Origin of the sequence: Streptomyces sp. MMCC 100, assembly GCF_041538145.2 — a bacterium.
Taxonomy (GTDB): Bacteria; Actinomycetota; Actinomycetes; order Streptomycetales; family Streptomycetaceae; genus Streptomyces.
Genome location: NZ_JBGORK020000001.1, coordinates 2,772,897 through 2,830,567, shown reverse-complemented (window position 1 = coordinate 2,830,567; position 57,671 = coordinate 2,772,897). Strand labels below are relative to the sequence as shown.

At 71.0% G+C, this 57,671-nt stretch carries 43 protein-coding genes and 1 pseudogene (2 of these 44 cut by a window edge); 16 read left to right on the top strand and 28 right to left on the bottom strand.

What is annotated here, in order from left to right; all coding sequences use genetic code 11:
- From ABS735_RS13060 to ABS735_RS12980, 17 genes are all read right to left on the bottom strand, one after another.
- Nucleotides 1-657 carry the start of a TolB family protein gene (locus ABS735_RS13060; protein WP_373905896.1) on the bottom strand. Its footprint begins 1,338 nt before the window's first position, so 657 of the gene's 1,995 nt are visible here — the first part of the coding sequence; it begins with the start codon at nt 655-657; its stop codon lies beyond the left edge, outside the window.
- Between the two features lie 27 nt (nt 658-684).
- A complete protein-coding gene (locus ABS735_RS13055; RefSeq protein ID WP_373905897.1) occupies nt 685-1,677 on the bottom strand; it encodes an ABC transporter substrate-binding protein in 993 nt (330 codons plus the stop codon).
- Between the two features lie 213 nt (nt 1,678-1,890).
- Nucleotides 1,891-3,141: a lactonase family protein gene (locus tag ABS735_RS13050; RefSeq protein ID WP_373905898.1), complete on the bottom strand. Its 1,251-nt coding sequence runs from the start codon at nt 3,139-3,141 to the stop codon at nt 1,891-1,893.
- A gap of 35 nt (nt 3,142-3,176) precedes the next feature.
- Entirely contained in the window at nt 3,177-4,043 is an 867-nt protein-coding gene (locus ABS735_RS13045) for an ABC transporter permease (RefSeq protein ID WP_373905899.1), read from the bottom strand.
- Nucleotides 4,044-4,074: 31 nt separating this feature from the next.
- A complete protein-coding gene (locus tag ABS735_RS13040; RefSeq protein ID WP_373905900.1) occupies nt 4,075-5,112 on the bottom strand; it encodes an ABC transporter substrate-binding protein in 1,038 nt (345 codons plus the stop codon).
- A gap of 14 nt (nt 5,113-5,126) precedes the next feature.
- On the bottom strand, nt 5,127-6,716 hold the full coding sequence (locus ABS735_RS13035; RefSeq protein WP_373905901.1) for a carboxylesterase/lipase family protein: 1,590 nt from the start codon (nt 6,714-6,716) through the stop codon (nt 5,127-5,129).
- Between the two features lie 26 nt (nt 6,717-6,742).
- Nucleotides 6,743-7,432 carry a GntR family transcriptional regulator gene (locus ABS735_RS13030; protein WP_373905902.1) on the bottom strand — a complete coding sequence of 230 codons (690 nt, stop codon included), beginning with the start codon at nt 7,430-7,432 and terminating at the stop codon, nt 6,743-6,745.
- A 67-nt stretch (nt 7,433-7,499) separates the two neighbouring features.
- Nucleotides 7,500-8,360, bottom strand: coding sequence for an amidohydrolase family protein (locus ABS735_RS13025; RefSeq protein ID WP_373905903.1), 861 nt, complete (start codon nt 8,358-8,360; stop codon nt 7,500-7,502).
- 14 nt (nt 8,361-8,374) lie between these two features.
- Nucleotides 8,375-9,358: a substrate-binding domain-containing protein gene (locus ABS735_RS13020; RefSeq protein WP_373905904.1), complete on the bottom strand. Its 984-nt coding sequence runs from the start codon at nt 9,356-9,358 to the stop codon at nt 8,375-8,377.
- 75 nt (nt 9,359-9,433) lie between these two features.
- Nucleotides 9,434-10,303, bottom strand: coding sequence for a hypothetical protein (locus ABS735_RS13015; protein WP_373905905.1), 870 nt, complete (start codon nt 10,301-10,303; stop codon nt 9,434-9,436).
- Nucleotides 10,300-11,451: a DUF3500 domain-containing protein gene (locus tag ABS735_RS13010; RefSeq protein ID WP_373905906.1), complete on the bottom strand. Its 1,152-nt coding sequence runs from the start codon at nt 11,449-11,451 to the stop codon at nt 10,300-10,302. The genes ABS735_RS13015 and ABS735_RS13010 overlap by 4 nt, the downstream gene beginning before the upstream one ends.
- An 88-nt stretch (nt 11,452-11,539) precedes the next feature.
- Nucleotides 11,540-12,436: a substrate-binding domain-containing protein gene (locus ABS735_RS13005; RefSeq protein ID WP_373905907.1), complete on the bottom strand. Its 897-nt coding sequence runs from the start codon at nt 12,434-12,436 to the stop codon at nt 11,540-11,542.
- An 11-nt stretch (nt 12,437-12,447) separates the two neighbouring features.
- Entirely contained in the window at nt 12,448-14,109 is a 1,662-nt protein-coding gene (locus ABS735_RS13000; protein WP_373905908.1) for a thiamine pyrophosphate-binding protein, read from the bottom strand.
- Complete coding sequence (locus ABS735_RS12995; protein WP_373905909.1) at nt 14,106-15,164, bottom strand: amidohydrolase family protein; 1,059 nt, start codon at nt 15,162-15,164, stop codon at nt 14,106-14,108. The genes ABS735_RS13000 and ABS735_RS12995 overlap by 4 nt, the downstream gene beginning before the upstream one ends.
- A gap of 47 nt (nt 15,165-15,211) precedes the next feature.
- The gene (locus tag ABS735_RS12990) at nt 15,212-16,072 is read right to left on the bottom strand and encodes an HpcH/HpaI aldolase family protein (RefSeq protein WP_373905910.1); all 861 of its coding nucleotides are present in this window, start codon (nt 16,070-16,072) and stop codon (nt 15,212-15,214) included.
- The gene (locus ABS735_RS12985; protein ID WP_373905911.1) at nt 16,069-16,776 is read right to left on the bottom strand and encodes an SRPBCC domain-containing protein; all 708 of its coding nucleotides are present in this window, start codon (nt 16,774-16,776) and stop codon (nt 16,069-16,071) included. The genes ABS735_RS12990 and ABS735_RS12985 overlap by 4 nt, the downstream gene beginning before the upstream one ends.
- Before the next feature lie 25 nt (nt 16,777-16,801).
- The gene (locus ABS735_RS12980) at nt 16,802-17,602 is read right to left on the bottom strand and encodes an ABC transporter ATP-binding protein (RefSeq protein WP_373905912.1); all 801 of its coding nucleotides are present in this window, start codon (nt 17,600-17,602) and stop codon (nt 16,802-16,804) included.
- A 1,423-nt stretch (nt 17,603-19,025) separates the two neighbouring features.
- Here ABS735_RS12980 and ABS735_RS12975 point away from each other — a divergent pair.
- On the top strand, nt 19,026-20,066 hold the full coding sequence (locus tag ABS735_RS12975; RefSeq protein ID WP_373905913.1) for a LacI family DNA-binding transcriptional regulator: 1,041 nt from the start codon (nt 19,026-19,028) through the stop codon (nt 20,064-20,066).
- 410 nt (nt 20,067-20,476) lie between these two features.
- Here the strand turns inward: ABS735_RS12975 and ABS735_RS12970 are convergent, their stop codons facing one another.
- The 3 genes from ABS735_RS12970 to ABS735_RS12960 are packed head-to-tail and all read right to left on the bottom strand — an operon-like array spanning nt 20,477 to nt 23,951.
- Complete coding sequence (locus ABS735_RS12970) at nt 20,477-21,187, bottom strand: TSUP family transporter (protein WP_373905914.1); 711 nt, start codon at nt 21,185-21,187, stop codon at nt 20,477-20,479.
- On the bottom strand, nt 21,184-22,620 hold the full coding sequence (locus ABS735_RS12965; RefSeq protein WP_373905915.1) for an amidohydrolase family protein: 1,437 nt from the start codon (nt 22,618-22,620) through the stop codon (nt 21,184-21,186). Before ABS735_RS12965 ends, ABS735_RS12970 begins: the two co-directional genes overlap by 4 nt.
- Nucleotides 22,617-23,951, bottom strand: coding sequence for a uracil-xanthine permease family protein (locus ABS735_RS12960; protein ID WP_373906215.1), 1,335 nt, complete (start codon nt 23,949-23,951; stop codon nt 22,617-22,619). Before ABS735_RS12960 ends, ABS735_RS12965 begins: the two co-directional genes overlap by 4 nt.
- Nucleotides 23,952-24,380: 429 nt before the next feature.
- Here ABS735_RS12960 and ABS735_RS12955 point away from each other — a divergent pair, with 429 nt between their 5' ends.
- A complete protein-coding gene (locus tag ABS735_RS12955) occupies nt 24,381-24,596 on the top strand; it encodes a hypothetical protein (RefSeq protein WP_373905916.1) in 216 nt (71 codons plus the stop codon).
- Nucleotides 24,597-24,899: 303 nt separating this feature from the next.
- Here the strand turns inward: ABS735_RS12955 and ABS735_RS12950 are convergent, their stop codons facing one another.
- A complete protein-coding gene (locus tag ABS735_RS12950) occupies nt 24,900-25,493 on the bottom strand; it encodes a GNAT family N-acetyltransferase (protein ID WP_373905917.1) in 594 nt (197 codons plus the stop codon).
- Between the two features lie 128 nt (nt 25,494-25,621).
- On the opposite strand from ABS735_RS12950, the gene ABS735_RS12945 reads away from it, so the two are divergent.
- Nucleotides 25,622-26,131 carry an SRPBCC family protein gene (locus ABS735_RS12945; RefSeq protein WP_373905918.1) on the top strand — a complete coding sequence of 170 codons (510 nt, stop codon included), beginning with the start codon at nt 25,622-25,624 and terminating at the stop codon, nt 26,129-26,131.
- A 62-nt stretch (nt 26,132-26,193) separates the two neighbouring features.
- Here ABS735_RS12945 and ABS735_RS12940 read toward each other — a convergent pair whose 3' ends face one another.
- The 3 genes from ABS735_RS12940 to ABS735_RS12930 form a co-directional block, all read right to left on the bottom strand.
- Nucleotides 26,194-27,120, bottom strand: a complete 927-nt coding sequence (locus ABS735_RS12940; protein ID WP_373905919.1) for a hypothetical protein — start codon at nt 27,118-27,120, stop codon at nt 26,194-26,196.
- 5 nt (nt 27,121-27,125) lie between these two features.
- Nucleotides 27,126-28,229, bottom strand: a complete 1,104-nt coding sequence (locus ABS735_RS12935; RefSeq protein ID WP_373905920.1) for a C40 family peptidase — start codon at nt 28,227-28,229, stop codon at nt 27,126-27,128.
- A 181-nt stretch (nt 28,230-28,410) separates the two neighbouring features.
- Nucleotides 28,411-30,135, bottom strand: a complete 1,725-nt coding sequence (locus ABS735_RS12930) for a carbohydrate-binding module family 20 domain-containing protein (protein ID WP_373905921.1) — start codon at nt 30,133-30,135, stop codon at nt 28,411-28,413.
- Between the two features lie 391 nt (nt 30,136-30,526).
- On the opposite strand from ABS735_RS12930, the gene ABS735_RS12925 reads away from it, so the two are divergent.
- From ABS735_RS12925 to ABS735_RS12880, 10 genes are all read left to right on the top strand, one after another.
- Entirely contained in the window at nt 30,527-33,526 is a 3,000-nt protein-coding gene (locus ABS735_RS12925) for a carbohydrate binding domain-containing protein (RefSeq protein WP_373906216.1), read from the top strand.
- Between the two features lie 98 nt (nt 33,527-33,624).
- Nucleotides 33,625-34,569 (top strand): endonuclease/exonuclease/phosphatase family protein, encoded by a 945-nt coding sequence (locus tag ABS735_RS12920; RefSeq protein WP_373905922.1) that lies wholly within the window; start codon nt 33,625-33,627, stop codon nt 34,567-34,569.
- 38 nt (nt 34,570-34,607) lie between these two features.
- Nucleotides 34,608-35,618, top strand: a complete 1,011-nt coding sequence (locus ABS735_RS12915; RefSeq protein ID WP_373905923.1) for a LacI family DNA-binding transcriptional regulator — start codon at nt 34,608-34,610, stop codon at nt 35,616-35,618.
- Nucleotides 35,619-35,879: 261 nt separating this feature from the next.
- A complete protein-coding gene (locus ABS735_RS12910; RefSeq protein ID WP_373905924.1) occupies nt 35,880-40,172 on the top strand; it encodes a discoidin domain-containing protein in 4,293 nt (1,430 codons plus the stop codon).
- Nucleotides 40,173-40,271: 99 nt separating this feature from the next.
- Complete coding sequence (locus ABS735_RS12905) at nt 40,272-41,285, top strand: LacI family DNA-binding transcriptional regulator (RefSeq protein WP_373905925.1); 1,014 nt, start codon at nt 40,272-40,274, stop codon at nt 41,283-41,285.
- Nucleotides 41,286-41,436: 151 nt separating this feature from the next.
- A complete protein-coding gene (locus ABS735_RS12900) occupies nt 41,437-42,852 on the top strand; it encodes an extracellular solute-binding protein (protein WP_373905926.1) in 1,416 nt (471 codons plus the stop codon).
- A gap of 67 nt (nt 42,853-42,919) precedes the next feature.
- Nucleotides 42,920-43,879 (top strand): carbohydrate ABC transporter permease, encoded by a 960-nt coding sequence (locus ABS735_RS12895; protein WP_373905927.1) that lies wholly within the window; start codon nt 42,920-42,922, stop codon nt 43,877-43,879.
- Between the two features lie 18 nt (nt 43,880-43,897).
- A complete protein-coding gene (locus tag ABS735_RS12890) occupies nt 43,898-44,773 on the top strand; it encodes a carbohydrate ABC transporter permease (protein ID WP_373905928.1) in 876 nt (291 codons plus the stop codon).
- 141 nt (nt 44,774-44,914) lie between these two features.
- Nucleotides 44,915-46,519: a glycoside hydrolase family 13 protein gene (locus ABS735_RS12885; RefSeq protein WP_373905929.1), complete on the top strand. Its 1,605-nt coding sequence runs from the start codon at nt 44,915-44,917 to the stop codon at nt 46,517-46,519.
- Between the two features lie 113 nt (nt 46,520-46,632).
- On the top strand, nt 46,633-48,414 hold the full coding sequence (locus ABS735_RS12880; protein ID WP_373905930.1) for an ATP-binding SpoIIE family protein phosphatase: 1,782 nt from the start codon (nt 46,633-46,635) through the stop codon (nt 48,412-48,414).
- A gap of 16 nt (nt 48,415-48,430) precedes the next feature.
- Here the strand turns inward: ABS735_RS12880 and ABS735_RS12875 are convergent, their stop codons facing one another.
- Nucleotides 48,431-50,305, bottom strand: coding sequence for an ABC transporter ATP-binding protein (locus tag ABS735_RS12875; RefSeq protein WP_373906217.1), 1,875 nt, complete (start codon nt 50,303-50,305; stop codon nt 48,431-48,433).
- Nucleotides 50,306-50,500: 195 nt separating this feature from the next.
- On the opposite strand from ABS735_RS12875, the gene ABS735_RS12870 reads away from it, so the two are divergent.
- Nucleotides 50,501-51,400: a lysylphosphatidylglycerol synthase transmembrane domain-containing protein gene (locus tag ABS735_RS12870; protein ID WP_373906218.1), complete on the top strand. Its 900-nt coding sequence runs from the start codon at nt 50,501-50,503 to the stop codon at nt 51,398-51,400.
- A 27-nt stretch (nt 51,401-51,427) separates the two neighbouring features.
- Here ABS735_RS12870 and ABS735_RS12865 read toward each other — a convergent pair whose 3' ends face one another.
- From ABS735_RS12865 to ABS735_RS12855, 3 genes and pseudogenes are all read right to left on the bottom strand, one after another.
- Nucleotides 51,428-52,702, bottom strand: a complete 1,275-nt coding sequence (locus ABS735_RS12865; protein ID WP_373905931.1) for an NAD(P)/FAD-dependent oxidoreductase — start codon at nt 52,700-52,702, stop codon at nt 51,428-51,430.
- Entirely contained in the window at nt 52,699-54,102 is a 1,404-nt protein-coding gene (locus tag ABS735_RS12860; RefSeq protein WP_373905932.1) for an FAD-dependent oxidoreductase, read from the bottom strand. The genes ABS735_RS12865 and ABS735_RS12860 overlap by 4 nt, the downstream gene beginning before the upstream one ends.
- Nucleotides 54,099-55,537, bottom strand: a pseudogene (locus ABS735_RS12855) (FGGY family carbohydrate kinase). Before ABS735_RS12855 ends, ABS735_RS12860 begins: the two are co-directional and overlap by 4 nt.
- A 271-nt stretch (nt 55,538-55,808) precedes the next feature.
- Here ABS735_RS12855 and ABS735_RS12850 point away from each other — a divergent pair.
- Nucleotides 55,809-56,837: a hypothetical protein gene (locus ABS735_RS12850; protein ID WP_373905933.1), complete on the top strand. Its 1,029-nt coding sequence runs from the start codon at nt 55,809-55,811 to the stop codon at nt 56,835-56,837.
- Nucleotides 56,838-56,868: 31 nt separating this feature from the next.
- On the top strand, nt 56,869-57,671 hold the 5' portion of the coding sequence (locus tag ABS735_RS12845) for an amino acid permease (protein ID WP_373905934.1). Its footprint extends 712 nt past the window's final position; 803 of the gene's 1,515 nt are visible here — the first part of the coding sequence; the start codon lies at nt 56,869-56,871; its stop codon lies off the right edge, out of view.

Below are 57,671 nucleotides of genomic sequence, written 5' to 3'. Positions count from 1 at the left end.
CCACCGGCCGTCGGGCGACCACGCGGGACGGAAGTAGCAGTCGGGGCCCGCGGGATCACCTGCCACCTCTTTGCTCGCCGTGAGATTTCGCAGTCTGTGCGAGCGCAGATCCAGCAGCCAGATGTGCGCCTTGTGGTCTCCGCGTGTGGAAACGAACGCCAGCCTGTTCCCGTCCGGAGACAGTGCGCCGACGTCGTCGACCGCGGGCCCGGTCACGAGCGGCTCGACCCCGCTCCCGTCGGCGCGAGCCCGGTACAGGGACGAGTTGCCGTCGCCGGCCCGTGCCGAGGTGAAGACCACCGATCGGCCGTCGGGAGCGAAAGTGCCGTGGTGGTCGAAACCCGTGTTTCGCAGCAGTTTGCGCTCGTTCGAGCCGTCGAGGTCGGAGATGAACAGATCGGACGAGGACGGTCCGATCCGGTTCATCAGCATCACGCCCTTCTTCCCCGGGCCCGCGGCCGCAACGGCGAACGGCCGGGGTAACAGGGTGGCACCCGCAACGCCCGCACCGGCCGCCAGGAATGCTCGTCGTTTCATGCTGGGTGACATGGATTTACCAGCTCCTGTTCGTCGACTACTGGATTTTCCGAATGGATACAGAAGAGGAATTAATATTGCCGCGCTGCCCCTACGCAGATTCCCGCCCGTTCTCTCCACAGTCGGCCGGAAACACGTCGCACCGTGTCATCGCACGTATTCGTTGGTCCAGTCGTCCGTGGTGATTTTCGCCCCGTCGGGCAGGGCGCCCAGTTCATCGACGAACGCGCGCGTCCTCCTCCAGGTCGGCGCGTCCATGTCCACGAACAGCGGCCACTCGACCTCCTGGATGCCGGCCTGCACCACCGAGTCGGGGACGCCGGGCATGACCTGTTTCGCGACCGGCACCACGGACGGGTCGTTCACGTGCTTGGCCAGGTAGGCGGTTCCTTCCCGCACCGCGCCGGCGAACTTCCTGACCGTGTCCGCGTGCTCACCGGCGAAACTCTTGCGTGCCACAACGACCTGGCCGTAGCCGGCATAGTCGCTCGACCACTCGGGCACCGTACGCGAGTTGGCCACCACGACCCCATCGCCGGCATGCTGGATCTGCAGCGGAAGCGGCTCCGAAGTGACGAACCAGTCGATCCGGCCCTCGTCGAGTGCGGCCTTGTCCGCACTCGGACTGGGCAGTGACACCCAGTCGACCTCGCCGGGGTCAACACCGTTGTCCTTGAGGAACATCTCCGCCTCGGCCTTCGTGTTGGCCGAGCTGGAACCGCCGGTCGACCCCTCCAGCGCCCTGGCCACGGTGTCCGCCGGAGACTTGGCGGTCAGCCCGTGCTGCTGGGCGAAATCCTTGCTGACGACGAGACCCAGCGGGTTTCCGAGCCCGTCCACCCCGACCGCGACCACTGGAGTGCCCTTGGCCAGGGCACCGAGGAAACCGGTCGGGCTGGAGTTGAGGAACTGCAGGGAACCCGACTGCAGGGACGGCATACCCGTCGCGGCCGTCACCGTCACGAACTCGACCTTCAGCCCCCTCTTGCTGAAGTAGCCCTGAGCATCCGCGACCCGCAGTGGAACGTCGAAGATGTTGCCCGCAACCCCGACGGTGACCGTGTCGGTCCCGTCCGAGCCGGGTGCGGCCGTGTCGCCGCACGCCGACAGCAACGCGGAACCGAGCGCCACGGTCGTCACCACGGCCACGGTCCGGCTGCCGGCGGCAGCCGACGGCGAGCCTCCCGCGAAGACTGGGGAACGTCTGTGGTGGAGCCTCATGGCATTTCTCCTGTCACCAGATCCTGAAAGCGGTGCAGCGGCACCGGACAACCGTGCGGTGTTGTGTGAGCACGTAGGCGCGGCGCAGGGCTCCGTAGTGGCTCCCTCGCTCGGAGAATCCCCCGGGGGGGGTCAGGAGCGTCCGGCAGCGTGCCGACGGCCTCCGACGCGGAAGGTGATGCAGTCCGGGTAGGGCACAGCGACCGAGTTGCCCGTGTCCGTGAGGCGCCCGGATGACGGGTCGACGCGGAAGAGGTTCACCGTGCCGCTCGCCTCGTTCGCGACGAACAACCACCGTCCGTCGGGGTGCAGGGAGAAGCTCCAAGGGGTGACGCCCCCGCAGGGGATGCGCTGGATCTCGGTGAGGAGGCCGGTTCCCGGGTTCGCCGAGAAGACGACCAGGGTGTTGTCGCCGCGGTTGGACGTGTAGACGAAGCGGCCGTCCCGGCTGACGGCCAGTTCGGCGGCGCTCGTCGTTCCCGTGTGGTCCGGCGCGTTCGTCGACAGGATCTGATGGGTCGTCAGCACACCGTGTCGTCGGTCCCAGTGCAGCACTTGGATGTCGGCGGTGAGTTCGTTCAGCAGGTAGACCGCGCGTCCATGCGGGTGGAAGGCCAGGCGCCGCGGGCCCGATCCCGGTGCCGTCGCGTAGGCGCCGGGGCCGTCGGGTGTGCCGCGGGACATCCGCCGTGTGGCGGCGTCGTACTCGTAGACGAAGACACGGTCGGCGCCGAAGTCCGCGACCAGTACGTAGCTGCCGCTGGGGTCGACGACCACGTGGTGGGGGTGGGGGCCCTGCTGACGCGGGTTGGGTCCGGAGCCGGTGTCCTGCACGCGGGAGGCCACGGAACCGAGACCGCCGTCCGAGTGCACCGGCACGGTCACCGCCGTGCCGGCCGGGAAGTCCGCGGCCAGCAGGGTCTCCGCGTCCGCGGTCAACCCGAAGTACGACAGGCCGCCGGTGACACCCGGGGCCGATTCGGTCGCGAGCTCGCCGACCTGGTGCAGCGCGCCCGAGCCGTCGTCGATGTGGAAGACCCTGATGTACCCGCCCTGCTCGTCGCCGGCGACGTAGAGGACCGGGCGGGCGGGGTGTGCCACGACCCAGTTCGAGCTGACCTGGGCCACGGGCCCGAGCGACGTCATGGTCCCGTCTCCGGGGTCAAAACGCACCGCGTGGACCTGGTTCTGCTTCCAGGTGCCGATGTAGAGCAGGTCACCGCGGCGGTCCGGTGCGGCGTCGGCCGGCCCGGCCGAGAGCAGCGGCGCGGTGGCCGCGGCCGACACCGCGATGGCTGCCAGCACTTTTCTGCGGGAGGGGCGCCGGGGTGGTGGTTCGCCCTCCTGGGAGGCGCCGGGTGGAGCGTGGGGGAAGTCGTTCATCGGGATGCGCCTTTCTCCTCGTGAGATGTGCGAGTTCAGCTCTTGGGCTGCGGACGGCGGCGGGCGGCGAGTCCGAGGCGCTTGAGCGCGTATCCGTCGAGGGCGGACAGGACGCCGTTGAGGGTGAGTGTCATGGCGACGAGGACGATCAGGCCGGCGAACTCGCGGGCCGCGTCGAGGTTCTGTGCCGAGGTGAACAGTTCGTGCCCGACCCCCTCGGAGGAGGCGATGAACTCGGCGCCGATGACGCCGAGGATGGCCAGCGGCCCGCCCGTCTTGAGTGCGGCGAAGAACGGGGCGGCCAGGGTCGGGATCGTCACGTAGCCGAGGACGTGGTGCTTGCGGCCGCCCATGACCTGGACGACCTCGACGAGTTCGCGTTCCCTCAGCCGGAGGCCGAGGTAGATGTTGTAGAAGACGACGAAGGCGACACCGGTCATGGCGATGGTGATCTTCGACCAGGAACCGATGCCGAAGAACAGCAGGAACAGCGGAGCGAGCGCGATCTTCGGAATTCCGTTGATGGCCGCGACGAGCGGTTCGAGCACCCGCCCCATGAGCGGGAACGACCCCAGTACGAGGCCCATCACCGTGCCGGCGGCGACGCCGAGACCGAAGCCGGCCAGTACTTCGATGGCGGTGACCTTGATGTCGGTCCATCCGGCCGCCGAACCGAGCATGTCGATGAGCGCGTCGTACACCTCGGTGGGCTTGCTGACCGCGTACTCGGGTACTACGGGGCCGCTCATCACCTGCCACAGGACCAGAGCGACCACGATCACCAGGATGCGCAGGGTGATGACGGAGGCGGTGCTCTGCAGGCGTGCCCGGGCGTTCTTGGCGGGACGGGGTGGGATGTCCGCGTCGGGTTCGGTCACGGCCTTGTCAGCGACGGTTGCCATGGTCTGCTCCCTTCTGGTTGGGGTCGGTCGTTCACGGCAGGTAGGTGTTGGTCCAGTCGTCGGAGGACACCGAGGCGTCCGGTACCGCCTTGATGCCGTCCTTCACGAACGCGAGGGTCTTCTTCCATCCGTCCGCGTCCTGCTTGGCGGTCCGGGGCCAGTCCACCTGGGAGACGGAGGAGCTCAGCACGTCGTCGGGCACGCTCCGCAGTGTGCTGCGCGCCGCGGCCAGCACCTTCTCGTCGGTGGACGGGTGCGTACCGAGGTAGGCGGTCGCCTGCTGGACGGCGGTGGCGAACCCCTTGACGGTGTCGCCGTTGCTCTTCGCGTAGCTCTCCTTCACGACGACGACCTGGCCGTATCCCGCCTGTTCGTAGGCCCACTCGGGGACCTTGGAGGAGTCGGCCACGACGACTCCGTCGCCCTCGTGCTGTACCTGCAGCGGGATGGGCTGGGAGGTGATGAACCAGTCGACCTCGCCCTTGGCGAGGGAGGCCTTGTCGGCGGCCGGGCTGGGCAGGGAGACCCACTTCAGCTTGTCCGGGTCGACACCGTGGGCCCTGAGGAAGATGCCGGCCTCGGCCTTGGTGTTGGCGGAGCTGGCGCCGGCCGTCGAGTCGGCCAGGGCCTTGGCCACCTGGTCGGCGGGGGTGTCGGCGGTCAGGTTGTGCTTCTTGGCGAACTCGTCGCTGACGACCACGCCGAGCGGGTTGCCTCCGCCGTTGGTGGCGACCGATATCTCCGGCAGCCCCTTGGAGAGACCGGCCAGGAAGCTGGTGGGGCTGGAGTTGAGGAACTGCACCGATCCGGACTGCAGGGCCGAGGTGCCGGTCGAGGCGGTCAGGGTCACGTACTTGATCTTGATGTTCTGCTTGTCGAAGTAGCCGTTCTTGTCCGCGAGGCGGATGGACAGGTCGAAGACGTTGCCGCTGACGCCCACGGAGACGGTGGTCTTGCCGTCCGCGCCGACCGAGGTCGCGCCGTCGTCGGCGCAGGAGGTCAGGAGGGCGGCGCCGAGTATCGTGGCCGAGGCCAGGGCGAGGGTCGAGGTGGTCGTGCGCTGTCTCATGGGAACTCCTTTGTTCACCAGGGTTGTTGGTCGGAGAAGAAGCGGATCCAGAAGTTGGTGCGCACCGGATCCGAGACCGGGATGGACCGGAAGTGCTCGCCGATCTCCATGACGGAGCCGGCGTCCGGCGAGAAGGCGGGCCAGCGGGGCAGGCCGGTGCCGTTGGGATCGCCGGTGGCGGCGAAGTTGGTCCAGTAGGAGGAAAGGGTCCGCGCGATCTCCTGGTCCTCCTCGGTCCAGGACGCGGTACCGCCGACGGGATTCCGGAAGACGTAGTCGATCTCGGAACCGTGACCGGCCCGTCTCAGTCCCGGACCGGGTGCCGGAGCACGGTGGGTCCAGAAGTAGGTGTGCAGGCTGCCGGCGGTGTGGCGGCTCCAGTCCACGCCCCACAGGTAGGTGGAGACGCGTGAGTTGTCGCGCGCCGCGCGGCTGCTCGCCCGTGCGGCCTCGTCGTCCGTGCCGGCCGGGTAGAGCCGCAGGAACTCCTCGGCGAGCGGCCCGAACTTGCGTCGTGCCGCCGCCCGGTGCTGTTCGAGGGTCACATGGACGGGCGGTGATCCCGGCCGGACGCGTTGGCGGCCGGAGCGCACTCCGGCGACCATCGTCTCGGGGATCGCGCCGCCCTCGTCGAGGTTGTTCCCGGTGAGGTAGTCGACGTCGTTCTGCAGACCCTTGGCGTATGTCTCGTCGTAGCCGGTGGGGATCGCCCAACCGTCGACGACGGGACGGAACAGGGGCGGCCCCGCCGAGCCGCCGGTGTCCACCACCGTGTCGACCGGCTGGTGGCCGTCGATCAGCTTGCTCCAGTGCAGGTTGCGCAGTTCGTCGGCGGTGTGTGCGCCGTGCACCCGTGCGTAGCGGTCCCCGGCCTTCTCCGCGTCGGCGGGCAGCCGGTAGGAGGTGCACAGGTAGCGCAGCTCGGGATCGCCTGCGTACCGGGCGTGGCTCTGCGCGATGGCGCGGTGGAACATGCCCTTGGCCAGTGGGGACATGGCCAGGAAGTTGACCATGCCGGCGCCCGCGGACTGGCCGGCGACGGTGACCCGGCGCGGGTCGCCGCCGAAGTGCTCGATGTTGTCGCGCACCCAGCGCAGGACGGCGACGCAGTCGAGCAGTCCGTAGTTGCCGGAGGAGCCGTGCCCGGACTCCTCGCTCAGCTCCGGGGTGGCGAGGAAACCGAAGGCGCCCAGGCGGTAGTTGAAGGTAACCACAACGGTGCCTCCGCGCGCCAGGTTCTCGCCGTCGTAGCGAGGATGCGCTCCGGTGCCTTCGCGGAACCCGCCGCCGTAGATCCACACCAGGACCGGGCGGAGTTCCGCCGAAGAGGGCGCGCCCGTCCAGATGTTCAGGGACAGGCAGTCCTCGCTCATGGGCACGTCGACGCCGGTCGCGGCCGCGTCGGTCGGTGCCTGCGGGCACATGGGGCCGAAGCGGTCGGCCCGCCGGACTCCCGGCCAGCGTGGCGGCGGCTGGGGCGGTCGCCAGCGCAGGTCGCCGACCGGCGCGGCGGCGTAGGGGATGCCACGGAAGACGGTGACGGAGCGGTCCCGGCACGGTATGCCCTCGACCGGACCGGCTTCGGTGGCCACGACGTGGCGCATGGGGTCCTTCCCGTCCCGGTGGGCCGTCAGGCGGACGGCGCCCGGGACTTGTCCAGCAGCAGCGCCCGGCGGGCGGAGCCGACGTGGTGACGCATCGCCGCGACGGCCGCATCGGGGTTGCGGGTGACGACGGCGAGGAAGATGGCCTGGTGCTCTTCCAGCGACCCGGACCTCGGGTGCTGGGCCGAGAGGTTGCGGTACTGGCGCATCACCAGCGGGTAGAGCAGCGTGTCGTAGGCACGGGCCAGCGTCGTCTGGTGCGCGGCTTGCTTGATCTGCTGGTGGAAGCGCCGGTTGCACCGGGAGTACGCGTCCTGGTCGCCGCGGGACTTCGCCTCCTCCATGTCCCGCAGCGTGCGGCGCATGTCCGCGATCTCCTCGGGGGTGGCCCGCTCGGCCGCCTTGCCGGCCAGGGCCGACTCCAGCGTCTCGCGGGCCTCCAGGATGTCCGCCGCCTCCGCCACGGTGAAGCTTCGCGTCCGCACCCCGCGATTGACTTCGCTGGTGACGTAGCCCTCCTGCACCAGCCGCACCAGCGCGGACCGCACGGTGCTCCGTGACACGTCGAACATCCGGGTCAGGTCCGCCTCGGTCAACCGTGTGCCGGGAGCCATGCTCCCCGAGAGAAGCAGGGAACGAAGCCCCTCGTAGGCCTGGCCGTAGCGGGTGGCCGACGTGTTCGCTCCGGAGTCGGCACCGATGCTGCCGTTGTCCACCTTGACCGCCTTTGCCTTCCGTGGGGACGAGAACCGAGGCGGGAACCCTGACCGAGCACATGGCGGGTCAGCTCCCGAGCCGGCCCAGTGACGAGTACAGGCGCCGGGCGGTGCCCGCGAAGATCTCCTGCCGCGCCGCCGCGGGCAGCGGTGCCAGCACCGTGCGCGCCAGGTCGACGAGTTCCGGCAGCGACTGCTCGGCCGCCGGCAGGTTCGACCCCCAGGCGATACGCCCGGCACCGAACGACTCGACCACGGGCGTGAGGAACTCGATGGCCTCCTCCCCCACCGCGTGCAGCGGTTCGAGGTTGCGGTGGGTGAGCTTCAGGTGCAGACCCGGGTGGCCGGCCAGCTCGGCGACCTCCTTGCCCGCGCGGGCCGGTCCTGCCGCGATGTCGGGGTAGCCGATGTGGTCCAGGAGCACCCGGACGGTGGGGAAGCGTTCGAGTACGTCCACGAGCTGCCCGGTGGCCGCGCCCAGCCGCAGCTGGAGACAGACGGTGACGTCCAGCTCGGCGGCGGCGCGCCAGAACGGGTAGGTCTCGGGCGCCGCGAACCACTCCCCCTGGGTGGGCACGGTGCTGCCGCTGGTGAACAGTCGCACTCCGGCGAGACCCTGTCCCTGGAGGGCCAGTGCGAGGCGCTCCGGAGCCGCGGCGGCGAGCGGGTCGAAGGTGCCGACGGCGAGGAAGCGCTCCGGGTGGGCGGCGGCGCTGTCGCGGACGTAGGAGTTGTTGTAGCCGTAGGCGGTCGTGGCCTGGACGAGGACGGACTGCAGGATGCCCGCCTCGTCCATGCGGGCGGCCATGTCCTCGGTGGTGACCGGGCGGGAGGTGGCCCAGGCGGATGCCTTGCCGCCGATGGGCGACCAGGGATACTGCTCCCGGTCCTCCGCTATGACGTGGCAGTGCGTGTCGATGATGTCCATGGTCCTGGCTCCTGTCAGGCGTCGGGGTAGTCGCCGTCGGCGAACAGCGCGCGCGTGTCGTCGGAGAAGTCCGCGTCCAGCAGGCCCTGGTCCCGCGAGTAGCGCACGAGGGCGGCCAGGCTCGGCTCGTTGGCGGCCACGCCGTAGGGCACCGGGTCGCCGCCGGTCTGGTCGGCCTGGCGGGCGAACCGCGGCAGCTCCGTCCAGTCCGGGTCCTCGGCCAGGTGCTGCCGCTTGGCCTCGGTGAACGCCGCGTACAGCGCGGTGGGCAGCGAGGGGTCGCGGGCGACCAGGTCGCTGCGCAGTGCGATCACCGAGTGAAGCGGGTAGACGCCGGTGCGCAGGTAGTGGTCCGACGCGAGGATGTCGGCCTCGGGGAACAGCGGGTACGGGGCGCCGCCGTCGGCCGGCTGCGGCTCGGGCGTCGCGGTCCAGCCACTGCGCGGAGCTCCCGCGCGGCCGGTGCCCGCGTTGCCGGTGAACGCGGCGTCGATCTCACCGGCGCGCAGCAGCTCGCCGAGTGAGCGGCCGTCGGTGACCCGCTCCACGTTGGACGGTACGCGGCCCTCGACGTGGTCGTCGTCGTCCACGACCCAGGTGATCTTGTCGATGTCGACGCCGTACTCCTCGGTGAGGACGCCACGCGCCCACACTCCGGTGCTCACCGAATAGGCGCGCACGCCCACCCGGCGGCCCTCGAGGTCGCGGGGGACCCTGATGCCGGAGTGGGGGCCGCACTGGACGTCGCCGTGGTGGAACCGGCGGTTGAGGAACACGGGGATCGCGGTGAGCGCGACACCGGCCTGGCGGGCCATCAGGTAGGACACCGGGGCGAGTTCGCACACGTCGTACTCGAGGTCGCGGATCATGCGCCGGTAGGCGCCGATCACCGGCCTGACCTGTACTTCCTCGACGCGGTGACCGGGCACGGCGGCGGTGTTGTCCAACACGGCCCGCACGTGCGGGTAGTCGCCGAGGGCGGTCGAGAGCTTCTGCATCTCCTGCCTTTCTGTTGCGCTCCGCGGAGCGCGATGGTGTTCGGGGGAAGAACGGCGGTGCCGGTGGTGTCCGGGTCAGCCGCCGAGGCGGGAGGCGGGGACGCCGAGGGCCGCGCAGGTCCGCTCGACCAGCTCGTCGTAGTCGACGGGGCGGGCGATGACCTCCTGCTCCAGGGCATAGGCGGCGGCGCGGGTGACCGGGCCGCGCAGCCCCTCGAACCCGGAGGGGTCGATGGCGGCGGTCGGAGCCGCGGCCGCCGCCTTGCGCATCGCGTCGTAGGCGGCCAGGACCGCGGCCCGGTTCTCGCGGGCGGCGGCATCGGTGATGCCCAGGACGTGGTTGACGGGGGTGAATCCGGTGGCCGCCGACCACTCGGCGGCCACCCTGCGCGCGTCGGCGATGGCGGTGCGCACGCGGTCGTCGGCGGGCAGCTCGTTGCCCATGATCCCGAAGTCGACGCGCCCGTCGAGGAAGTCGGCCGGCAGCTTGGAGCCTTCGGGAGCGCGGGTGACCCAGGAGGGGTCCTCGTAGCCGTCGACGTGCGCGCCCTCGTAGGTCCGCCAGTCGACCTTGCGCAGGTCGACGCCGTACTGCTCGGTGAGGAAGCCGCGTACCCACACGCCCGTGGTCTGGCTCCAGGCGCGGACCCCGACGCTGCGTCCCTCGACGTCCTCCACGGTCAGCCGGCCCAGGGTCACGAGGGTCTGGTGCTGGTCGCGGCCGAGCGCGGTGACGGGAAGCAGCAGGACGGGCCGGTCCTGGGCGACCGCCTGGAGCAGGGTGACGATGGCGAGTTCACACACGTCGGGCCCGTTGCCGTCGACGAACCCGCGCGAGGCCTTGTGGACCGGCCGGACGGCGAGGCGTTCGAACTGCTCCCCGCTGTCCTTGACGGCCGCTTCGGCCGCCGCCGCGAGATCGTCGCGGCCCAGAACCACCTTCATGACTGCTTCCTCCTGGAGTGGTGGCGTTCGTGGTGCTGACGCAGCAGGTCGACGCCGTAGTCGTTGCCGTTGGGGGTGCGCACCACGGTGTGGATGTGGCGCCGGCTGGGCACGTCGTTGTCGAACATCACCCCGGCCATGTGCTCGAACTCGATGAGGATCACGGGGCTGTGGACGCGGTAGTAGAAGACGCCGTCCGGGTCGCCGGCCCACGCGAAGTGCGTGTCGCCCTCGTGTGCGAGGACCTCGTCCATGCGCACGGCGGCGTGCCCGGGGTTGGCACGGCCGGTGTAGAGACCGATCAACTCCCGTGCCGCACGGCGCTGGTCGGTGGTCAGGTCCGCGAGCCGGATCCCCTCGTAGTTCAGTTCGAAGTTGTCGCGGAAGGCGCCGACGAACAGCTCCTCGGGCAGCCTGTCGGCGATCACCGCCCGTTCCCGCTGCGGTGCGGACAGGCCGGCGAACAGCTCCGCCGCCATTGCCTCCTCGAGCCGGAAGGCGGTCGTTCCCGCGTACTTCCCGGACACGTCGACGACCGGTTCGGCTCCGAGGAAGGTCGGTGTGAGGACCATGTGGTCGCCGACGATCGCGCAGTTGACGTTCACGTGGTGTCCGTCCAGCTGCCAGCCGAAGGGCCCGTCACCGTCGGGGTCGCCATAGACGCTGAACCAGTAGATCCACTCGTTGAGCATCTCGGTCTCGCCGCGCAGCTCGCCGATGGTCAGGTTCAGGCGCATCAGATCGATGACCTGCTGGTAGCCGGCCTTGCTGAGGCTCGTGCGGACGAGGTCCAGGGCCAGGTGTCGTTTGGTGTCGTCGAGGTCCTCGAGACACAGGCCGTGGCGCAGGAAGTAGCGCGCCCCGTTGGCCCAGTGCCGCCAGGTCACGTCGTCCATGGGGAAGCGCGCCTCGGACAGTTCCTTCGGGCTGAGCTGAGCCAGGTATGCCTCGGTCGCCCGACGGATGCCGGTGGTGTCGACACCTGTCCCCGTCAGCGGGAACAGTCCCTCGCGCACGCCGTCGGACGTGGCCAGCCCGCGGAAGGGTTCGTCGGCCGCCTTGCGGCGCCATTCGACCTTGGCGAGCAGCTCCGGCGTCCACTCGGCCGGTTCGCGGGTGGGGGCGGCACCGCGGTTGCGCAGTCCCATCACTGCCTCCTCTCTTGTTCTCGTGTGCTTCTCGTGTGCTTCTCGTTGCTGCTCGTGTGCTTCTCGTGTGCGCGACGGGTCGGTCGGCTCAGTCGGCGAGGAACGCCATGTCCCTCTCGATGCCGACGAGGTCGACCGGGGTGCGCACCACCTGTTGCTCCAGCGCGTATCGGGCCGCGATGTGGAGGCAGTTGACCAGGGCGTCGCTCCAACCGGCGGCGACCGCGCGGCCGGCCGGTGTCGCCGGGTCGCGTTGCGCCGCCGTGTCCGCGATCGTCTGCGCGAGGGCCCGGTACAGGGCGGTGACCGCGTCGCGTTCGGTCTTCAGGACGTCGTCGCGGACCACGAGCAGATGGTTGGCGGGCACGGTGCCGTGCCGCTCGCACCAGGCCCGGCCCGCGGCCTCCGCGTCCTTGATCACCGGAACGAGAGGGGTGCCCTGCGTGCCGATCGCGCGCGGGCCCAGCACCGCCGCGTCCACATCACCGGCGCGGAGCAGCTCGGCGACGCTCCCGCTCGCCCACCGCTCGACGTTCGTGGGGTCGCGGTACGACGCGACGTGCGCTTCCTCGGTGGTGACCCAGGTGATCTCGGAGGCGTGGACGCCGTAGTCCTCGCGCAGGATGCCACGCACCCACAGGCCGGTGGTCTGGCCGTACGAGCGGACGCCGATCCGTTTGCCGGCCAGCCGCCGCGGGTCGAGCTCCGGCGAGTCGGGCAGCCGGGTGAGCGAGCCGTGGTGGGCGGCGCCGATCAGGACGACCGGGAGCAGTGTGACGGGCACCCCGGCCTCGCGCGCCTGGAGGAACGTGGCGACGGGCATCTCGCAGACGTCGAACGCGAGGTCGCGGACCATCCGCGGGAAGGCGGAGTACAGCGGCTTGGCCGTCCGGAAGCGGCATTCCACCCCGTCGACCGGGACCGTGCCGTCCTTGAGCGGGCGGGTGTGCGGGTAGTCCCCGAGAAGGACGTCGAGCTTCGTCATGTCCGTCCCCCTCACACGTCCTCGCCGTACCAGAGGCGGCGGTAGGGCGGACTGAGCACGCTGCGGGTGATGCGTACGTCGATGACGGTCGGGCGGGGATCGCGGACGTAGTCGGCGAGGGCCTCGCGGAGTTCCTCGACGGTGCGGACGGTCGCGCCGGAGCCGCCGAGTGTCACCGCGACGGGTCCCAGCTCGGGCGTCGGGATCACGGCGAGCTCCGGATCGAGGTCCTTGGCCGCCGACTTGTGGTACTCGGCGCCGAGCCCCTCGTCGTTCATGACGACGACCAGCAGCGGCAGTCCGTAGCGGCAGGCGGTCTCGAACTCGGGCAGGTGCATCAGGAAACTGGCGTCGCCCTCGACCACGAAGGAAGGCCGTCCGCCGTCCGCGACGATCTTGCCGATGGTGATGAGGGGGGCCTGGCCGATGGCACCGAACATGCCGTAGTTGGAGACGATCTCGCGCGAGCGCTGGAACAGCATGGTGCCGAAGTCCGTCTGGTGGCCGCTGCCCAGCACCAGGTCGATCTCGCCGGGCAGTTCGGCGTCGAGGACGGCGATCGCCTCGCGCGGGTCGATCCGGCCGGGTTCCCGGACGTACTCGTCAGGGTCGATGAGCGGTGCGGTCAGGCGGTTGCGTACGTCCGCGGTGTGGAAACCCTCGACGTGGACGTTGCGCCGGCCCAGCTCCCGCTCCAGCGCGGTGAGGGCGGTGACGGCGTCGGCCCGCAGGTAGCAGTCGGCCGCGGCGCCGTTGCCCATGACCAGGTGTTCGGCGGTGTCGATCTGTACGTACTTCGCCTCGGGGAAGAGGTAGCCGTGCTCGGTGGTGTAGTGGTTGAGGCTGGCGCCGACGGCGATCACGCAGTCGGCCTCCTGGAGCAGTTCCATCGCGGTCCGGTTGCCGAACAGGCCGGCGATGCCGACGTGGTGGTCGGTGCGGTCGCGCAGCCAGTTCTTGGCCTGGAGCGTGGTGGCGACGAGGGCGCCGGTGCGCTCCTGCAGGCTCAGGATCTGGTCGGCGGCCCCGGCCCGGCGCGCTCCGCGGCCCACGACGATCACGGCGCGCTTGCTCGCCTGCACGATGTCGGCGGCGCGGGCGATACGGTCCGGGTCCGGCAACGGACGCTGGTGGTCGATCAGTTCGGTGGAGGGTACGTAGGGCAGGGCGTCGTCGCCGTCGGAGTACTCGTGCAGCTGGATGTCCATCGGCGCGCTGAGCATCACCGGGCGGGACTCGGTGCGGGCGAGGTGGAAGGCCCGCTGGACGACGTCCTCGGCCTGGTCGGCGCGGTCCAGGTGGATGAAGGCACACTCGATCGCGGCGGCGAAACGTGCCTGGTCGAGGTACTGGGCGGCGGCCTTGTCGCCCCAGGCGGTCTCTCCGCAGAAGGCGACCAGCGGGGTGCGGGCCCGCGCCGCGACGATCATCGAGGTGGCGAGCTGCGAGACCCCGGGCCCGCTGGTCGTGGTGATCACGCCGGGCTGCCCGGCCGCTCGCGCCCAGCCGTCGGCCATGCCGAGGCCGGATCCTTCGTGCCGCACCTCGTACAGGTTCACGCCCCGTTCGGCGAGGGCGTTCATCCAGTGCATGTTGGCGTCGCCCATCATGCCGAAGACGTCCCGCGTGCCTTCTCGGAGGAACGCCTCGGCCATGGCTTCGTAGACCTTCACTTGGCACCCGCCTCGTTGTTCTCGGAGTGGTCCAGGACGTTCCGCAGCCGGGGGAAGACGCGCAGGGCGTTCTCGGCCTCGATGAGCCGGCGGTCGTCGTCGGTGAGTGTGCCGACGGAGTCGAGGAGGTGCTTGGTGTCGTCGAAGCGGTGGCCCGTCTCGGGGTCGATGCCGCGGACGGCGCCGATCATCTCGGAGGCGAACAGGATGTTCTGCGCGGGGACGATGTCCGTCAGCAGCTCCATACCTCGCCGGTGGTACACGCAGGTGTCGAAGAAGACGTTGCGCAGCACCAGCTCCTCGAGCGGGGGCCGGCCCTGGTCCTGCATGACGCCCCGGTAGCGGCCCCAGTGGTAGGGGACGGCCCCGCCGCCGTGCGGGATGATGACCTTCAGCGTCGGGAAGTCCTTGAACAGGTCCGACGTGCACAGCTGCATGAAGACGGCGGTGTCGCCGGCCAGGTAGTGGGCGCAGGTGCCCTGCAGGGCGGGGTTGCGCGACATCGCCACGTGGAGCATCGCGGGGACGTCCAGCTCCACCATCTTCTCGTAGAGCGGGTAGTACACCTTGTCGGTGAGCGGCGGCGCCTGCCAGTAGCCGTCGGAGGGGTCGGGGTTGAGGAGGCAGCCGACGAAGCCGAGTTCGCTCACGCAGCGCTCCAGTTCCGCGGCGCTGGCGCGGACGGAGGAGGCGAGGGCCTCGCCGGGCGACTGGGGAAGCTGGCAGACGCCCACGAAGCGGTTGGGGAAGAGGCCGCAGACCCGGGCGATCAGGTCGTTGCTGACCCGGGACCAGTCGAGGCTGGTCCGCTCGTCGCCGTAGTGGTGGGCCATCTTGCCCGCGCCCGGGGAGAACAGTGCCACGTCGACGCCGCGCTCGTCCTGGAGCTTGAGCTGGCCCTTCTCGATGGCGGTCCTGATGGCGTCGTCGTCGATGTGGAGTTCGTCGGGCGAGAGATGTGTGCCCGATTCCTCGAAGGCGCGGATCTGTTTCTCCCGCCATTGACCGAGGGCGGGAGGAGCAGTGGTGAAATGACCATGACAGTCGATGAGCACGGGGACTCCGGAGGTGTTCAGCAGGGGGTGGGAGGAGAAGGCCGGTCTCAGGCGCGGCCGGTGAGGGAATGCCCCAGGTCGAGGCCCGGGTACGTACGCACCGGCGCGGTCATCAGGAAGCGGTAGCCGTCGTCGAGGACCTGCTTGACGTTGTCGGCTGTGACGTGCGGGTGGCCCACGGGAACGCCCCGGGCATGACACGCGTCCAGGACACGGCGCTTGCACTCGGCCATGCGCGGGTGGTCGTACTGGCGAGGGATGCCGAGCTCCTGGCTCATGTCGCCCTCGCCGATGACGACGAGACCGATGCCCGGTACCTCGTCGAGCATGCGCGGCAGGTTCTCGATGCCCCGCTGGTCCTCGATCATGAGGGCGACGAGGATCTCCCCGTCCGGGTCGAGCGGCCACACGTCGCTGCGGGTGTAGTACTCCTGATTGGTCAGACCCCAGTAGCGGGCCGCCGTCCCCGGGCTGTCGCCGCGCAGCCCGGCCGGTTCGTACCGCGGGTCGCCGGCCAGGGAGGGGTAGCGGCACGCCGCGACCGCGTTGCGCGCCTCCTCGACGGTGGAGATGTGCGGCCAGACGACACCGAAGGCGCCGAGGTCGAGGACCTGCTTGGCGTGCCACTGGGCCCGCTCGGCCCCGTTGGCGGGGATGCGCACGATCGGGGTGAGTGCCGGCCCCGGCTCGTCGGAGGTGCGGATCTGGCGCCGGTTCAGCAGGTACTGGAAGGTGTCGCGCAGGGCGACGGCGTCCCACGGCTTGTGCTCCATCTCGAAGACGAGAGCGTCGTAGGAGGTGGTGGAGAAGTCGATCGCCGCGGCGGGTTCGGCCGGCGAGAAGGACGCGAAGACGTGCTCGCCGGCCGCGAGGCGGCGGATGACCTTGTTGAGCCGCTGGGCTGTCACGGACGGCCTCCTCGGGAGGGTGCGGTCGAGGCGGTGGACGGGGACCGGTCCGGGCGGGAGGGCGGCGGTAGGGAACGCCCGCGGCCGAACAGACGGGCCAGCCGCTCACGGATCCGCCGCCAGAGCCCCGGGCGAGCCGGTGCGACCAGGACGGTTTCGTCGGCCACAGGGGCCGCGGTTTCGGTGTGGACGGGTCCGGCGTGGACGGAACCGGCGTGGACGGGTTCGGCGTGGACGGGTTCGGCGTGGACGGGTTCGGCGCAGAGCTGGGTGAATGCCTCCGAGAACTCCCGGGTCATCTTCTTCACCACGACACCGGCACCCGACTCGATGAGGGGCGCGAGCTTGCCGGAGAGGTTGACCTCACCGTTCATCGAAACCTGTGAGCCGCCCGTCGCCGGGTCCTCGGTCACGGCGAAGACGGCGGTCCCGTGGAACCGGGTCGCTCCCTGGCCGTCCCGGCCCCGTGCGGTGAGCCGGCCCTCCCGCTCGGCCTCGTCCAGCTCCAGTGTGACCCGGGCGGCGAACTTGACCCGGATGCCGCCGAACCTGACGACCAGGAGCGCGTCGAAGGAGCCGTCGTCGTGGGACTCACCCAGCTCCGCGCCCCCGACACACGAGACGACGGCGGAGGGGTCGGAGACGACCTCCCAGACCCGGTCCGGCGGGCTCGGTACGTCGATCAGTTCCGCAAGGGATATCAAGGGTTGAACCTCGTTTCGCGCATCGCTATGCGGCGTCGAACGCCTTCACGTCCGACTTGAACAGGCTCCACAGGTCGTTGTAGAGCTCTGAGAACTCGTGCGACTCGATGAGGGAGCCGATGGTGCGCGGCCGCCCGAAGGGGATGGGGAGGACGCGCCGGACGGTGCCCGGCCCCTCCGACATGACGACGACCTGGTCGGCCAGGTAGATGGCCTCGTTGAGGTCGTGCGTGACGAAGACCAGCGTGCCCTGCTGCTCCTCCCAGAGGTTGAGCAGTTCCTGCTGGAGCCCCAGCCGGGTGATGGCGTCCAGCGGCCCGAAGGGCTCGTCCATCAGCACGATGGAGGGCTCGTAGATGAGCGCGCGGGCGATCGCACAGCGTTTGCGCATGCCTCCGGACAGCTCACGCGGGTAGTGGTCCTCGAACCCGGTGAGGCCCACGACGCCGATCCAGTGGGCGATGCGTTCCTCCCGCTCCGCCTTCGGCACCTTGCGGAACTTCAGAGCCAGGCCGATGTTGGCCTTGACGGTCAGCCAGGGCAGCAGATCCGTCTGCTGGGTCACGTACGCGGCGTCCGAGTTGACGGCGGTGACCTCTTCGCCGCCGAAGTACACCCGGCCCTTGGACGGCTTGAGCAGGCCGGCGGCCAGGTTGAGCAGGGTGCTCTTCCCACAGCCGCTGGGGCCGATCACTGCGACGGACGTGCCACGTTCGATCTGGAACGACACGTCCCGAATGGCGGGTCGATGGCTGCCGGGGAACTCCAGGGTCACGTCCTCGAAGCGGAGGGCTTCCGCTTGTGGAGCGCGCTTGTTGGTCGACATCTTCGTCTCCTCGGCCACGCCTCGTGCGAGGGAGCGGCCTGGCGCATCGTCTGTGCGGTGGATGGGGTGTGCAGGTGCGGTCGATCACCACGAGGCCTGTTGACGGCACGCGGAACCGCACGGGACCGAACTCGCCTGCGGACAGCCTCGGTTCGGTGAAGTCATCGAGATTGTCCGACAAGATCTGAGTGGAACGTAACCCCTGTGACCCACCTCAGCAAGATGCACGCAAGGAAATCCTGCACAAAGAACGTCGGCCAACGCCGAGAGAGATCAGGATTGTGTGACAATCAGTGGCCGTCGACACGGCCCGGAACGCACCTGGGGGCGGGCGCAGCGAGCCAGGCGGGCATCGTTCTGCGCGTCGTTGGCCGTGTCCTGCGGGCAGGGCCGCAGCGGTACGACCGTCGCCGACGGTCGGCCCCGTCGTACTGGGCACGGTTGTTCACCGGCCGCGAGGCTGTCTACAGCGCAGTACGAATCGGCCGTGCAGGCCGCGCAGCCTTAGATGCCGCCGGACGACGGTCCCGGGAGGGCGGCCGGCGCAGGATGCCGGAGACATCGAGGGCGGAGGCCAGTTCGTCACTGACGGCGGCCACCTCGCTCCTGGGGGGGGCGCCGAGGCGGGCGGCGGCGGAGGTCGAGCGCCCCGGCTTCGCGGACGGCACGGCGTTCGGCGACACGTGCGACGGCACTGGCGGGGTCGTCACCGACGAGTACGGTCGCGGCACCGGGACGCTGTGCGTACGACCGTCGCCGACGGTCGGCCCCGTCGTACTGGGCTCACTCCGATCCCGCATCGTCGTGCTCGACATCGACGCGGACCTGGAGGGCAAGTACTCCCGCAGCTACGTACGCGGAAGCAGGAGCGGCCGAGGCCTCCTCCCGCACCGGACGTGTACCGCCCCCGTCGTCCGACGATCCTCCGGAGCACCCCGCGAGCACCATCGTTCCCGCTGCCGCAACACAGATCACGCCCGTGGCTGACCTCGCCCTGCGCACGAAAGATCCCCCCGTCCCCGATCTTGCTTCACTCGCCGTCAACCGCCTTCTTCTCACCGTGGTTCACACGTGCGGCCTCGCAGGCGGTCAAGGCGGCCACGAAGACTGTCGGCCGAGCCACTGCTCTTCCCCGGGGCCGACCCGTACCTCAGGATGCCGTGGAGCGAAGGCACGGACAATCGCCGGTTTCGCGTGATCGGATAGGCCTGGGGTTATCGGTGGAACCACGAGACGTCGAGATCTTCCTGGCGGGCGCCTCTTCGTGCGCAACAGCCGCCGCGTCGAACTGACCCCCATGGGCGCCCAGCTGCGCAAGGACCTCAGCACGGGGCACCGACGGATACTCGATGGCACCCGTGCGCCGCCCGTCGGCGAAGATGGTCACGTCCACCGTCCACGTCGGTGAGGAGTTTTCGCGCAGATGGCCACTTCCGCACCCGGTCCGAGGCCGCCCACGATCGCCGACGTCGCACGTCTCGCCGGTGTATCGCGCACGACCGTGTCGCACGCCCTGAACGGACTGGGCAAGGTCGATCCCCGCACCCGGGAGCGTGTCCGGCAGGCCGCGGCGGAGCTCGGCTACCGTCCCAACCTGCGGGCCCAGCGCCTGCGGCGGGGGCAGGCGAAGGCCATCGCGCTGGCCTCTTCCATGCCGTTCGCGGTGGCGGGCGGGCCCTCGCGGCTCGGGTTCTACATGGAGGTCGCGGCGGCCGCCGCCGAGAGCGCCCTCCTGCACGACTACGCCCTCGTGCTCGTACCGCCCGTGCAGTCGGGTTCCGCGCTGTACTCCGTGGACATCGACGGAGCCATCGTGGTCGAGCCGGAGGTGGACGACGCGGCGGCAGCCCAGTTGCGCGAACGCGGGCTGCCGTATGTGGCACTCGGCCGGCCCGTCTCGCCCGACGAGGACGTCCCATACGTCGATCTGCGCGGCGGCCTGGTGGCGGAGCTGCTGCTCGATCACTTGCGAGAACAGGGGGCGGAGCGGCCGGCGCTGATCGTGGGCTCCGGTTCCCGGCACTCGTCCGTCGACGCGCTCACCGCTTACGAGCGGGCCACCGACCGGTACGGCTGGGATCCGGTCGTGGCGCGCGTCGTGGAGTCGGGTGGCGAGCAGGCCGGGTACGACGCCTGTGCCGCCCTGCTCGCCGAACACCCGGCGACCGACGCGGTCTGTGCGCTCGTCGATGCCTTCGCGGTGGGCGCGGTCCGGGCGATCCGGGACAGCGGGCGGACCGTACCGGACGACGTCATGGTCGTCACCCGCTACGACGGCCTGCGTGCCCGCACCTGCGAGCCGCCGCTGACGGCGGTCGACCTGCACCTGGACCGTGCCGCGTCCGACGCGGTGGAGCTGCTCCTGGCCCGGCTCCGCGGGGACACGGCCACCGCGTCGGTGACGGTACCCCCGCCGCCACGGGTGATCGCCCGCGCGTCGTCGACACGGGCGACCGGAGCCTGACCCGGGGACAGCAGCCTGACCCGGTGCGGGGGATGACTCGGGGGCGGAGACCTGAACCGGTCCGCGGACCTGTCCGGATCAGGTGGCCCGAACCGGTCCGGGGCCTGTCCCGGATCAGGTGGCCTGGCCCGGTCCGGCAAGCTGTCACGGACCGGGAGCCTGGCTCGGTGCGGAGGCCTGAACCGGTCCGCGGGCCTGCCCCGGATCAGGGGCTGAACCGGGACGGCAAGCTGTCACGGATCGGGGGCCTGACTCGGTGCGGAGGCCTGAACCGGTCCGCGGGCCTGCCCCGGATCAGGAGGCCGACCCGGACCGGGAGGCCGACCCGGACCGGGGGGGGCCGACCCGGACCGACAACCTGACCCGGACCGGGCACCTGCCCCGGTCGGAGAGGCCCAGGCCGCAGGACCTCACACCCCCAGCATCAGCACGAGTCCCGAGACCAGTGCGAAGACCAGGACGAACAGGCGCATCCTGCGGGCGTCCAGGCGGTGGTGCACCAAGCGGCTGAGCCAGGCGCCGACGGCGATCGCCGGGAGGAGCAGGGCGGCCTGGCCCAGTTCGGCGGGTGCGGCCTTCCCCGTCGCGAAGAGCAGGAGCAGGGAGGCGACCTCGCCGACGAGGAAGCAGGCGGCGACCGTCGAGCGCAGTTCGGCAGGGGGCCGGTGCTGGTAGACCAGCGCGAGCGGCGGGCCGCCCACGCCGGTCGCCGTCTCCGTCAGTCCGGTGACCGCGCCCGCGCCGACGTACGCCGCCCGCCCCGGCGCGAACGTGGGCGCCGTCAGGCTGACCACCGCCGCGAGCACCGTGGCGACGCCCACGAACAGGCCGAGACTGCGTTCCGGGATCAGCCAGAGCAGGGCCAGCCCGGCCGGCGTGGCGGCGAGTCTCGCCCCGGTGATCCAGCCGGCGCCGCGCAGGTCGAGCGACGCCCGTTCACGCCAGGCGACGTACAGGTTGAGCGGGATCATCGACGCCAGGACGAACACGGGGACCAGGCCGGGGTCGATGAACCCGGCGACGGGTGCGACGATCAGCGCGAAGCCGAGTCCGCTGCTGCCCTGGACGAACGCGGCGACTGCCACCGCCGCGGCGAGAACCGCCAGCATCTGCGCGCTCAACGCCGTGCACTCTCCTTCCGGTCCTCGTGCCGCGCCCGGGCCGCCGTCGACGTGGGATGCACCCGGGTGACGTCGGCCCTGGCGACGGCGGCGCGGGCCAGTTCGGCCGCCCGGCTCACCAGCGCGGGCCCGTCCCAGCCGGTGGGCCGACCCTGCCACATCCGCAGGTGTCCGGCGACGAACACGGCGGTGATCTGGTCCCGGTTGCCGCGCCGGACGAGTTCCCACGGCAGGTCCCACGAGAGGGCCAGTTCCGGGGTGTCGACGTCGACGAGGAGGAAGTCCGCCGCCTTTCCCCGTTCCACGGTGCCGGTGAGGGCGCCGAGGCCGACGGCGTCCGCTCCCCCGCGGGCGCCGCGCTCCAGCCAGGTCCAGCCGGCGCCGCACGACGAGTCGCCGGTCGCCAGCCCGTACGCGAGCCGCTGGGCGAACTCGGCGGCGTCGGCGAGCCGGAAGCCGTCACCGCGGGTGCCGTCGGTGCCGATGCCGAAGCGCACGCCGCGCTCGGCCATGGCCGTGGCGGGCGCGACCGCGTTGCCCTTCCAGGCACTGGCGACGGGGTTGTAGCTGACGGCGGTTCCCGTGTCGGCGAGCAGGGTCAGCTCGCGCGGGGTGAGGAGCGTGGCGTGCGCGGCGAGCAACTGGGGGCCCAGCGCGCCGACGCGGTGCAGGTGTTCGAGGGGCCGCAGTCCGTGCCGTATCAGGGAGCGTTCCACGGCGGCGAGGTGTTCGTTGACGTGTATCTGGACGACGGTACCCGCTTCCGCGGCCATGCGGGCCGTTGCGCGCAGGGTGTGCTCGGTGGCCGCCTCGGGGATCGACACGGCCAGAGAGGGGTGCACGAGGGGGTCGCCGGTGTAGCGGGCGAGGTGCTTCTCCGCGTTCTCCAGGACGGCCGGGTCTCCGGGGCCGCCCGTGCCGTCCGCGCCGCCCGTGCCGTCCGCGTCGTTGCAGATCAGCCCGAGCACGCAGCGTATCCCGGCGTCCCGCGCGGCCGAGGCGACCACGTCCACGTCGACGTCGGCGCGGGTGCCGGCGTCGGCGACGGTGGTGAAGCCGCCGCGCAGTGCCTCGAGCGCCGCCAACTTGGCCGCCGTATAGGCCGCCTCCTCGTCCAGCGCGCCCTCCAGCGGTACCCAGACCCGGCGGAAGATCTCGGAGGGCTCCCCGAAGGCGAGTGCGGCGCCGAAGCTCTGGGTGAGGTGGTGGTGGGTGTCGACGAAGCCGGGCATCAGCAGATGGCCGGGGAGCCGGACGGCGTCCAGGTCCGGGTGGGTGCGGGCCAGTTCGTCCGCCGGTCCCACGGCGGCGAAGCGGCCGTCGTCGACCACGATCGCCCACTGGTCGACGGGGCCTTCGGGCAACAGCACCGAGCCCGGTACGAGCAGGAGCGGGCCGGGGTGGGCGAGGGCGTCACGGTCGGGTCGGTTCATCGGTCGCTTCCTGTGCGCGGTGTGGTCAGGCGGGCGACGATGCCGGGCCTGACGTGGTGGAAGAGGATGTTGAGGACGGCGGCGGTGAACGTGCCGACGGCCACGCCGCTTTCGATGAGGATGCGGACGTTGGGCGGGAAGCCCCCGTACACGCCGGGTACGAGGATGGGCAGCAGCCCGAGGGCGAGGGCGACGGCGCAGACGAACGTGCTGGTGTGCTTGTCGAGGTCGGACCGGCCGAGCATCTGGACGCCGAGCACGGTGATGACGCCGAAGACGACCATGGCGGTGCCGCCGACGACCGCGGTGGGGATCACGCTGATCGCGCGGGTGACGGGGGCGAGGATGCCGATGGCGATGAGTACGGCGCCGGCCGCGGCGGTGACGAAGCGGCTGCGCACGCCGGTGACGCGGACGATGCCGATGTTCTCGCCGCTGGTGACCATGAGCGGCAGGCCGAAGAAGCCGCCGAAGAGTGAGGTGAGGGCGTCGCCGCGGACGGTCTTGGGCACGTCGGTGCGAGTGTCGATCCGCTTGCCGACGGCCTCGGCGTTGATGACGGTCTGACCGGTGGCCTCGGCCATGGAGGCAAGGGTGTAGAGCATCAGGGGCAGCGCGGCGACGAGGTTGAACTGGGGTGAGCCGAAGGGCATCAGGTGCGGCAGGTTCACCAGGCCGCCGCCCATCGCATCGGCGCCCGCCCCGTCGATCGCGCCGGTCGCGGCCGCGAGCGCTGCGCCTGCCAGCAGGCCGAGCATCACGGCGAGTTGCCTCAGGACGCCGGTGAAGAACAGGTAGAAGGCGACGGTGAAGCCGATCGTGGCCATGCCGAGGCCCAGATTGCCGGGGTCGGCGAAGCCGGGCGAGCCGGGCTGGCCGGTGACGAGCACGGCACCGACCTTCACCAGGTTGACGCCGACGATGACGATCATGGTGCCGATGACGAGGGCGGGGAAGTACGCGAGGAGCCGGGAGAAGAGGGGCAGGACGACGAAGGTGAACACCGCCGTCAGGATCACCGCGCCGGTGGCGGTGCGCAGGCCGTGCTGCTCGGCGATGGCGAGGAAGAGGATGAGCGGGGCCCCGCCCGGCAGCATCACGAACGGCAGCCGGGGTCCGAACTTCCAGATGCCGAGCGACTGGACGAGGGATCCGACGCCGGACAGCACGAAGGCCGCCGAGAGCAGGTCCACGGTGAGACCGGTGTCGAGCCCGAGGGTGGCGCTCATCAGGAAGATCGCCGAGATCGGGGTCGCGGCCATGACGAGGACGTGCTGGATGCCGAAGAGCAGAATCCGGCCGAGCGGACGCGCCTCGTCCACGGGGTGCACCCCGGCCCGGCTGTCGGCATCTGTGGCCGGGGGCGGGGGGCCGGCGTCGGCCGGAGACAGGGTGTCGTTCGGGCTGTCGCCCTCGGAGCGGGGGTTCCCGTCCGGGCGGACGGTCCGTGTGGCGTGGGAGTCGGCACTCTGCGGGGCAGGACCGGTGGTCGGCACCGGACCGGCCGGGGGACGGTTCTGACGGGGACTGGACACGTTTCGGGCTCCGTTCGGGCATACGGGCACGTTCGGATTCTCAGCCGCGATCCGGCCCTGGACGGAGAGCCAAATCGATTTGGCCAAATCGATTTGGCCGTCAGTATGCGGAGCCCTCGGACCCAGCGTCAAGAGTCGGCGGCACTCGTCCGTTCTCCACCCTGGGCCGGTCCGGGGCGGCCGGCAGCACGGCCGTGCCCGCGGGTCGCTCCAGGAGAAGGGGGCGTGACGGGGCCTTGCGGCGCGCCCGCCTGGCGCGCGGGCGTCGTCGACTTCAGCGGCCTCGTCCAGGTCGTCGCAACGAACGATCCGGGTGGCGCCCCGTACGACCGGATCGTCTTCGTCTTCGCCTTCGTCTTCCCGCCTCCCGTCCAGCTGCCGGGACAGCAGTTGGATCCGCGCCCCCGTGACGTACCGGACCACCATTTTTCCGGAGCTTGAACGGGACGTCTTCCACGCGCGCGGCCCACATGCCCGGGCTGACACGGTTCATCGCATGCGGGAGAGGATCGACCGCTTCGAACGCGAAGGGGCCCGGGATCAGCCGCCGACCAGTCGTTGACAAGTGCGACGCCTACCCGAATTCTGGCATGAGCACGTCCAGCACCACGCATCACGACTATCACCACCAGCATCACCGTCACGCACCACCGTCACCCCATCTTCAACGGAAGGACGCGACATGGCGCAGAAGATCGAGATACGCCCGCTGGACAAGAAGGAAACCACCGGCGACAGCAACAGTCAGGGCGCCTGAAGCAGGGAGTGTGGTCCGGCGCCGTCTCGGCGCCAGACCATGCTCTGCCCGGCCTCGGCCGCGGTCTGCGGCTCGTCCGGTTCTACGCGGAGCAGCCGGTAGCCGATCCGGGGCGGGATCTCGGCGCTCCGGACGTTGGCCCGGTCGCAGTGGATCTCCATGGCCTTGACGCCGGGGAGCCCGAGGCCCTCCTCGGTCAGCGCGGCCGCTGCCCGGGTGGCGAGCCCGCGGCCGGTGGCCGGGGAACAGACCCAGTAGCCGATCTCCAGGACGCCGTCCTCGCCGTTCGGGAACATCGCGCCTCCGCCGATCACCTGGTCGAGACGGTCCGGCGGGGTCAGCACGTAGACGAACGACCGGCCGGCGTCCCAGTCCGCGTCCTGTGCGGCGCGGAACCCCTCGGTCTCCTCCCGGGTGGGCGGGTGCTGGGCCCAGCGAAGCCACTCACCGAGGTGCTCGACATCGGCGGCGACCGCGTCGATGAACGCGTCGTCGGAGACCAGGGAACGCCGTCGCAGTACGGAACCGTCCGGCAGTTGGATGTTCTCGCGCGGAAGTCTGGAAAGAGAACCCTCTGTCATGTCTGCATCTTGACCTACCCGGCCGGCCACTTGAAGGGGGCCGACACCGGTCCGGTCGGCCGTCCGCACCGGCCGCCGTACCATGAGGCTACTTGCCAGTAGCTCTGCCGTCCCCGGAAGGTGCCGCCGTGCCCCGCGTTCTCACCGTGACCCGCAGCATCCTCGTCGACGTCCCGCCCGACGCGGCCTACGCGGCGGTGTCCCGCCCCGGCGACATGGGCCGGTGGAGCCCGGAGAACCTCGGGACGGCACCGGGCACGCCGGACGGGCCCGCGACGACGGGCAGCAGTTTCGTCGGACGCAACAAGCGCGGGGCGTTCCGGTGGGTGACCCGGTGCACGGTCACCGCGGCCGACCCCGGGCGCCGGTTCGCGTTCCGGGTGCACGCCATCGGGGTACGGCGGCCGCGCCTGCGTGGCCCGATCGCCACCTGGGAGTACCGCTTCGCTCCGCAGGGGACCGGTACGCGGGTGACGGAGACGTGGACCGACGACCGGCGGGCCTGGCCCGACGCCGTCGCCGCCGCCTTCGACCGGGTGGTCACCGGCGGCCGGACGTTCGCCGAGTTCCAGGTCGGCAACATCGACCGGACCCTGCGCAGCCTCAAGCGGGAGCTGGAGGCCGCCCGCCGGAGCTGACCGGGCGCGGGCCGCCGGACGGTTCTTCCGCCCTCGCCGACGGCATCCTGGGCGCCCCGCCCTCAGGCGGACGACCCCGGTGACCGGCCGGCCCGTCGGGTGAAGCGCCGCAGACCGCGCCGGGTGGGCTTGAGGGGTTTGTCCTCGGGGGCGTCGGGTGGCGGGGCCGCGCCGGGACCCGCGGTCAGGGCCGCGTGCGCGGACGGCGGCGCCACGGGGCGGCCGCCTTGTGCGAGCCGGCTCCGTACGGCCTGGGCCATGGCGTGGTGGGACGGTTCCTGCAGCAGGCCCGCCGCGGACAGCCGTTCCCACATGTGCAGCAGTTCCTGGCCCCGGGTGGCCACCTGACCCTCGTCCCACAGTCGTTGCCACGCCGCGGTGGCGCGGGCCACGTCGGGGGCGGCCCGGTTCAGGTCGGTGCGGCAGCGGATGCGGGCGACGGTCAGCGCGAGGACGGTGGAGAGCATGTGGTCGCCGCGCAGATACGCGAGGTACGCCTCGATCGCCCTTGCCTCCAGGGAGAGTTCGTCCTCGGCGCCCCGGCGCAGTGTGAGGTGCTCCCGCAGTGCGCTGGCGAGGACGAACGCGGCGTGCAGTTCCTCGCGCTGCGCGTGCTGGATGATGCGCTCGACGCGGGCGAGCGGGGGGAACGCGGCCTCCTCCGCGGCGGTGCGCTCACGCCCGGGCGGCAGGTCGTCCTCGTCGGCGATGGTCCGGCTCGACCCGTCGGGGTGCACCCGCAGCCGTGCCACCTGCTGCACGGTGCGGTCGATGACGGTGGCCGCGACCGGAGCCCCGAGGGTGCGGGCGAACATGGCGACGGCGTCGAGGATGGCCTCGTTGGGCGGCCGCATGCCTCCCATCTCCAGCAGGTGACCGTTGACCACCGTCGAACCGTCCTCGGCCACGTAGGCATCGAGGCGGATCAGCGGCGTGGCACCGAGCGCGGGCAGGTTCCCCTCGTCACGGGGGGTCAGTGAGTGGGTCATCCGGCTCAGGCTCCGGGTCGTACGACGCCGAGGACGGGCATGGAGGCGGCCGGCGCGGTCGTGATGTTGCGGCCGGGCCGCGGGGCGTGGACGATCTGTCCGCCTCCGATGTACATGCCCACGTGGGTGGCGTCGTCGTAGTAGATGATCAGATCTCCGGGACGGGCGGCGGACAGGCTGACGCGAGTCAGGCCGCTCCACTGTGCCTGCGAGGTGCGGGGAATGGGGTGTCCGGCCGCCGCCCATGCCGCGGAGGTGAGTCCGGAGCAGTCGTACGAGGACGGGCCGACCGCGCCCCACACGTACGGTTTGCCGATCTGCGCCATCGCGAAGCCGACGGCCTTCCCGGCAGCTCCGCTCACCTGCGTCCCGCCGCCGGGCCCTCCCCCCTTGCCCTTCCCCTTCCCCGCCGAACCGCCGGAGGAGCCGCCGGAGCCGGTCCACCCGGCCTCCGCCTGCTTGGCCCGCTCCTTTTCCAACTGGGCCAGTCTGCGGGTCTGTTCCTCTTCGAGTCCCGCCTCGATCCGCTCGGCCGTGGCGATCTTCTTCTCGATCTTCTGCTTCGCGGCGGCCTTGTCCGCGCGGCTGCTCTTCAGTTCCCGCAGTTCCTTCGTGGCGGCCTCGGTCTGCTCGCTCAGCTCCTCGCGGGCGCTCTTCTGGGTCTCGGAGACGTTGACCAGACCGCGCATGGCCTGGCGGGCCTGGGACGCCTCGTCGAGGGCCCCTTCCGGGTGGTCGCCGAGCAGCAGCTGGATGCCGGTGGCGGCGAGATCGCCCCCGCGGTACTGGGTGCGGGCGGCCGCTCCGGCGAGGTCGTGCAGGTCCTTCACCCGCTTCTCGGCACGGGTCAGGTCCTTGCGGAGGGTCGACAGCCGCTTCTCCTGTTTCGCCGCCTTCTCGTTGGCGGCGTTGTACGCCTCGGTGGCCACCTCCGCCTCGCGGTAGAGGCCGTCCAGTTCGTCGCGGATGTCCTCGATCGACTTGTCGGTGTGCGGGTCGGGTTCGCCCGGGGCCGCGTAACCGGGGCCGGGCGACAGGAGGATCGCGCAGACGAGGGTTGCTGTGGCGCCCCGGCTCAGTAACCGTCTGCCGCCGGTCGACACGTTCATGAGCTCCACTTTCAGAGGTCGCGTGCGGGCGGCTCAGACGGACGGCTGCCGCCGCCGTCGCCACCGCGGGTCACGTGGTGGGCCGTTCGAGCCTTGAACACATTACCTTCCCCCGAACGGCCCACCACGGTCTCCCCGCGTGTGTCAGCTTGCTCACACGCAACTGTTCATCGAGCGGTACTCAGTTGCGCCAGGTGTCGTTGAGCTCGATCTTTGTGGTGTTCACCGTCGCGGTGCGGTTGGCGCCGCTCTCCCAGGTCACGTTGCCCGCCTGGTCCTTGCGGAGGTACTTGTACTCAAAGGTCGTGCCCGCGGGGAGTGCGACGTCCCGCTTCCACACCGGGTAGGCGGCGGGGTCGAGTTCGAGGGCGCTGCCCGGGTTCCAGTTGCCGAGTTCGGGCCGGTTTCCGGTCACGTAGACGTTCTGGCCCCAGTTGGTGGTGGCGTTGACCGCGAAGGACACGCCGGAGGCCACCGGTTCGGGGTCGCCGGGATCGCTTCCGCCGTCACACGTACGAGCGCCCACGTGCAGGGCCACGGCCGTGTCGGCGCCCAGGGTGGCGGTGAACCGGCCTGCCCCGTCGACCGTGACGCCTTTGCCCGACTGGACGTCGCAGTAGGCACCGGCGGGCAGCGACGTCTGGAACGTACGGGTGAGCGAGGAGCCTTCGTGGTTGATGGCGACGTACGCCTTCGAGCCGCGTCCGAAGGCGATCTGGTCGCCGCCGTTGTCCCACCAGTCGGTCACGCCCTGGCCGCGGGCGGCGTTGCGGAATGCGACCATGGAGGAGATCTCGCGCCAGGCGTGCTGGCACTTCCAGCCGTCGTTGTAGCAGGCGTTCACCTGACCGCCGTTGGGCGGCCCGGCGTCGTGGTCGGTGAACTCGTAGCCGGAGTGGACGTCGGGGCTGCCGTAGGGCCAGGCCAGCATGAAGACGTGTGCCAGGGTGTAGGAGGCGCCGTCCTTGTAGGTGAGGGTCTCGCCGTTGCGCTCGGTGTCGTGGTTGGTGACGAAGACGGCGGACTCGTCCGAGGGCATGTAGTCCCAGGCCTCGCCGAAGTCCTTCAGGTACGCGAGGTTCTCGCCGTTGAAGACCCGCTTGAGGTCGCGTGCGTAGCGGAACTCCTGTACGTCGCCGCTGCCGAGGTACTCGGTCGGCGAGACGGCCTCGCCGGCGCCGTAGATCGCCTCGTGCTTCCAGTACACGTTCGGGTTGCTCAGGCGGGACTTGATGTCGGCCAGGTCGCCGGCGGCCATGTGCTTGGCCGCGTCGATCCGGAAGCCGTCGACACCGAGGGACAGCAGGTCGTTGAGGTAACCGGCGATCTTCCCCCGTACGTAGTCCTCGCCGGTGTCCAGGTCCGCGAGCCCGACCAGCTCGCACTCCTGGACGTTGAAGCGGTCGCCGTAGTTGTTGATCTGCGAGGTGCAGTTGTCGAGGTCGTTCGACGAGTAGACGCCGGGATAGTTGTACTTGGTGTACGACGAGCCGCCGGTGCCCGTGCCGTTGCCGGCCGACATGTGATTGATGACCGAGTCGGCGACGACCTTCACGCCGGCCGCGTGACAGGTGTCGACCATGCTCTTGAACTGGGCGCGGTCACCGAGGCGGCCCGCGATCTTGTAGCTCACCGGTTGGTACGACGTCCACCACTGTCCGCCCTGGATGTGCTCCTGGGGCGGTGAGACCTGGACGAAGCCGTAGCCGGCCGGTCCGAGGGTGTCGGTGCAGGCCTGGGCGACGGAGCTGAACTTCCACTCGAACATCACCGCGGTGACGTCCTTGTCTCCGGGTGGGGACGCCTGGGCCGGCGCCGCGGTGGCCAGGAGGCTGCCGGCCACGCCGGCGGTGAGGGCGAGCGCGGTGGCGGTGACTCTTCGCGCTGTGCTGGTGTTCCCGTGCATGGAGTCTCCCGTGTGAGGGTGCGGGTGTGCCGGGGGGCGGTGCCGACGGGTGTCCGGGGAGTCGACACCCGCTTGCAACACGTTGCAGCAAGATGTCTGCAAGATGTTGCGGTCGTGACCGTAAGGGTGGCGTTCAACCACGGTCAACCCTTTGGACGAGTCCTGCACACGAGCCACATGACGTGGCGTCAACTCATGCGCGAGACAGATGCTCACGGTCCGGCGCAGTCCAGAAAGTTGGAGCGAGACCCCTTTACGACGCCGTCGCCCACGGGTAACTTCCCGCTGCCGAAAGGAGTTTCTGAAACTTTCCGTTCACCCTTTCAGATCCTGGGCTCGAACCGGCCGCGGCACCGCCGCCCCCGCTTCCCTGGAGACACGCATGAGACGCATGAGACGCAGCCGCATGCGGTTGCTCGGACGGCCGTTGGCCGCGACCGTCGCCGCCGGCGCCGTTCTCGCAATGGTGCCCGCGCCACCGGGCATCCCCTCCCCCGCAACCGACCCCGCCGCGGCGGCAGCCACGGCCGACAACACGGCGACCGTCTTCTACTACACGAAGACGAAGAACTGGGACCGGTACAACCTGCACTACGCGCCCGACGGCGGCTCCTGGACCGAGGTCCCCGGCGTGGCGATGGAGACCGCGTGCACCGACTGGGTGAAGAAGACGGTCACCCTGGGCAGCGCCGAAGGGCTGCGGGCCACCTTCAACAACGGCTCGGGCACCTGGGACAACAACGCGGGCAAGAACTACGCCCTCGGCACCGGAGACATCACGGTCAAGGACGGCGTGATCGCGCACTCCGACCCCTGCGACGGGGGCCAGGACCCTGACCCGACGCCGGGGGACGGCAACCGGGCCACCGTCTACTACTCCACCCGGTCCCTCGGCTGGACCACCGCCAACCTCCACTACCAGCCGGCGGGCGGCTCCTGGACCGCCGTGCCGGGCGTCGGCATGCAGACCGCCTGCGCCGGCTGGTGGAAGAAGGACGTCGACCTGGGCACGGCCACCTCCATGAAGGCCGCCTTCAACAACGGCAACGGCGTGTGGGACAACAACAAGGGCGCCGACTACACCCTGCCCACCGGCGTCACCACCGTCGCCGACAACACGGTCACCGCGGACGCCGACGACCCCTGCGCCGAGGAGGTTCCCGACACGCAGGCGCCGACCGTTCCCGCCGGGGTGAGCGCGCAGGCCGACGGCGTGTCCGTCGTGCTGACCTGGGAGCCGTCCACCGACGACACGGGCGTCGCCAAGTACCAGGTGACCCGCACCGGTGGCACCAGGGGCGAGGTCGTGAGCGACGTCGGCTCCACCGTCTTCTCCGACACCGGCCTCGAGGAGAAGACCACCTACACGTACACCGTCAGGGCCGTGGACGCCGCCGGCAACGTCTCCGCGGCCTCGGCCGCCGGGATCGCCACCACCGGCACGAAACCGCCGGCGCCCGCCGCGGGCAAGCCCCTGGCCACCGATCCCCGCAAGGACCCGATCTACTTCGTCCTCACCGCCCGTTTCAACGACGGTGACAACTCCAACAACCGCGGGGGCAACCAGCACGAGAGGTCCGGCAACGCGGCGAACAACGACCCGATGTTCCGCGGCGACTTCAAGGGCCTGGTGAACAAGCTCGACTACATCAAGGGCCTCGGCTTCTCCGCCGTGTGGATCACTCCGGTGGTCCTCAACCGCTCGGACTACGACTACCACGGCTACCACGGCTACGACTTCTACAAGGTGGACCCGCGTCTGGAGTCCGCCGGCGCCTCCTACCAGGACCTCATCAACGCCGCCCACGCCAAGGGCATGAAGATCTACCAGGACGTCGTCTACAACCACTCCTCGCGCTGGGGCGCCAAGGGCCTGTTCACCCCGACCGTCTACGGCGTGCGCGACTCCCAGTGGAGCTGGTACTACGACGAGAAGCAGCCCGGTTTCGAGTACGACGGCCTGACCGTCGAACCCAAGAGCGGCAAGTCGTACTACAACGGCGACCTCTGGTCCACGGCCGAACCGAGCGGCAACACCTGCGTCGACTGGGGCAGGCCCACCGGCGCCAAGAGCCCCGAGGGCTACACCATCTACAACTGCCAGTGGCCCAGCCCGACGTCCGGGATGTTCCCCAAGGCGCTCTACCACAACTGCTGGATCGGCAACTGGGAGGGTGAGGACTCCCGTTCCTGCTGGCTGCACGACGACCTCGCCGACTTCAACACCGAGAACGCGCAGGTGCAGAACTACCTGATCGGCGCCTACAACAAGTACATCGACATGGGCGTCGACGGCTTCCGGGTCGACACGGCCGTCCACGTCCCGCGCACCACCTGGAACCGCCGCTTCCTGCCCGCGATCCAGGAGCGCGTCGCCCAGCAGCACGGTGCCGAGGCCGCGAAGAACTTCTTCGTCTTCGGCGAGGTCGCGGCCTTCGTCAATGACAAGTGGAACCGGGGCTCGGTCAACCACTCGGCGCAGTTCTACACGTGGAAGGAGCGCAAGGAGTACAGCGCCGACGACGAGAAGGCCGCCCTGGAGATGTACGAGTACGAGCAGCAGCAGGGCCCGGGGAACCAGCCCACGTCCACCAACGCCTTCCTGGAGGGCAACAGCTACCACACCCCGGACCACAGCCGCTTCTCCGGCATGAACGTCATCGACATGCGCATGCACATGAACTTCGGTGACGCGAACAACGCCTTCCACAACGGCAAGGACTCCGACGACAGCTACAACGACGCCACGTACAACGTCGTCTACGTCGACAGCCACGACTACGGCCCCAACAAGAGCAGCGAGCGCTACACGGGCGGCACCGACGCCTGGGCCGAGAACATGTCCCTGATGTGGACCTTCCGCGGCATTCCCACGCTGTACTACGGATCGGAGATCGAGTTCCAGAAGGGCAAGAAGATCGACTGCGGCCCCACCTGCCCCCTCGCGACAACCGGCCGCGCCTACTACGGCGACCACATCGCCGGCGACGTCAAGGCCTCCGACTTCTCCGAGGTCGACTCGGCCACCGGCGCCGTCGCAACGACCCTGGAACAGCCACTGGTCAAGCACGTACAGCGGCTGAACCAGATCCGCCGGGCCGTCCCCGCCCTGCAGATGGGCCAGTACTCCACGGACGGCATCACCGGCGACATGGCCTTCAAGCGGCGCTACACCGACGGCGGCACGGACAGCTTCGCCCTCGTCACCGTCTCGGGCGGCGCCACCTACAGCGGCATCCCCAACGGCACGTACCGGGACGCGGTCACCGGCGACACCAAGACCGTCACCGACGGCGCCCTCACCGTCGCCGCCCCCGGCAAGGGCAACCTGCGGGTGTACGTCCTGAACGGTGCCGGGAAGATCGGAGCGGACGGCCCCTACCTGAAGTAGCCGATCCTGAGGCAGGCCGACGGCGGCCGCCGGAACTCGAACGACCGTTCCCTCGTCCTGACTGGTGAACTGCCGGTGAGGACGAGGGAACGGGTGCGATGACCGACTGGGCGGCCTGGACGCGCGGGCGTGGACGGGTGCTTGCCGGGGTGGCGGTGTGCACCGCGCTCCTGCTCTCGTTCCACGGATCGGTGCCGAACGGCGCCGGCGGGCTGGGGAGCCTGCTGGAGTCCTTCCTGCCGTGGCTCGGCGTGGTCGTCGTGGTGCTGCTCGTCCTGGCGCTGGTGCGCCGCTCGGCGCTCGCCCTGGTGGCGCTGCTCCTGCCGGTGGCCGCCTGGACGTACCTCTTCGGCGGGCTGCTCCTGCCCGCGCCGGAGCCCCACTCCGACGACCTGGTCGTGGTGCAGCACAACGTCAGCGACGAGAACACCGACCCCGAGGGCACGGCGCGCTCCCTGGCCCGTGCCGAGCCCGACCTCGTCGCGCTGGAGGAACTGGTGCCGCCGGCGCTGGAGGTCTACGCGAAGACCCTGGCCCCCCACTATCCGTACCGGGTGGTCCGGGGCACCGTCGGGCTCTGGTCGAAGTACCCGCTCTCCGGCTCCCGGCCCCTCGGCATCAAGCCGCAGGGCATCCACGAGGAATGGGAGCGCGGGCTGCGGACCGTGGCGCACACACCGCATGGTGAAGTCGCCGTCCATGTCGCGCACCTGCCGTCCGTCCGGGTAGGGGCGAGCGGCCTCGCGTCGTCCTGGCGGGACGAGAGCGCCGGTCTGCTGGGCGACGCCCTCGCCCGGGAGGAGCTGCGCAGGGTGGTCCTGCTCGGCGACCTCAACGGCACGGTCGACGACCGGGGGCTGGACCCCCTGACCACCCGGCTGAACGTCGCCGAGCGGGGCCTCGCCCTCAGCTTCCCGGCCGGCTTCCCGCTGGCCCGGATCGACCAGGTGATGGCCCGCGCCGGGACCGTCGGCGCCATCCGGACCCTGCCCGCCACCGGCAGCGATCACCTTCCGGTCGCCGCCCGGGTCAGCTGGGACTGAAGCAAGCCGCTTGCGGTGTTTGCGTTAGCCTTTCGTCTGTGACGCGACGACTTGCTCAGGTGGCGAAGAAGGTTGGGGTCAGCGAGGCCACGGTCAGCCGGGTACTCAACGGCAAGCCCGGGGTTTCCGAGGCGACCCGCCAGTCCGTGCTCAGCGCGCTGGACGTCCTGGGCTACGAGCGGCCCACCCAGCTGCGCGGCGAGCGGGCCCGCCTGGTCGGCCTGGTCCTGCCCGAGCTGCAGAACCCCATCTTCCCCGCGTTCGCCGAGGTCATCGGCGGCGCGCTCGCCCAGCAGGGGCTGACGCCGGTGCTGTGCACCCAGACCAAGGGCGGCGTCTCCGAGGCCGACTACGTCGAGCTGCTGCTCCAGCAGCAGGTGTCCGGTGTGGTGTTCGCGGGCGGGCTGTTCGCGCAGGCGGACGCCCCGCACGACCACTACCGGCTGCTCGCCGAGCGCAACATCCCCGTGGTACTCATCAACGCGTCGATCGAGAACCTCGACTTCCCGTGCATCGCCTGCGACGACGCCGTCGCCGTCGAGCAGTCCTGGCGGCACCTGGCGTCCCTGGGGCACGAGCGCATCGGCCTTGTGCTGGGCCCCTCCGACCACATCCCCTCGCGCAGGAAGCTGGCCGCCGCCCGCGAGGCGGCCCGGGCCGCCGGCACGGAACTGCCCGAGGAGTTCGTCGAGCGGGCCATGTTCTCCCTCGAAGGCGGCCAGGCAGCCGCCTCCCGCCTCCTCGAGCGCGGCGTCACCGGCATCATCTGCGCCAGCGACCCCCTCGCCCTCGGCGCCGTCCGCGCCGCCCGCCGACGCGGACACCACGTACCCCACGACGTCTCCGTCGTCGGCTACGACGACTCCGCCTTCATGACCTGCACCGAACCACCCCTCACCACCGTCCGCCAACCCATCGAAGCCATGGGACGCGCCGCCGTCGACCTCCTCTGCGCACAAATCCAAGGCACCGAAGTCCCCCACGGCGAGCTGCTCTTCGAACCCGAACTCGTCGTCCGCGGCTCCACGGCACGGCCGACCGCCGACTAGCGGTCCTCTCATCACCGTCCTTTGACCGCAAGTCCCTTGCGGGAAATGACAGCGGCTTGCGACTCCTCGACGTAGCGCGTGAAAGCCGCTGATCCGAAGCGTGCCCCGGTGCCTGCCCGGCTCTCACCGACCACACCCGGCCCTGCCGTGCGGCGACTTCGCGCTGTCCATCCTGTAGACGACTCAACATTTCTCTGCAACTCTGCGAGCGCTCAACGTAAATGACAGAGAACATTGAGTGTCTACCTGATGTGGGGACAGATGAGAAACCGGAACTGGAGATCGCGTGCCCTGTGCACGGTGGTCGCGACCAGTCTCCTGGCGCTGGGAGGACCGCTGCTGTCGGCCACGGCAGCCGGTGGTCCCAACATCGCCGTGGGGGACGCCACGGCGGCGAGCAGCTCGCACGGTGAGTACGGCGCCGCCAACATCACCGACGGCAACCAGAGTTCGTACTGGCAGAGCGCCGGCAGCAGCCTGCCCCAGTGGGTCCAGACCGACCTCGGTGCCACCGAGCGGATCGACGAGGTCGTCCTGAGACTGCCCGCCGGATGGGAGAGCCGCGAGCAGACCCTCTCCGTCCAGGGCAGCGCCGACGGCACGAGCTTCAGCACGCTGAAGACGTCCGCCACCTACGCCTTCGATCCGGGTTCGGGCAACACGGTCACCGTGTCCTTCCCCGCCACGCAGACACGGTTCGTGCGGGTGAACGTCACGGCGAACACCGGGTGGCAGGCGGCTCAGCTCTCCGAGCTGGAGGTGCACGAGGCCGGGGAGTCGTCCGTGAACCTCGCCGCCGGCCGGCGACTGACGGCGAGCAGCTCCACGGGCGCGTACACCGCCGGCAACGGCAACGACGGCAACAAGGCCACCTACTGGGAGAGCGCCAACAACGCCCTGCCGCAGTGGCTCCAGGCCGACCTCGGTTCCTCGCGCCGGATCGACCGCGTCGTCCTGCGGCTGCCGGACGGGTGGCCGACCCGCAGCCAGACCCTGAAGATCCAGGCCAGTGACAACGGCTCGGACTTCACCGACCTGACCGCCGCCAAGGCGTACACCTTCGACGCGGCGGGCGGTCAGTCGGCCACGGTCACCTTCGACGCGGCCACCGCGCGCTATGTGCGGGTCCTGGTGACGGCCAACACCGGACAGCCCGCCGCCCAGGTCTCCGAGCTGGAGGTCTACGGCCCTGAGACGGGCGACACGCAGGCGCCGACCACCCCGGCGAACCTGGCGTTCACCGAGCCGGCCACCGGGCAGATCAGGCTGACCTGGAACGAGTCCTCGGACGACACGGCCGTCACGGGGTACGACATCTACGCCGACGGCGAGCTGCTGACCTCGGTCGCGGGTGACGTCACCACGTACACGGACACCAGGCCGACCGGCACGACGGTCACCTACTACGTGCGCGCCAAGGACGCGGCCGGCAACCAGTCGGGCAACAGCAACTCCGTCACCCGCCGGGCCGACACCGGCGACACCCAGGCGCCCACCGCGCCCTCGAACCTCGCCCTCACCGAACCGGCCGCCGGGCAGATCAAGCTGACCTGGGACGCCTCGACCGACAACAAGGGCGTCACCGGTTACGACGTCTACGCCGACAACAAGCTCCGCAAGAGCGTCGCCGGTGACGTCACCACGTACACCGACACCCAGCCGGCGTCCGCGAGCGTGACCTACTTCGTGCGGGCGAAGGACGCGGCCGGCAACGAGTCGGGCGACAGCAACTCCGTGACCCGCACCGGCAGCGGCGGCGACGGCTCGAACCTGGCCGTCGGCAAGCCGATCAGCGCCTCGTCCTTCATCCACACCTACGTCGCCGAGAACGCCAACGACAACAGCACGTCGACCTACTGGGAGGGAGCGGCGGGCAGCTACCCGAACACGCTGACCCTGAAGCTGGGCGCGAACGCGGACGTCGACCGCGTCGTCCTCAAGCTCAATCCCGACACCGGCTGGTCGAAGCGCACCCAGAACATCCAGGTGCTCGGCCGCCCCCAGGACGCATCCGGCTTCTCCTCCCTGGTCGACGCGAAGGACTACGTCTTCGACCCCGCGAGCGGCGGCAACAGCGTGTCCATACCCGTCGGTGAGCGGGCCGCGGACGTCCAGTTGAAGTTCACCGCCAACACGGGGGCGACTGCCGGGCAAATCGCCGAGTTCCAGGTCGTCGGCACCCCGGCGCCCAACCCCGACCTCGAGGTGACGAAGCTGACCACGTCGCCGGGCTCCCCCGTCGAGTCGGACGAGATCACGGTGTCGGCGACGGTCCGCAACAGCGGCGCCGCGAAGGCTCCGGCCGGCAAGGTCGCCGTCCGGCTGGGTGACACCGAGGTCGCCACCGCCGACGTCCCCGCCCTGGAGGCCGGTGCGCAGAGCACGGTCAGCGCGTCCGTCGGGGCCCGCGAGGCCGGTTCGTACGAACTGAGCGCGGTCGCCGACGAGGCGAACGAGATCATCGAGCAGAACGAGACCAACAACACCTACACCCGGCCCGACCCGCTGGTCGTCAAGCCGGTGCAGAGCTCCGACCTGGTCGCCGCCGCCGTCACCACGGCGCCGTCCAGTCCGGCCGCCGGTGACGACGTGACCTTCAAGGTCGCGCTCAGGAACCAGGGTACCCAGGACTCGGCGGGCGGCAGCCACCCGGTGACGGTCGCCCTGGTCGACGCGAAGGGCAGCACCGTCAAGACCCTGACCGGCGCGCACTCCGGTGTCATCGCCGCCGGCTCGACGGCCCCGGCCGTGAGCCTCGGCACCTGGCAGGCGGCCAACGGCTCGTACTCCCTGAAGGTCACGGTCGGCGACGACGCGAACGAACTGCCGGTCAAGCGGGAGAACAACACCTCCACGCAGCCGCTGTTCGTCGGGCGCGGCGCGAACATGCCGTACGACATGTACGAGGCGGAGGACGGGACGGTCGGCGGCGGTGCCACCGTGGTCGGGCCCAACCGCACCATCGGCGACATCGCGGGCGAGGCGTCCGGCCGCAAGGCCGTCCACCTGGACAAGACCGGCGAGTACGTCGAGTTCACCACCAAGGCGGATACCAACACCCTGGTGGCCCGCTTCTCGATCCCGGACGCGCCGGGTGGCGGTGGCATCGACGCCACGCTCGACGTGTACGTCGACGGCGTCATGAAGAAAGCACTGCCGCTGACGTCGAAGTACGCCTGGCTGTACGGTTCCGAGGCCTCGCCGGGCAACTCCCCCGGTGCGGGCGCCCCGCGGCACATCTACGACGAGGCGCACCTCATGCTGGGCGAGACCGTCCCGGCGGGCAGCACGATCCGGCTGCAGAAGGACGCGGCGAACTCCTCCGACTACGCGATCGACTTCGTCAACCTGGAGCAGGTCGCCGCGGTGCCGAACCCCGACCCGGCGGCGTACGCGGTGCCGGCCGGGTTCACGCACCAGGACGTGCAGAACGCGCTCGACACGGTCCGCATGGACACCTCGGGCAAGCTGGTCGGTGTGTACCTGCCGCCCGGCGACTACCAGACGTCGAGCAAGTTCCAGGTGTACGGCAAGGCGGTGAAGGTGGTCGGCGCCGGTCCCTGGTTCACGAAGTTCCACGCGCCCACCACGCAGGACAACACCGACATCGGGTTCCGTGCCGAGGCGAGCGCGAAGGGCTCGACGTTCGCGAACTTCGCCTACTTCGGCAACTACACGAGCCGCATCGACGGGCCGGGCAAGGTGTTCGACTTCTCCAACACCTCGGACATCGTGATCGACAACATCTGGAACGAGCACATGGTGTGCCTGTACTGGGGCGCCAACACCGACCGGATGACGATCAAGAACTCCCGGATCCGCGACATGTTCGCCGACGGCATCAACATGACCAACGGCTCGACCGACAACCTCGTCTCCAACAACGACGCCCGCGCGACCGGTGACGACAGCTTCGCGCTCTTCTCGGCGATCGACGCGGGCGGCGCGGACATGAAGAACAACCTGTACGAGAACCTCACGACGACGCTGACCTGGCGTGCCGCGGGTCTCGCCGTCTACGGCGGTTACAACAACACCTTCCGGAACATCCACATCGCGGACACCCTGGTCTACTCGGGCATCACCATCAGCTCGCTGGACTTCGGCTACCCGATGAACGGCTTCGGGACCGATCCGACGACCTTCGAGAACGTCTCGATCGTCCGGGCCGGCGGGCACTTCTGGGGCGGGCAGACCTTCCCCGGCATCTGGGTGTTCTCGGCGTCCAAGGTGTTCCAGGGGATCAGGGTCAACAACGTCGACATCGTCGATCCGACGTACAGCGGCATCATGTTCCAGACGAACTACTCGGGAGGTCAGCCGCAGTACCCGATCAAGGACACGGTCTTCACCGACGTCTCCGTCACGGGCGCGCACAGGAGCGGTGACGAGTTCGACGCCAAGTCCGGTTTCGGCCTGTGGGCCAACGAGATGCCCGAGAGCGGACAGGGACCGGCGGTCGGTGAGGTCACCTTCAACGGCCTGAAGCTCAGCGACAACGCCGTGGACATCCGCAACACGACGTCCACCTTCGAGATCATCCGCAACCCGTAGACCCGTCCCCGGTCCGCACCGGGGCCCGACAGCAGTTTTTGTCGGACAGGTCACCGACTGGCGCAAGTCTCTTGCGAGACTTGCGCTAGTCTTGCGTTTGTGACGCGACGACTTGCTCAGGTGGCGAAGAAGGTTGGGGTCAGCGAGGCCACGGTCAGCCGGGTACTCAACGGCAAACCGGGGGTCTCGGCGGCGACCCGGCAGTCCGTGCTCAGCGCGCTGGACGTCCTGGGCTACGAGCGGCCCACCCAGCTGCGCGGCGAGCGCGCCCGCCTGGTCGGGCTCGTGCTGCCGGAGCTGCAGAACCCCATCTTCCCCGCGTTCGCCGAGGTCATCGGCGGCGCACTCGCCCAGCAGGGGCTGACGCCGGTGCTGTGCACCCAGACCAAGGGCGGCGTCTCCGAGGCCGACTACGTCGAGCTGCTGCTCCAGCAGCAGGTCTCCGGGGTCGTTTTCGCCGGCGGCGGACTGTTCGCGCAGGCGGACGCCCCGCACGACCACTACCGGCTGCTCGCCGAGCGCAACATCCCCGTGGTGCTCGTGAACGCCTCCATAGCGGACCTCGGCTTCCCGTGCATCGCCTGCGACGACGCCGTCGCCGTCGAGCAGTCCTGGCGGCACCTGGCATCGCTGGGGCACCAGCGCATCGGTCTCGTCCTCGGCCCCTCCGACCACATCCCGTCCCGCCGCAAACTGGCCGCCGCCCGCGAGGCCGCCGAGGCGGCCGGCGGCATCCTCCCCGACGCGTACGTGGAACGGGCCATGTTCTCCCTCGAAGGCGGCCAGGCAGCCGCCTCCCGCCTCCTCGAGCGCGGCGTCACCGGCATCATCTGCGCCAGCGACCCCCTCGCCCTCGGCGCCGTCCGCGCCGCCCGCCGACGCGGACACCACGTACCCCACGACGTCTCCGTCGTCGGCTACGACGACTCCGCCTTCATGACCTGCACCGAACCACCCCTCACCACCGTCCGCCAACCCATCGAAGCCATGGGACGCGCCGCCGTCGACCTCCTCTGCGCACAAATCCAAGGCACCGAAGTCCCGCACAGCGAGCTGCTCTTCGAACCCGAACTCGTCGTCCGCGGCTCCACGGCACAGGTTTCCGCCCGGTAGCGGAACCTCAACTTCTACGGCGGACTGTCAAACAATTACGAAATCAGCGCGAGATATTGCGTTCACTTGTTCACGGTGGTTGAGTGAGCGGCGCCCCACAACGCATCGGCGGTGGGGCGCCTTCCACGTTCATGCCCGAAGGGGACCACCCATGAGAAGTGCTCGGTTCCGCCGTACTCGCCGTGCCGGCGCCATCACGCTCGTCTCCGCTCTCACCCTGACCGCTCTTGCCGCCTGCGGCACGAGCAGCAGTGACGACGGCGGCGGTTCCGAAGGCGGCAGCGGGTCCTCCGACCCGGCCGCTCCACTGGACCCGAAGACCAAGGTGACGATCACCATCGACTGCATGCCGCCGAAGGCGAAGGCGGCCGAACTCAAGGAGTGGCAGGAGGACGTCAAGGAGTTCAACAAGACGTACCCCAACGTCACCATCGACGGCCGCTCCACCCCCGGCCAGTGTCTGGAGCCGCCGCGCTTCACGGCGATGCTCAAGGCCAAGTCGCAGCCCGACGTCTTCTACACGTACTTCACCGACCTGCCCCAGGTACTGGACAACGACGGCGCCGAGGACATCACCGCATACGTCAACGACAAGACGGTCCCCGCCCTCAAGGACATCGACCCGAACGTCCTCGGCTCGCTCAAGCACGAGAACAAGCTCTACGGCCTGCCCACCAGCAACTACACGATGGGCCTGCTGATCAACCGCAAGCTCTTCAAGCAGGCCGGGCTCGACCCGGACGCCCCGCCGCGCACCTGGGAAGAGGTCCGCACCGCCGCCAAGAAGATTTCCGACCTGGGCGACGGCATCGCCGGCTTCGGCGAGTACAGCGCGGGCAACACCGGCGGCTGGCACTTCACCGCCCAGATGTACAGCCGCGGCGCCGACGTCGTGGACGAGAGCGGCAAGAAGGCGAGCTTCAACAACGAGGTGGGCAAGGAGGTCGCCGAGAACCTCCACGCCATGCGCTGGGAGGACGAGAGCATGGGCAAGACCCAGCTGCTCAAGTGGGGCGACCTGCAGAAGCAGATCGCCACCGACAAGCTCGGCATGTTCCTCGCCGCGCCGGACGACATCACGTACATGGTCCAGCAACTCGGCGCCGACTACGAGAACTTCGGCATGGGCCCCATCCCGGGCGAGAAGAACACCCTCGCCGGCGGCAACAACTACATGGTCAAGAAGGGCATTTCCTCCGACAAGATCAAGGCGGCCGTCGCCTGGCTGAACTTCCAGAACCTCACCGTCGGTGAGGGGCAGTTCAACTGGGCGCGCAAGAAGACCGACAAGCTGCCGGTCGGCCTCCCGCAGCCCAACTTCTGGCTGAACGAGTCGAAGAAGAAGGACGACGCGGCCCGCCTTGAGCACGCCACCATGCCGGTCGAGAACTTCAAGACGTTCATGGACAACCCGGTCCCGGGGATGGCCGAGCCGCCGAAGGCCCAGGAGGTCTACAAGGTCCTGGACAACGTGATGTCCGGCATCCTCACCAACAAGGACGCCGACATCGACAAGCTGCTCTCCACCGCGGAGCAGCAGGTCAACCAGGTTCTGGCCACGCAGTGACCGGCTCCCTCGGGGGGCGGGCAGCGCCGCCCCCCGGGGCCCATGAGATCAGCCCCAAGGAGCGACCATGTCGGCCCCCAGCCTGACTCCGAGCAAGGCGGCGAGAGTCCGCCACGCCCAGCCGCCGGTGGACGGCCCGCCCCAGCGCGGCGGGGCGTTCGGCAGGAGCCTGAAGCGCAACCTCACCGCGCACGGCTTCCTGATCGGAGCGGTTCTCTGCTTCGCGTTCTTCTCCTGGTACCCGATGGTCCGGGAGTTCTTCCTCGCCTTCCAGAAGACGGACCAGGGCGAGGTCTCCTGGGTCGGCCTGGAAAACCTGGAGACGGTCTTCAACGACCCGGCCTTCTGGCAGGCCTGGCGCAACACCGCGCTGTTCACCGTGCTGGCCCTGGTCCTCGGCTTCGCCGTGCCGTTCGTCGTCGCCATCGTCATCAACGAACTCAGGCACGGCAAGGGGTACTTGCGCCTGCTCGTCTACCTGCCGGTGATGCTGCCCCCGGTCGCCTCGGTGCTGCTCTTCAAGTACCTGTACGACCCTGGTTACGGCCTGCTCAACGAGGTGTTCGGGTTCTTCGGGCTGCCCGAGCAGCAGTGGCTGCAGGATCCCGACCTCTCCATGCTCTCCGTGGTCATCGCGTCGACCTGGATGAACATGGGCGGCGCGGCACTCATCTACCTGGCCGCGCTCCAGGGCATCCCCGGTGAGCTGTACGAGGCGGCGGAACTGGACGGCGCCGGGCTGCTGCGCAAGATCTGGCACGTGACGATCCCGCAGACGCGGCTCATCCTCTCGCTGATGCTGCTGATGCAGGTCATCGCCACCATGCAGGTCTTCGTGGAGCCCTTCCTGCTCACCGGCGGCGCCGGCCCCGAGGGTTCGACGACCACGGTCGTCTACCTCATCTACCAGTACGCCTTCAACTTCAACAACTACGGTGCCGCGGCGGCCCTCGGCCTGCTGCTCCTCGTACTGCTGGCCGGGTTCTCGGCGGCGTACGTGAAGCTCAGCCGCGCCGAGGACGAGTAGAGCCGGGGGAAACCACAGATGTCCACACGCACACTCGTCTCACCGGCCCAGCTCGCCCGCCCGCGCGGGAAGCTGCTGTACTGGGTGGTGTTCGGCCTCGTCGTCGCACTCTTCACCGTGGTCTTCCTCGGCCCGATGTACTGGATGGTCTCCAGCGGTTTCAAGAACACCCAGGAGGCCGTGCAGACCCCGCCGACGCTGGTCCCCGAGTCCTTCCAGCCCGACAACTACTCGCAGGCGTGGAACGTCATGGACCTGGCGAGCCTGCTGGGGAACACCCTGTTCTACGCGTTCGGCGCGCTCGCCTTCCAGCTGGTCTTCGACGTGGCGGCGGCCTACTCGCTGTCCAAGCTCCGGCCGGTCTTCGGCAAGGCCATCCTCGGCCTGATGCTGGCGACGCTGATGATCCCGGCGACCGTGCTGGTCGTGCCGCAGTACCTGACGGTGCTGGACGTGCCGATCTTCGAACGCAACCTGCTGAACACGCCGTGGGCGATCTGGCTCCCGTCGGTGACCAACGCCTTCAACATCTTCCTGCTGAAGCGGTTCTTCGACTCGATCCCCCGGGAGCTGCTCGACGCCGCCTCCATGGACGGTGCCTCGCCGATGCGCACGCTCTGGTCGATCGTGCTGCCGATCTCGCGGCCGATCCTCGGCGTGGTGTCCATCTTCGCGATCGTGGGCGTCTGGAAGGACTTCCTCTGGCCCATGCTGACCCTGCCCGACCCGGCCAAGCAGACCCTGAACGTCGGGATCTACTCCCTGTCCAACGGGGTGCCCATGAACGTGCTGATCGCCGCGCTCACCATGGCCTCGCTGCCGACCCTCGTCATCTTCCTGATCTTCCAGCGCAACATCATGAGCGGACTCACCGCCGGAGGGCTCAAGGGCTGAGGGCTCCGGGCCGAGGCGCTTGCCGCCCGCCCTCCTCCCCGCCTCCCGGCACGTCCCGTCAACCTTCGCCGCCGGCCCGTCCGACGCCCCGCTCTGTCCGGATCGGCGGCGAAGATCCACTCTGCCCGAAAGGACCGTCACGTGGCAGCCCCCAACTCGCACCGCACCGACAACTGGTGGCGCGACGCCGTCATCTACCAGGTGTACCCCCGCAGTTTCGCCGACGGCGACGGCGACGGCACCGGTGACCTCGCGGGCGTCCGGGCGAGACTGCCCTACCTCGCCGAACTCGGTGTGGACGCCGTCTGGTTCACCCCCTGGTACGTCTCACCGCTCGTCGACGGCGGCTACGACGTCGCCGACTACCGCACCATCGACCCGGCGTTCGGGACCCTGGGCGAGGCCGAGAAGCTGATCGCCGAGGCGCGGGAGCTGGGCATCCGCACCATCGTCGACATCGTCCCCAACCACGTCTCCGACCAGCACGCCTGGTTCAGGGCGGCGCTGGAGGCCGGCCCGGGCAGCGCCGAGCGGGAGCGGTTCCACTTCCGCCCCGGCCGCGGTGAACACGGCGAACTGCCGCCCAACGACTGGCCCTCGCAGTTCTCCGGCCGTACCTGGACGCGGGTCCCGGACGGCGAGTGGTACCTGCACCTGTTCACCCCGGAGCAGCCCGACCTCAACTGGGCCCATCCCGAGGTGCGCCGGGAGCACGAGGACGTGCTGCGCTTCTGGTTCGAGCGCGGGGTGGCGGGCGTACGCATCGACTCCGCGGCCCTGCTCGCGAAGGATCCCGCGCTCGCGGACTTCGTGGAGGGCGTCGACCCGCACCCGTACATCGACCAGGACGAGCTGCACGACATCTACCGCTCCTGGCGCAAGGTGGCCGACGCGTACGGAGGCGTCTTCGTCGGTGAGGTGTGGCTGCCCGACGCCGAGCGCTTCGCCCGCTATCTTCGGCCGGACGAACTGCACACCGCCTTCAACTTCAACTTCCTGTCCTGCCCCTGGGAGGCGGACCGGCTGCGCCGCACCATCGACGACACCCTGGCCGAGCACGCCCCCGTCGGAGCCCCGGCCACGTGGGTGCTCTGCAACCACGACGTGACCCGCACGGTGACCCGGTACGGCCGTGCGGACACCGGCTTCGACTTCGCGAAGAAGGCCTTCGGCATCCCGACCGACCTGGCCCTGGGCACCCGGCGGGCACGGGCCGCCGCGTTGCTGACGCTGGCCCTGCCCGGCTCCGTCTACCTGTACCAGGGGGAGGAACTCGGCCTGCCCGAGGCCGACATCCCGCGCGAGAGCATTCAGGACCCGATGCACTTCCGGTCCGGAGGCGTCGATCCGGGCCGGGACGGCTGTCGCGTGCCCCTCCCCTGGGACGGCGACGCGCCGTACTGCGGGTTCGGCTCGGAGACCGAGCCCTGGCTGCCGCAGCCGGAGGGCTGGTCGGCGTACGCGGCGGACCGCCAGGGCGCGGACCCGGAGTCGATGCTCTCGCTGTACCGCGAGGCCCTGCGCCTGCGCCGCTCCACCGCGGAGTTCGGTGACGGTCCGCTGGACTGGCTGCCCGCGCCGGACGGCGTCCTCGCGTTCCGGCGCGCGGACGGCCCCTTGTGCGTCGTCAACCTGTCCGCCGCACCGGTCGGGCTGCCCGCGCACAGCGCCGTCCTGCTCGCCAGCGGGCCCCTGGACGAGGCCGGCCGGCTGCCGTCCGACACGGCGGTGTGGCTGCGCGCCTGAGCCACTCCGAGGCGGCGCCCCGGCCGGTGCGGACGCCGACGGGGGTGCCGCCGTCGCCGGTCGTCCCGTGGCAGGGCAGAATCAGGACAGGAGGCCGTGGGAGGAGGCGACGCGTGCGGGAACGACCGTGGCTGGACGGGCTGCGCCGCCCCCCGAATCCCCTCGTGAGCGGGCACCGGGCGGTGCGCGGCGCACTGCGGTCGATGACGGAGGCGCTGGGTGCGCGACGCCGCCTGGCCTGGCTGAACGCGGCGGACCTGAGCATCGGCACCACCCTCGACGTGCGGCGGACGGCGGAGGAGCTGGCCGACTTCACCGTGCCGGAGCTGGCCGACGGCGCCGCGGTGGACCTGCTGGACTCGGTGCTGCGGTTCCAGGAGGGCGACCGGGTCACGGGCGGTGACGCGCCGCGGCTCAGGGCCATGGCGGTGTCGGAGGTCGAGGGCCTGAACCTCGCGCCCGATCCCGTGGGCGAGCTGTCGGTGCACACCGCCGACCGGCTGGGGCAGCGGTGTCTCGTCACCCGCCGGCCCGTGCTGGTGTCCCGGATGACGCGGTCGGACTTCGCCGTGATCGCCCCCTCGCGCGAGTCGTCGGAGATCATGCGCCGGGCGGGCGTCCACTCCTACCTGGCGGTGCCGCTGATCGCCCGCGGGGTGCTGCTGGGGCTGGCCGACTTCGTCCGGGCCGGCCACCGGGCGCCGTTCAACCGGACCGACGTGGCCCTCGCCATGGAGCTGGCGTCCAAGGCCGCCGTCTGTATCGACAACGCCCGGCTCTACGGGCGCGAGCGCGACCACGTGGTGACCCTCCAGCGGGCGCTGCTCCCCCGGTCCAGCCCGAGCACCCCCGGCCTGGACGTGTCCTCGTGCTACGACCCGGCCGCCGATCCAGCCGCCGTCGGCGGCGACTGGTTCGACGTGGTCGCGCTGCCCAGCGGCCGTACGGCGCTGATGGTGGGCGACGTGATGGGGCGCGGCCTGGCCGCCGCCGCGACCATGGGCCGGCTGCGCACGGTGGCCCGGACCCTGATGGCGCTGGACATCGCGCCCGAGCGGCTGCTGGCCCGGCTCGACCTGGCCGCCCGCGATCTGGAGGAGGACCAGGTCGCCACCTGTCTGTGCGCGGTCTACGACCCGTACGGCAGTACCTTCCGCATCGCCAGCGCCGGTCACCCGCCGCCGCTGCTGACCGGGCCCGACGGCGCCGTCTCGTTCCTGGAGGTGCCGGTGGGGGCGCCGCTGGGGGCGGGGGTGATCCCGTACGACCCGGTCGAGCGGCCGGTGCCCGAGCGGAGCCGGCTGACGCTGTACACGGACGGGCTGATCAGGTCGCGCACGGCCGACCTGGGCACCCAGTTGGAGCGGCTGCGCGAGGCGGTCGGCGGCGGCGTGCCCGAGGACGGCACCGAGTGCCGGGCGGTGGCCGAGCGGGTCGGCGGCGACCGGTCGGACGACGCGATCGTCCTGGCCGCATTCGCCCGGCCGCTCGGTCCGGACGGCGACGTGTACGTGCGGGCGCTGCCGCCGGACGGCAAGGCCGCCGGGCAGGCCCGTACGGCGGTGCGCGAGCAGTTGGAGCGGTGGGGCCTCGAGGAGCTGGTCGACACCACGGAGCTGGTGGTCAGCGAGCTGGTCGGCAATGCCCTGCGGTACGGGAACGCCCCCGAGGAGCTGCGGCTGCTGCGGCACGAGCGGCTGTCCGTGGAGGTCTCCGACTCCGGTCCCGACCTGCCGCAGATCCAGCACGCGGACGTGAGCGACGAGAGCGGGCGCGGTCTCCAGCTGATCAACATGATGTGCCGGCGCTGGGGTTCGTGCCGCACGCCCGGCGGGAAGGTCGTCTGGGCCGAGCAGGACCTGCCGGTGCGGGCCGGGGCGTCCGGCCCGCAGTAGCGTTCCCGAGGGCCGCCTATGCGGCCTTGTCCAGCGCCGGCCGCTCGAACTGGGTGCGGTGCAGTTGGGCGTAGCGGCCGTCGGCCGCGAGGAGTTCCTCGTGGGTGCCGCTCTCCACGATGCGGCCGGCCTCGACGACCAGGATCCGGTCGGCCGACCGGATCGTGGACAGCCGGTGCGCGATCACCACGGCCGTCCTGCCCTGCAGGGCCTCGGTGAGGGCCTCCTGGACGGCCGCCTCGGAGGTGTTGTCGAGGTGGGCGGTGGCCTCGTCGAGGATGACGACGCGCTGGCGGGCCAGGAGCAGGCGGGCGATGGTCATGCGCTGGCGTTCGCCGCCGGAGAGCCGGTAGCCGCGCTCGCCGACCACGGTGTCCAGCCCGTCCGGCAGGGACCGTACGAGGTCGGCCAGGCGCGCGCGGCGCAGCGCCTCCCACAGGTCGTCCTCGGTGGCGCCCGGCCGGGCGAGCAGCAGGTTGGCCCGGACCGTGTCGTGGAAGAGGTGGCCGTCCTGGGTGACCATGCCGACGGTGTCGCGCAGCGACCGCGCGCTCAGCTCCCGCACGTCGACGCCGCCGACGCGGACGGTGCCGCCGTCGGTGTCGTACAGGCGCGGCAGGAGCTGGGCGATGGTGGACTTGCCGGCGCCGGACGATCCGACGAGCGCGATCGTCTGGCCCGGTTCCGCGCGGAAGGAGAGGCCGTGCAGGACTTCTTCGCCGCCGCGGGTGTCCAGGGAGGCGACCTCTTCGAGCGAGGCGAGGGAGACCTTGTCGGCGGACGGGTAGCCGAAACGGACGTCGTCGAACTCGACCGCGACGGGGCCGTCGGGGACCGGGCGGGCGTCGGGCTTCTCGTCGATGAGCGGGGTCAGGTCGAGGACCTCGAAGACCCGCTCGAAGCTGACGAGGGCGCTCATGACCTCCACCCGGGCCCCGGCGAGCGCGGTCAGCGGCGCGTACATGCGGGTCAGCAGCAGGGCCAGCGCCACGACGGCGCCGGGGTCCAGGGTGCCGCGCAGGGCGAAGAAGCCGCCGAGGCCGTAGACGAGGGCGAGGGCGAGCGCGGAGACCAGGGTGAGCGCGGTGATGAAGGCGGCCTGGGCGGTGGCGGTGCGCACGCCGATGTCGGCGACGCGCCGGGCGCGGTCGGCGAACTCGGCGGACTCCTCCTCCGGGCGGCCGAACAGCTTGATCAGGGTGGCGCCGGGCGCGGAGAAGCGCTCGGTCATGCGGGTGCCCATGGCGGCGTTGAGAGCGGCGGCCTCGCGCTGCATGCGGGCCATGCGGCGGCCCATGCGCCGGGCGGGGAGCACGAACACCGGGAGCAGCACCAGGGCGAGCAGCGTGATCTGCCACGACAGGGTCAGCATGACGGCGAGGGTGAGCAGCAGGGTGACCACGTTGCTGACCACGCCGGACAGGGTGTTGCTGAAGGCGCGTTGGGCGCCGATGACGTCGTTGTTGAGACGGGAGACGAGCGCTCCCGTACGAGTGCGTGTGAAGAACGCGACCGGCATGCGCTGCACATGATCGAACACGGCCGTGCGCAGATCGAGGATGAGTCCCTCCCCGAGCGTCGCCGAGAGCCTGCGGGAGAGGATGCCGAGCACCGCCTCGGCGAGGGCGATGAGCGCGATGAGCAGGGCGAGGCGCACGACCGTGCCCTCGTCGCCGTCCGACACGATCGCGTCGACGACCCGTCCGGCCAGGACGGGGGTGGCGACGGCGAGCAGTGCGGTCGCCACCCCGAGCAGCAGGAAGCGGACGATGCGGCGGCGGTGCGGGCGGGCGAACGCGCCGATGCGGCGCACCGTCGCGCGGGCGAAGGGGCGGCGCTCCCGCTCGGCGTTCATGACGCTGTACATCTGGGTCCAGGCCGTGGTCTCCATACTCATGCCGATGACCGTAGAACCTCGACCAACCTTGAGGTCAAGGAGGCGCCGCCGGGGGTCCGTAAGCCCGTGTCCGCGCGTCGGCCATCCGTAGTTGGCGCGGCTGGGGGAATGTCTTGTGGTGTGACGGCAGCGGTTCGAGTCTCCGAGAAGCCACTCCTGCACCGGATCCCGGTCCGCCGGGTGCTGTGTGTGCTTCCGCTGCTCCTGGTGGGCGTGGTCGCGGTGCGGCACCGGTCCGTGCTGGCCGAGGGCTTCGGTCAGCTCGCCACGGCCCGCTGGCCCTGGCTGCTGGCCGCGGCCGGCGCGACCTGCCTGACCTGGGTCGCCGCCGCCTGCACCCGGCAGGGCGCGGTGGTGGAGCGGCTGCCCCGGCGACGGCTGCTGGCCACGCAGTTCGCGGCGGGCGCGGCCAACCACCTGTTGCCGACGGGCCTGGGCGCGAGCGCGGTGAACCTGCGGTTCATGACGGTGTGCGGGCTGCCGCTCGCCCGTTCCTCGGCCGCGCTCGCGCTGTATCTGCTGGCGGAGAGCGTCGGCCGTCTCGCCCTGCTGGGCGCCCTGCTGATCGCGTTCCCCGGCGCGCTGCGGCTCGGTGTCCTGTTGCCCGAGGGGGCCGTGGGGCCACTGCTGGCCGTCGCGGGCGCGGTCCCGGTCGTGGCGGCGGTGGCGCTGGCACTGCTGCCGCGGCTGCGCGGGGCGCTGGTCTCCTTCCTGCGGACGGCACTGGGCGAGGCCCGGTCGGTGCACGCCCGCCCGGCGCGGGCGCTGGCGCTGTGGGGCGGCGCGCTGGCGTTCCCCGCGTTGCAGGCCACCGCGCTGGTCCTGGTGGGTCGGTCGCTGGGGCTGGAGGTGCCGGCCTGGCACATGGCGGTGGCGTATCTCGCGGCGACGGTGGCGGTGGCGCTGGTGCCCACGCCGGGCGGCATCGGCTCGGTCGAGGCGGCGCTGGTCGTGGCTTTGGTGGCGGCGGGCGGGCCGGCGGCCGTGGCCACGGCGGTGGTGCTGGCGTTCCGGCTTCTGACGGTGTGGCTGCCGCTGCTGCCGGGGGCGCTGACGTTGGCGGCGCTGGTGCGGATGCGGGTGGTCTGAGGGGCACGGCAGAACGGGCCGTGCGGGTCATCCCGGGTGCGGTCGGGCGACGGTGACGTGCACCGGCCCGCCCTCGGGGTCGACCCGGTGCGTCCAGCGTGCGGTCAGCTTCAGCGGGCGGTGCGGGAGGGCCGTGGTGAGGTGGAACCGCTCGCGGTGCAGGGGGCGGCCGTCCTGGGTGACGTACAGGACGGGGCGGGTCAGCGGGACCGCCGTGCGCAGGAGGTACGGGAGGCGGTCGGCCGGGGTGACGCGGTTCGGGGCGATGCGCAGCAGGGGTGGGTCGGCGACCAGGGGGACGCCGGTGGGCCAGTACAGGTCCGTCGGGTCCGTCGGGTCCGTCGGGTCCGTCTCTGTGCCGCTCGTGAGCCAGTGGCTCACTGCGGTCGCGGCGTGCGCGCCCTCCCGGGCCGCCGTGGCCGCGCTCTCGACCGCGTGCAGCACGCTGCCGACCGCGAAGACGCCGGGCCGTGAGGTGCGCAGGGCGCCGTCCACCGCAGGGCCGCCGGTGGCGGGGTCCAGGGTCAACGCACCGCGCCGGGCGAGTTCGTGGTCGGGGACGAAGTCGCCGGTGAACACGGCGGTGTCGCAGCGCAGCGTGGCCGTACGGCCGTCGCGGTGGCGTACCCGCACGCCCGCCAGGCGGCCGTGGCCGAGGAGTTCGGTGACGGTGGTGCCGGTGAGGACGGGGGTGCGGTGCCGCAGGCGCGCGTCCAGGGTCCGCGTGCGGGTGGCGGTGGCCCGGGGCAGCTCCGTGACCAGCGCGACGACCTCGGCTCCGGCGGCCCGTACGGTGTCGGCGGCGGCGTGGGAGACGTCCTCGGCGCCGACGATCACCGCACGGGTGCCGATGTGCTGCCCGTACAGGTGGACCGCCTGCTGGAGTTCGCCGGTGGTGTACACGCCGGCGGGTCGGGTGCCGGGGACGAGGCGGGCGGCGCGGGGGCGTTCGCGGGCGCCGGTGGCCAGGACGACCGCGCGGGCGGCGAGCGTCCGGACGCCCTGTGGCCCGACGGTGGTGAGGGTGCGGGGGCCCGCCCAGTCGAGCGCGGTGACGCCGGTCCGTACGTCCGCGCCGGCGTGGACGGCCGCGTCGGTGAGGAGACGGGCGTGGGCCGGGCCGGTCAGCGCGTGCGGCCAGGTGCCGAAGCCCCGGTGCGCGCAGTGCCTGGGCACTCCCCCGGGCGACTGCTCGCGCTCCAGGACCTCGACGCGGACGCCGGTGGTCGCGAGCAGGGACGCGGCGGCGAGTCCGGCGGGGCCGGCCCCCACCACCAGGACGTCGACCTGTCGACTTGTCACCCCTGCGCCTCCTCGAACAACGCCCGTACCGCCGCCCCGCAGTAGAAGCCCTGGCAACGCCCCGCCCGGGCCCGGGTACGGCGGCGCAGTCCGTCGAGTGAGCGGGGCGGGAGCGGGCCGGCGAGGGCGTCGCGGATCTCGCCGCGGGAGACGCGTTCGCAGTGGCAGACCAGGGCGCCGTACTCCGGGTCGGCGGCGACGAGGTCGGGCCGCTGGTGGGGGCGGGGGAAGGCCTCGCCGAGGTTGGGCATGCGGACCGGTTCGGGCGGGCGCCGGGGGCCGAGGTCGAGGCCGGTGCCGGCGAGCAGGCCGGTGACGTGCTCGGCGATGGCGAGGGAGGCGGTGAGGCCGGTGGAGCGGATGCCGCCGACGGTGACGTAACCCTGGCCGGGGTGAGCGGCGACCTTGTAGTCGTCGTGCTCGGTGGCGGCGCGCAGGCCGGCGTAGACGGCGGTGACCTCCTCCTCCAGCAGTGCGGGCAGGATGCGGCGGCCCTGTTCACGCAGGCGGCTCAGGCCCTCGGCGGTGGAGCCGGTGTCGCGCTTGTCGTCCAGGTCCTCGGCGGTGGGTCCGAGCAGGACGTTGCCGTAGACGGTGGGGGCGACCAGGACGCCCTTGCCGAGGGCGGTGGGGACGGGCAGGAGGATGTGGCGGACGAGAGCGCGGGCGAACTTGTCGTGGACGACGAGCTGGCCCCGGCGCGGGGTGACGGTGAAGTCGTCGTGGCCCAGGCTCCGGTCGAGGGTGTCGGCGTGCAGTCCGGCGGCGTTGACGAGCCGCCGGGCGTGCAGCGGGCCGCGCGGGGTGGTGAGCCGGTGGACGCCGTCGGCGTGACCGGCGTGTGCGACGGGCGAGTTGAGGTGCAGGTCGACTCCGCCGCGGACCGCCTGGGTGGCGTACGCCAGGGTCGTCGTCCACGGGCAGATGATGCTCTCGCCGGGCACGTGCAGGGCGCCGAGCGCACCGGGGCCGAGGTGGGGTTCGCGGGCGTAGAGGTCGGCGGGGCCGAGCAGACGGGTGTCGTGGTACTCGTTGCGCCGGGCCTTCTCGGCGAGGCGGGGCAGCGCCGCGAGCTGCTCCTCGTCCCAGGCCACGAGCAGGGCACCGACGCGTTCGACGGGGATGTTCGACTCGGCGGCGTACGCGGTGAGTTCGCGGGCGCCCTCCCGGACGAGCCGAGCCTCCAGCGAGCCGGGCACGGCGTCGAACCCGGTGTGCAGGATGGCGGTGTTGGCCTTGGACGTGCCCTGGCCGACGTCGTCCTGCGCCTCGACGAGGGCGACCCGCAGCCCCGGGTGGTGCGCGAGCCGACGGGCGATCGCGCATCCGACGACCCCGGCCCCGACGACCGCCACGTCGTACGGCTCGACGGGCAGGGAGCCCGACGCGGTGACGGTCATGCCGGGCCCCCGGCGAGCAGCGCCGCGACCGCCGTGCGGAACCGGGTACGGCGTTCGGTGGCCTCGTCGGCGGTGACGCGGGGCTCGTACACGGTGGTGGGGCCGATGGCGGGGAGCGCGTCGGCGAGGGTGAGGGACGGGTCCCGGCCGAGGCGGGCGAGGACGCCGACGCCGAGGGCGGTGGCGTCGGGCAACGCGGATACCTCTACCGGGCGTTGCAGCAGGTCGGCCTGGGTCTGCATGAGGAGCGCGGAGCGGGTGAGGCCGCCGTCGACGCGCAGTACGGTCAGCGCGGCGCCGAGGTCGGCCGCCGCGGCGTCGGCGAGTTCCGCGACCTGGGCGGCGAGGCCCTCGCACAGGGCGCGCACCAGGTGCCCGGGGTGGTGTCCAGGCCGAGACCGGTGAGCGAGCCGCGCAGGTCGCCGCGCCACCAGGGAGCGGCGAGCCCGGCCAGCGCCGGGACGAAGGTGACGCCGCCGGCGTCCGGCACCGCGGCGCCCACGGGGTCGAGGTCGGCGGCGCCGGCGATGACGCCGAGGTCGGTGAGCCACCGTACGGCGGAGGCGGCCGTGTACACCTGGCCGTCCAGGCAGTGGTCGGTGCGTCCGCCGAGCCGCCAGGCGACACAGGCGGCCAGGCCCGAGGCGCCCCGCCGTGGTGTGCCGCCGGTATGGGCGAGGAGGAACGCGCCGGTGCCGTAGGTGCACTTGGCGGTGCCGGGTTCCGTGACGCGCTGGGCGAGCAGCGCGGCCTGCTGGTCGACGGCGAGGCCGGTGAGCGGGAGTTCGGGGCCGAAGGCCTTGGTCGTGCCGACGTGGGCGGCGTTGTCCACGATGTCCGGGAGCCGTTCGCCGGTCAGGCCGTACAGCTCCAGGGCACGTGGCGACCAGTCCGCGCGGTCGAGGTCGAGGAGCTGGGTGCGGGAGGCGGTCGCGGCGTCCGTGACGTGGGCGCCGGTGAGGCGGTGGACCAGCCAGGTGTCGGAGGTGGTGACCCGGCCCTCGCGGGTCAGGTGCCGTCGTGTCCAAGCCATTTTCGGCGCGGCGAAGTACGGGTCCAGGGGCAGGCCGGTGAGGTGACGCAACTCGTCGGCGTGGTCGTCCAGTTCGGCGCAGAGAGATGCCGCCCTGCGGTCCTGCCAGACCAGTGCGTCGGTGAGCGGGCGGCCGGTGTCCGGGTCCCAGGCGAGCACCGTCTCACCCTGGTTGGCCAGGCCCAGCGCGGTGACCGGCTCGCCCGCGTCGGCGAGCGCCCGGCGGCCGGCGTCGACCACCGAGCCGTACAGCTCCTCCGGGTCCACCTCCACCAGGCCGCCGGGCAGGTACCGGGGGCGGACCTCGGCGAATCCGGTGCCGACGACGCCCCGTTCCGGGCAGATCACCAGCGCCTTGGTGCCGGAGGTGCCCTGGTCGACGGCGAGTACCGAGTCCGGCATCGCACCTCCCGGCTCCCGCGCCGACGGTCTCGGCGATCACTGCGCGCCAGCCTGCCCCCGCGGGCACTCTGCGTCAAGGGTGACTGACTGGCAGTCAGTTGACGCTGGTGGCAACGTATTTGGGTCGCTGCGCCAAAACCGAACAGAGGCGGAACCTCCGCCTCTATAGTGTGCGCCGACCGCTCGACCACCGCACCGCCGCCCCCGGGGAGGGCTGTTTGTCATTCCATGCTGCCGTCCGGCCCGTTCCGCTCCCGACAGCGGGCGTGTGATGGCCAGAGACGGAGCACAGCCCGCCTACGACCCCGCCGGCCACGACACCGCGCTGCGTTCCGCGCTTCAGGAGGTGCGGGCCGGGCGCTGGATGTCGATGCGCCTCCTGCTGGAACAGACCGGCTCCTGGTCGCAGTGGACGCGGCGCAGCCAGGTGCTGGCAGCCTCGGCGGCCGGTACGGACGTGGTGCGGGCCTGGCTCGCGGAGGAGCCGCACAGCGTGGCGGCCGCGGTGATGCACGCCCGGGTGGTCGTGGAGCGCGCGCTGCGGGCGCACCGCGAGGAGCACCCCCGCACGCGCGAGCTGTGGCTGCAGGCCTGGCACGCCTGCGACGCGGCGACGCGCTCGGCGCCGTACGACCCGGTGCCGTGGGTGTGTCTGCTGGCGCTGGCCCGGCTGGACGAGGGGCAGCGCTGGGAGGAGCACCGGATGGCTCCGCCCGAGCCGATGCTGCCCCCGGGCCCGTGGGGCCTGCTCGCCGAGGCCGGCAAGCGGGACCCGTACAACCGCGAGGCACACCACCGCATGCTGCAGTTCCTGTATCCGCGCGGCGGCAGCGAACGCCTCGCCCGGGCGGCGGGGTTCGCGCACTGGGCGGCGGAATCGGCCCCGCCGGGCTCGGCGCTGCACGTGCTGCCGCTGTACGTGCGGGTGGAGCGCTACCGCCGCTCGGGCGCGCGGGAGGCGGCGCTGGATCTGCACTGGGTGGCGGAGGACGCCGCCCGTGAGGCCCGGCAGGCGTTCCACTCCTGGTTCGCGCTCTGTCCGCGGGACGAGCGCTCCCTGCCGGATCTGAACCACCTGGCCCACGCGCTGTGGGGCGCCCTCCGGTTCCGGGAGGCGAACCAGGTGTTCGACGCGCTCGGCCCCTACTGGACGCCGCTGCCCTGGGCATGCCGGGCCCCGGGCGGCGGTTCGTCCAGGCGGGCGGTGGAGGTCTTCCTCCAGGCCCGCACGCGCAGCCGCGCGGCCGCCGGCGGCCGCGGCCGCAGCCATGGCCGTGACCGTGACCGACGGCAACCCTGACCCCCCACCCTTCCGTCCCCGGAGGTTCGCCATGTCCCGCCCGTCCGAACCGTCTGCCACCGACGAGGAACACCGCCTGCGCGAACTCGGCTACCGGCCCGTGCTGGCCCGCCGTATGGGCGGCTTCGGCAACTTCGCGATCAGCTTCTCGGTGATCTCGATCCTGTCCGGCTGCATGACCCTGTACGGCTTCGGCCTGGGCACCGGTGGCCCGGCCGTGATGCTGTGGGGCTGGGCGGGCGTCGGCCTGTTCGTGCTGTGCGTCGGGATGGCGCTGGCCGAGGTGACCAGCGCGTATCCGACGTCCGGCGCGCTGTACTACATGGCCGACCGGCTCGGGGGACGGCGCTGGGGCTGGTACACCGGCTGGCTGAACCTGCTGGGGCTGCTCGGCGCGATCGCCGGGATCGACTACGGGGCGGCGCTGTTCACGGGCGCGTTCCTGAATCTCCAGTGGGGCTTCGAGCCGACGCCGGAGAAGACGATGCTGATCTTCGCCGCGATCCTGCTGCTGCACGCCGTGCTCAACCTCTTCGGGGTGCGGCTGGTCAGTGTGCTCAACTCGGTGAGCGTGTGGTGGCACCTGGCCGGTGTGGCGCTGATCGTCGGCGCGCTGGTGATCGTCCCCGACCACCACCGGTCGCCGTCCTTCGTCTTCACCGAGTTCGTCAACGACACCGGTTGGGAGAATCCGCTGTACGTGGCCGCGATCGGCCTGCTGCTCGCGCAGTACACCTTCTCCGGTTACGACGCCTCCGCCCATCTGTCCGAGGAGACCTCGAACGCGTCGGTGTCGGCAGCGCGCGGCATCGTGCGGGCCATCTGGGTGTCGTG

What these genes read in the sequence shown, in the direction of transcription:
- ABS735_RS12910 (WP_373905924.1), top strand. Translation starts at nt 35,880, where the DNA reads ATGAGAAACCGGAACTGGAGATCGCGTGCCCTGTGCACGGTGGTCGCG.
- ABS735_RS13050 (WP_373905898.1), bottom strand. Translation starts at nt 3,141, where the DNA reads ATGAACGACTTCCCCCACGCTCCACCCGGCGCCTCCCAGGAGGGCGAA.
- ABS735_RS13010 (WP_373905906.1), bottom strand. Translation starts at nt 11,451, where the DNA reads ATGGGACTGCGCAACCGCGGTGCCGCCCCCACCCGCGAACCGGCCGAG.
- ABS735_RS12940 (WP_373905919.1), bottom strand. Translation starts at nt 27,120, where the DNA reads ATGACCCACTCACTGACCCCCCGTGACGAGGGGAACCTGCCCGCGCTC.
- ABS735_RS12935 (WP_373905920.1), bottom strand. Translation starts at nt 28,229, where the DNA reads ATGAACGTGTCGACCGGCGGCAGACGGTTACTGAGCCGGGGCGCCACA.
- ABS735_RS12950 (WP_373905917.1), bottom strand. Translation starts at nt 25,493, where the DNA reads ATGACAGAGGGTTCTCTTTCCAGACTTCCGCGCGAGAACATCCAACTG.
- ABS735_RS13020 (WP_373905904.1), bottom strand. Translation starts at nt 9,358, where the DNA reads ATGCAGAAGCTCTCGACCGCCCTCGGCGACTACCCGCACGTGCGGGCC.
- ABS735_RS12890 (WP_373905928.1), top strand. Translation starts at nt 43,898, where the DNA reads ATGTCCACACGCACACTCGTCTCACCGGCCCAGCTCGCCCGCCCGCGC.
- ABS735_RS13045 (WP_373905899.1), bottom strand. Translation starts at nt 4,043, where the DNA reads ATGGCAACCGTCGCTGACAAGGCCGTGACCGAACCCGACGCGGACATC.
- ABS735_RS12895 (WP_373905927.1), top strand. Translation starts at nt 42,920, where the DNA reads ATGTCGGCCCCCAGCCTGACTCCGAGCAAGGCGGCGAGAGTCCGCCAC.
- ABS735_RS13035 (WP_373905901.1), bottom strand. Translation starts at nt 6,716, where the DNA reads ATGCGCCACGTCGTGGCCACCGAAGCCGGTCCGGTCGAGGGCATACCG.
- ABS735_RS13040 (WP_373905900.1), bottom strand. Translation starts at nt 5,112, where the DNA reads ATGAGACAGCGCACGACCACCTCGACCCTCGCCCTGGCCTCGGCCACG.
- ABS735_RS13025 (WP_373905903.1), bottom strand. Translation starts at nt 8,360, where the DNA reads ATGGACATCATCGACACGCACTGCCACGTCATAGCGGAGGACCGGGAG.
- ABS735_RS12980 (WP_373905912.1), bottom strand. Translation starts at nt 17,602, where the DNA reads ATGTCGACCAACAAGCGCGCTCCACAAGCGGAAGCCCTCCGCTTCGAG.
- ABS735_RS13005 (WP_373905907.1), bottom strand. Translation starts at nt 12,436, where the DNA reads ATGACGAAGCTCGACGTCCTTCTCGGGGACTACCCGCACACCCGCCCG.
- ABS735_RS12925 (WP_373906216.1), top strand. Translation starts at nt 30,527, where the DNA reads ATGAGACGCAGCCGCATGCGGTTGCTCGGACGGCCGTTGGCCGCGACC.
- ABS735_RS13015 (WP_373905905.1), bottom strand. Translation starts at nt 10,303, where the DNA reads ATGAAGGTGGTTCTGGGCCGCGACGATCTCGCGGCGGCGGCCGAAGCG.
- ABS735_RS12930 (WP_373905921.1), bottom strand. Translation starts at nt 30,135, where the DNA reads ATGCACGGGAACACCAGCACAGCGCGAAGAGTCACCGCCACCGCGCTC.
- ABS735_RS12860 (WP_373905932.1), bottom strand. Translation starts at nt 54,102, where the DNA reads ATGACCGTCACCGCGTCGGGCTCCCTGCCCGTCGAGCCGTACGACGTG.
- ABS735_RS12850 (WP_373905933.1), top strand. Translation starts at nt 55,809, where the DNA reads ATGGCCAGAGACGGAGCACAGCCCGCCTACGACCCCGCCGGCCACGAC.
- ABS735_RS12965 (WP_373905915.1), bottom strand. Translation starts at nt 22,620, where the DNA reads ATGAACCGACCCGACCGTGACGCCCTCGCCCACCCCGGCCCGCTCCTG.
- ABS735_RS12920 (WP_373905922.1), top strand. Translation starts at nt 33,625, where the DNA reads ATGACCGACTGGGCGGCCTGGACGCGCGGGCGTGGACGGGTGCTTGCC.
- ABS735_RS12975 (WP_373905913.1), top strand. Translation starts at nt 19,026, where the DNA reads ATGGCCACTTCCGCACCCGGTCCGAGGCCGCCCACGATCGCCGACGTC.
- ABS735_RS12875 (WP_373906217.1), bottom strand. Translation starts at nt 50,305, where the DNA reads ATGGAGACCACGGCCTGGACCCAGATGTACAGCGTCATGAACGCCGAG.
- ABS735_RS12900 (WP_373905926.1), top strand. Translation starts at nt 41,437, where the DNA reads ATGAGAAGTGCTCGGTTCCGCCGTACTCGCCGTGCCGGCGCCATCACG.